At 60.8% G+C, this 55,758-nt stretch carries 45 protein-coding genes (1 of these 45 cut by a window edge); 16 read left to right on the top strand and 29 right to left on the bottom strand.

Translation table 11 applies throughout. The features are described from left to right. Window positions 1-670 precede the first annotated feature (670 nt). The 3 genes from MUM_RS0101700 to MUM_RS0101690 form a co-directional block, all read right to left on the bottom strand. On the bottom strand, window positions 671-2,296 hold the full coding sequence (locus MUM_RS0101700; RefSeq protein WP_010166285.1) for a methyl-accepting chemotaxis protein: 1,626 nt from the start codon (window positions 2,294-2,296) through the stop codon (window positions 671-673). A gap of 135 nt (window positions 2,297-2,431) precedes the next feature. Further along, window positions 2,432-2,896: a DUF3859 domain-containing protein gene (locus MUM_RS0101695; protein ID WP_010166283.1), complete on the bottom strand. Its 465-nt coding sequence runs from the start codon at window positions 2,894-2,896 to the stop codon at window positions 2,432-2,434. A gap of 67 nt (window positions 2,897-2,963) precedes the next feature. Further along, window positions 2,964-3,968, bottom strand: coding sequence for an amidohydrolase family protein (locus MUM_RS0101690; protein WP_010166281.1), 1,005 nt, complete (start codon window positions 3,966-3,968; stop codon window positions 2,964-2,966). Between the two features lie 140 nt (window positions 3,969-4,108). Here MUM_RS0101690 and MUM_RS0101685 point away from each other — a divergent pair, with 140 nt between their 5' ends. Further along, window positions 4,109-4,525 (top strand): OsmC family protein, encoded by a 417-nt coding sequence (locus tag MUM_RS0101685; RefSeq protein WP_010166279.1) that lies wholly within the window; start codon window positions 4,109-4,111, stop codon window positions 4,523-4,525. Between the two features lie 64 nt (window positions 4,526-4,589). After that, window positions 4,590-5,462: a pirin family protein gene (locus MUM_RS0101680; RefSeq protein ID WP_010166277.1), complete on the top strand. Its 873-nt coding sequence runs from the start codon at window positions 4,590-4,592 to the stop codon at window positions 5,460-5,462. Between the two features lie 134 nt (window positions 5,463-5,596). On the opposite strand, the gene MUM_RS0101675 is transcribed toward MUM_RS0101680, so the two are convergent. From MUM_RS0101675 to MUM_RS0101660, 4 genes are all read right to left on the bottom strand, one after another. Next, window positions 5,597-6,325, bottom strand: coding sequence for a dienelactone hydrolase family protein (locus MUM_RS0101675; RefSeq protein WP_008434010.1), 729 nt, complete (start codon window positions 6,323-6,325; stop codon window positions 5,597-5,599). Window positions 6,326-6,391: 66 nt separating this feature from the next. Next, a complete protein-coding gene (htpG, locus tag MUM_RS0101670) occupies window positions 6,392-8,296 on the bottom strand; it encodes a molecular chaperone HtpG (protein ID WP_010166275.1) in 1,905 nt (634 codons plus the stop codon). Between the two features lie 89 nt (window positions 8,297-8,385). Then, entirely contained in the window at window positions 8,386-8,838 is a 453-nt protein-coding gene (locus MUM_RS0101665; protein WP_010166273.1) for a PaaI family thioesterase, read from the bottom strand. Then, a complete protein-coding gene (locus MUM_RS0101660) occupies window positions 8,835-9,314 on the bottom strand; it encodes a PaaI family thioesterase (RefSeq protein WP_010166271.1) in 480 nt (159 codons plus the stop codon). Before MUM_RS0101660 ends, MUM_RS0101665 begins: the two co-directional genes overlap by 4 nt. A 157-nt stretch (window positions 9,315-9,471) precedes the next feature. On the opposite strand from MUM_RS0101660, the gene MUM_RS0101655 reads away from it, so the two are divergent. Further along, window positions 9,472-9,714, top strand: a complete 243-nt coding sequence (locus MUM_RS0101655) for a hypothetical protein (protein ID WP_010166269.1) — start codon at window positions 9,472-9,474, stop codon at window positions 9,712-9,714. Between the two features lie 211 nt (window positions 9,715-9,925). Here the strand turns inward: MUM_RS0101655 and brnQ are convergent, their stop codons facing one another. The 10 genes from brnQ to sdhC form a co-directional block, all read right to left on the bottom strand. Then, window positions 9,926-11,239, bottom strand: coding sequence for a branched-chain amino acid transport system II carrier protein (brnQ, locus tag MUM_RS0101650; protein ID WP_010166267.1), 1,314 nt, complete (start codon window positions 11,237-11,239; stop codon window positions 9,926-9,928). A gap of 352 nt (window positions 11,240-11,591) precedes the next feature. After that, window positions 11,592-12,473: a succinate--CoA ligase subunit alpha gene (gene sucD / locus MUM_RS0101645; protein ID WP_010166265.1), complete on the bottom strand. Its 882-nt coding sequence runs from the start codon at window positions 12,471-12,473 to the stop codon at window positions 11,592-11,594. Further along, complete coding sequence (gene sucC, locus MUM_RS0101640) at window positions 12,473-13,639, bottom strand: ADP-forming succinate--CoA ligase subunit beta (protein ID WP_003210567.1); 1,167 nt, start codon at window positions 13,637-13,639, stop codon at window positions 12,473-12,475. The genes sucD and sucC overlap by 1 nt, the downstream gene beginning before the upstream one ends. A gap of 214 nt (window positions 13,640-13,853) precedes the next feature. After that, the gene (gene lpdA / locus MUM_RS0101635; RefSeq protein ID WP_010166256.1) at window positions 13,854-15,290 is read right to left on the bottom strand and encodes a dihydrolipoyl dehydrogenase; all 1,437 of its coding nucleotides are present in this window, start codon (window positions 15,288-15,290) and stop codon (window positions 13,854-13,856) included. Window positions 15,291-15,385: 95 nt separating this feature from the next. Then, window positions 15,386-16,615 (bottom strand): 2-oxoglutarate dehydrogenase complex dihydrolipoyllysine-residue succinyltransferase, encoded by a 1,230-nt coding sequence (gene odhB / locus MUM_RS0101630; RefSeq protein ID WP_010166254.1) that lies wholly within the window; start codon window positions 16,613-16,615, stop codon window positions 15,386-15,388. 44 nt (window positions 16,616-16,659) lie between these two features. Then, the gene (locus MUM_RS0101625) at window positions 16,660-19,491 is read right to left on the bottom strand and encodes a 2-oxoglutarate dehydrogenase E1 component (protein ID WP_010166252.1); all 2,832 of its coding nucleotides are present in this window, start codon (window positions 19,489-19,491) and stop codon (window positions 16,660-16,662) included. Window positions 19,492-19,753: 262 nt separating this feature from the next. Beyond that, window positions 19,754-20,458 (bottom strand): succinate dehydrogenase iron-sulfur subunit, encoded by a 705-nt coding sequence (locus MUM_RS0101620; RefSeq protein WP_010166250.1) that lies wholly within the window; start codon window positions 20,456-20,458, stop codon window positions 19,754-19,756. Between the two features lie 11 nt (window positions 20,459-20,469). Further along, complete coding sequence (gene sdhA / locus MUM_RS0101615; RefSeq protein WP_010166248.1) at window positions 20,470-22,245, bottom strand: succinate dehydrogenase flavoprotein subunit; 1,776 nt, start codon at window positions 22,243-22,245, stop codon at window positions 20,470-20,472. A gap of 3 nt (window positions 22,246-22,248) precedes the next feature. After that, window positions 22,249-22,617 (bottom strand): succinate dehydrogenase, hydrophobic membrane anchor protein, encoded by a 369-nt coding sequence (gene sdhD, locus MUM_RS0101610; RefSeq protein ID WP_003210573.1) that lies wholly within the window; start codon window positions 22,615-22,617, stop codon window positions 22,249-22,251. Further along, a complete protein-coding gene (gene sdhC / locus MUM_RS0101605; protein ID WP_008433998.1) occupies window positions 22,611-22,985 on the bottom strand; it encodes a succinate dehydrogenase, cytochrome b556 subunit in 375 nt (124 codons plus the stop codon). The genes sdhD and sdhC overlap by 7 nt, the downstream gene beginning before the upstream one ends. A gap of 363 nt (window positions 22,986-23,348) precedes the next feature. On the opposite strand from sdhC, the gene gltA reads away from it, so the two are divergent. Continuing rightward, window positions 23,349-24,638, top strand: coding sequence for a citrate synthase (gltA, locus tag MUM_RS0101600; RefSeq protein WP_003210575.1), 1,290 nt, complete (start codon window positions 23,349-23,351; stop codon window positions 24,636-24,638). Window positions 24,639-24,798: 160 nt separating this feature from the next. On the opposite strand, the gene MUM_RS0101595 is transcribed toward gltA, so the two are convergent. From MUM_RS0101595 to MUM_RS0101585, 3 genes are all read right to left on the bottom strand, one after another. Beyond that, complete coding sequence (locus tag MUM_RS0101595; protein WP_003210576.1) at window positions 24,799-26,457, bottom strand: cation acetate symporter; 1,659 nt, start codon at window positions 26,455-26,457, stop codon at window positions 24,799-24,801. Next, window positions 26,454-26,765, bottom strand: coding sequence for a DUF485 domain-containing protein (locus MUM_RS0101590; protein WP_010166239.1), 312 nt, complete (start codon window positions 26,763-26,765; stop codon window positions 26,454-26,456). Before MUM_RS0101590 ends, MUM_RS0101595 begins: the two co-directional genes overlap by 4 nt. A gap of 216 nt (window positions 26,766-26,981) precedes the next feature. Further along, window positions 26,982-27,833, bottom strand: a complete 852-nt coding sequence (locus MUM_RS0101585; RefSeq protein WP_010166237.1) for a glycine betaine ABC transporter substrate-binding protein — start codon at window positions 27,831-27,833, stop codon at window positions 26,982-26,984. 330 nt (window positions 27,834-28,163) lie between these two features. On the opposite strand from MUM_RS0101585, the gene MUM_RS0101580 reads away from it, so the two are divergent. Beyond that, on the top strand, window positions 28,164-29,717 hold the full coding sequence (locus MUM_RS0101580) for a glycoside hydrolase family 17 protein (protein WP_029615733.1): 1,554 nt from the start codon (window positions 28,164-28,166) through the stop codon (window positions 29,715-29,717). Between the two features lie 87 nt (window positions 29,718-29,804). Here MUM_RS0101580 and MUM_RS0101575 read toward each other — a convergent pair whose 3' ends face one another. Continuing rightward, entirely contained in the window at window positions 29,805-30,173 is a 369-nt protein-coding gene (locus MUM_RS0101575; protein WP_010166233.1) for a hypothetical protein, read from the bottom strand. A 237-nt stretch (window positions 30,174-30,410) separates the two neighbouring features. On the opposite strand from MUM_RS0101575, the gene MUM_RS0101570 reads away from it, so the two are divergent. Continuing rightward, the gene (locus MUM_RS0101570) at window positions 30,411-31,709 is read left to right on the top strand and encodes a serine protein kinase PrkA (protein ID WP_010166231.1); all 1,299 of its coding nucleotides are present in this window, start codon (window positions 30,411-30,413) and stop codon (window positions 31,707-31,709) included. After that, window positions 31,702-32,490 (top strand): MlaA family lipoprotein, encoded by a 789-nt coding sequence (locus MUM_RS0101565; RefSeq protein ID WP_003210582.1) that lies wholly within the window; start codon window positions 31,702-31,704, stop codon window positions 32,488-32,490. Before MUM_RS0101570 ends, MUM_RS0101565 begins: the two co-directional genes overlap by 8 nt. 30 nt (window positions 32,491-32,520) lie before the next feature. Here MUM_RS0101565 and MUM_RS0101560 read toward each other — a convergent pair whose 3' ends face one another. The 7 genes from MUM_RS0101560 to MUM_RS0101530 form a co-directional block, all read right to left on the bottom strand. Then, window positions 32,521-34,518: an FUSC family protein gene (locus MUM_RS0101560; RefSeq protein WP_010166229.1), complete on the bottom strand. Its 1,998-nt coding sequence runs from the start codon at window positions 34,516-34,518 to the stop codon at window positions 32,521-32,523. Between the two features lie 72 nt (window positions 34,519-34,590). Further along, a complete protein-coding gene (locus MUM_RS0101555; RefSeq protein ID WP_010166228.1) occupies window positions 34,591-35,574 on the bottom strand; it encodes a GlxA family transcriptional regulator in 984 nt (327 codons plus the stop codon). A 34-nt stretch (window positions 35,575-35,608) separates the two neighbouring features. Next, complete coding sequence (locus tag MUM_RS0101550) at window positions 35,609-36,514, bottom strand: DUF808 domain-containing protein (protein WP_010166227.1); 906 nt, start codon at window positions 36,512-36,514, stop codon at window positions 35,609-35,611. A gap of 67 nt (window positions 36,515-36,581) precedes the next feature. Further along, window positions 36,582-37,997 (bottom strand): efflux transporter outer membrane subunit, encoded by a 1,416-nt coding sequence (locus MUM_RS0101545; protein ID WP_010166226.1) that lies wholly within the window; start codon window positions 37,995-37,997, stop codon window positions 36,582-36,584. Next, window positions 37,994-41,119, bottom strand: a complete 3,126-nt coding sequence (locus MUM_RS0101540; RefSeq protein WP_029615732.1) for an efflux RND transporter permease subunit — start codon at window positions 41,117-41,119, stop codon at window positions 37,994-37,996. The genes MUM_RS0101545 and MUM_RS0101540 overlap by 4 nt, the downstream gene beginning before the upstream one ends. A gap of 5 nt (window positions 41,120-41,124) precedes the next feature. Further along, complete coding sequence (locus MUM_RS0101535; protein ID WP_010166224.1) at window positions 41,125-44,187, bottom strand: efflux RND transporter permease subunit; 3,063 nt, start codon at window positions 44,185-44,187, stop codon at window positions 41,125-41,127. 13 nt (window positions 44,188-44,200) lie between these two features. Beyond that, entirely contained in the window at window positions 44,201-45,328 is a 1,128-nt protein-coding gene (locus MUM_RS0101530) for an efflux RND transporter periplasmic adaptor subunit (RefSeq protein WP_029615731.1), read from the bottom strand. Window positions 45,329-45,569: 241 nt separating this feature from the next. Between MUM_RS0101530 and MUM_RS0101525 the strand changes: the two genes are divergently transcribed. Together MUM_RS0101525 and MUM_RS0101520 are read left to right on the top strand one after the other, a co-directional pair. Further along, window positions 45,570-46,175 carry a TetR/AcrR family transcriptional regulator gene (locus tag MUM_RS0101525; RefSeq protein WP_010166220.1) on the top strand — a complete coding sequence of 202 codons (606 nt, stop codon included), beginning with the start codon at window positions 45,570-45,572 and terminating at the stop codon, window positions 46,173-46,175. A 193-nt stretch (window positions 46,176-46,368) separates the two neighbouring features. Then, the gene (locus tag MUM_RS0101520; protein ID WP_010166218.1) at window positions 46,369-46,827 is read left to right on the top strand and encodes an REP-associated tyrosine transposase; all 459 of its coding nucleotides are present in this window, start codon (window positions 46,369-46,371) and stop codon (window positions 46,825-46,827) included. Between the two features lie 128 nt (window positions 46,828-46,955). Here the strand turns inward: MUM_RS0101520 and MUM_RS0101515 are convergent, their stop codons facing one another. Next, a complete protein-coding gene (locus MUM_RS0101515) occupies window positions 46,956-47,396 on the bottom strand; it encodes a GlcG/HbpS family heme-binding protein (RefSeq protein ID WP_010166216.1) in 441 nt (146 codons plus the stop codon). 267 nt (window positions 47,397-47,663) lie between these two features. On the opposite strand from MUM_RS0101515, the gene gcl reads away from it, so the two are divergent. The 7 genes from gcl to MUM_RS0101480 form a co-directional block, all read left to right on the top strand. After that, the gene (gcl, locus tag MUM_RS0101510; RefSeq protein WP_010166214.1) at window positions 47,664-49,439 is read left to right on the top strand and encodes a glyoxylate carboligase; all 1,776 of its coding nucleotides are present in this window, start codon (window positions 47,664-47,666) and stop codon (window positions 49,437-49,439) included. A gap of 10 nt (window positions 49,440-49,449) precedes the next feature. After that, complete coding sequence (gene hyi / locus MUM_RS0101505) at window positions 49,450-50,232, top strand: hydroxypyruvate isomerase (protein WP_010166213.1); 783 nt, start codon at window positions 49,450-49,452, stop codon at window positions 50,230-50,232. Between the two features lie 29 nt (window positions 50,233-50,261). Next, window positions 50,262-51,152 (top strand): 2-hydroxy-3-oxopropionate reductase, encoded by an 891-nt coding sequence (locus MUM_RS0101500; RefSeq protein ID WP_010166211.1) that lies wholly within the window; start codon window positions 50,262-50,264, stop codon window positions 51,150-51,152. A 143-nt stretch (window positions 51,153-51,295) separates the two neighbouring features. Continuing rightward, a complete protein-coding gene (locus tag MUM_RS0101495; RefSeq protein WP_010166209.1) occupies window positions 51,296-52,591 on the top strand; it encodes a glycerate kinase type-2 family protein in 1,296 nt (431 codons plus the stop codon). After that, window positions 52,581-53,996, top strand: a complete 1,416-nt coding sequence (pyk, locus tag MUM_RS0101490; RefSeq protein ID WP_010166207.1) for a pyruvate kinase — start codon at window positions 52,581-52,583, stop codon at window positions 53,994-53,996. The genes MUM_RS0101495 and pyk overlap by 11 nt, the downstream gene beginning before the upstream one ends. Before the next feature lie 121 nt (window positions 53,997-54,117). Then, window positions 54,118-54,993, top strand: a complete 876-nt coding sequence (locus tag MUM_RS0101485; protein ID WP_010166205.1) for an urea transporter — start codon at window positions 54,118-54,120, stop codon at window positions 54,991-54,993. Window positions 54,994-55,024: 31 nt separating this feature from the next. After that, window positions 55,025-55,758, top strand: partial view of an ion transporter gene (locus tag MUM_RS0101480; protein WP_010166204.1) — the 5' portion only. The gene runs 91 nt beyond the window's last position; only the first 734 of its 825 coding nucleotides appear in the window; it begins with the start codon at window positions 55,025-55,027; the stop codon falls past the right edge of the window.

The following is a 55,758-nucleotide window of genomic DNA, read 5'->3' as shown; positions in this document are numbered from 1 at the left end:
TAAACCGGCGTCCTGCCGGTTTACCCGCTCCGTACTACCTGCGTTCGGCCAGCGTGGTTTAACGGGGCGCCTAAGATCAAGATCAAAAGCAGATCAACAGCACAGCGGCCTACAGGCCGGCTTGAGTGGTGTGAAGCAAAGGCAAAATCAAAAGCCAGAGCGGGCACGGTCAAATGTAGGAGCTGGCTTGCCTGCGATGGCCTCGCCTCGGTGCATCTGAAAAACCGAGTTGTCTGCATCGCAGGCAAGCCAGCTCCCACAGAAAAGCAGAGCCGCATCCGTTTCAGTATTTGGTTTCGCTTTGGCTTTCGCTTTTGATCTGGCTTCTACCACTCAAGCCGGCCTGTAGGCCGCTGTGCTTTGGCTTTTGATCTTGATCTGGCTCTGACTGCCCCAATAAGCCCGAGGCCGAACGTAGGGATTGAGGAGCGGGTAAACCGGCAGGACGCCGGTTTAGCCGCGACGGGGCAGGGACGCCCCGTCGCGGCGGCCCGCGGAGCAATGCCGGAGTGAGGGAACACCGAGCCTTAGCGAGGTGCCGACAGGCGGGGCAGAGCCCTTTGCTTACTTTGGGCTGGGCCGGCATTCCGGCTTTTCCAAAGTGAGTCGCTGTAAGAGCGAAACCCTAAGCCGCCGTTACCTAAATAACGGATATGCCCCCTCCAAAAGCCTAAACCGAAAACCTAGCCACCATGGTGTTGAGATCCACCGCCAACCGCGACAACTCCTGACTCGCCGCACTGGTCTGATTCGCCCCCGCCGACGTCTGTTGCGCCAGATCACGGATATTCATCAAATTGCGATCCACCTCCCGCGCCACTGCCGCCTGCTCTTCCGAGGCACTGGCAATCACCAGGTTGCGCTCATTGATCAAGGTAAACGCCGAAGCAATCTCCTCCAGCGCCGTACCCGCCGACTTGGCGATATCCAGCGTCGAACGCGCCCGCGTGTTGCTCTGCTGCATAGAGCTGACAGCCTGATCAGTCCCCTGCTGAATCCCGCTGATCATCTGCTCGATCTCCTGGGTCGACTGCTGCGTACGATGCGCCAACGCCCGCACCTCATCCGCCACCACCGCAAACCCACGCCCCGCATCCCCGGCCCGCGCCGCTTCAATGGCAGCATTCAGCGCCAGCAAATTGGTCTGCTCGGCAATCGAGCGAATCACATCAAGCACCTTGCTGATGCCATACACCTTCTGCGCCAGGTCCTCCACCTGCGTCGCGTTGGCCGTCACATCATCGGCCAGGGACTCAATCGACAACACCGTCTGATGCACCTGCTCACGACCATGCTGGGCGATCCGGTCAGACTCACGCGACGCCTGGGACGTGGCCACCGCATTGCTCGCCACCTCCTCCACCGCCGCCGTCATCTGATTCACCGCAGTGGCCGCCTGTTCGATTTCCTGACTCTGCTGATGCAGCCCACGGGTCGCGTCTTCCGTCACGCAACTGAGTTCTTCGGAAGCCGACGCCAATTGGCTGGACGAATCGGAAATACGCCGGATGGTTTCCCGCAGGCTCTCCTGCATGCTTTTCAGCGCCTGCTGCAAACGCGCCGGCTCGTCCTTGCCGCTGACCGTAATCACGCCAGTCAGGTCGCCGCTGGCCACGCCCTGTGCGACTTTCAGCGACTGGGATAACGGCAGCACGATGCTGCGGGTCAGCAGCAACGCCAGGCCAATGGTGATCAGCGCCGTCACGGCAATCATGCCGACTACCCAGCTGCGCGATTGGGCGAACACGCTTTGGGCCTGGCTCGCCGCCTGATTGGCACTGACCTTGTTCAGCGTCACCAGCTCCCGCAAGGTGCCAGCCAACTCGTCGGCCAACTGGTTCATCTCACCGTTAACCACCTTGATCGCGTCTTCCAGCTGATTGGCCCGGGAAAACCCCATGACCTGCTCCTGGCGTTGCAGGTAGCGCGCTTCCTCGGCTTTGAAGCGATCGAACAACACCCGCTCTTCAGGCAGCACGATCAACCCCTCGTAGAGGGACTGAGCCTTGTGCAAGCCGCTTTTCAGCTCGGTGATTTTCTGTTCATTCTGCGTGATCGCCTGCGGGTCGCGGTTGAGCAACAAGCGTAACGTCAGGGCCCGCACCCGCAGCAGGTCCTGATTCATTTCACCGACCGCCATCACGCTGGGCAGCCAGTTGTTTTCCACCTGGTCCGACTGCTGGCGCATATTGCCCATCTGCAACAGGGCAAAACCGCCCAGGGCAAACACCATCAGCGCCAGCAAACCAAACCCCAGGCCGGCGCGAGGGGCAATATTCAGACTTCTGATATTCATGTTCGGAATCCTTCCAAAAGCGCTGCATCCACCTGCAGCGGGCTCTTGAAAGGTATCGGCGAGAAACGGGGTTTGCGTAAGACGAAAACGCGATATCAAAACGCCTTATGATCGCCCCGCCCCGGCTGTAGCGATTCAGCGTACGGTAAAGCTCTTTTGCGTCAGCAGGCGGTCGCCCTGGAACACCATGAAACGCCACTCCCCGGGCACGACTTCGTGGTGCTCGGTGAACTCGAACGCCATCACCTCCTGCGGCGCACCGGGAACCAGCTTCTGGGTCACTTCGAGTTTGTCATGACGCACACCGTCCGGCGTGCGAATGCCCGGGGTGAAGTAGAGCAAGGTCAGTGGCGTGTCTTCGGCAGCTTTGCCAAGCAATTGATAGCGCAGCCCGAACTTGGTGCCCAGCGTCGCCGGCACCACGGTGGTGGCCTGGATCTGTTCGTTGCTGCGGCGCAGCACGCGCTCCCCGGCTTGCAGATCGGCTTTAGGGCCATCAAACACGCCGAACTCCACTGGGCCTTCGATACGCACTTCGGCACTGGCCAGGCTGCTGATCATCATCAGCGCCGCCAGGGCGCCTGAACGGGTGAATTGCATGCTGCACTCCTTGTTTGAGAAGGCCGCAGCTTATGACGCAGGGATGACGACAGGATGACAAACCCCATCACTTGGGCTTGGGCAAAATCGCCAGGAAATTGTCCCGCGCGACCTTTCTGGCCACGTCTTCAGGCAGCGCATCGAGGAACGGGTCGAAGCTGCGCATTTCCTTACCGAGCTTGTTGAAGCGCCCTACCACGTCTGAACCGAGCATGAAGCGGTCCGGGAAGCGCTCCACCAGCTTTACCCACTCAGGACGTGGCGTTCCAGCCTCATCCAGCAAGTAAGGCGTGAGCACGCTCCAGGACAGGTCGACGTACAGGTTCGGGTAAGCCTCCAGCAGGCGCGCCAGGGTGGGCAGCAAGAAATCCATCTGCGTCTGGTGCCGGTGGATTTCCATGCTGCTGCCCGCATGGGCCCAGATGAACCGGGTGTGCGGGTGGTTGCGCAGCGGCTCTTCCATTTCCGCCAGATACAACGGATTTTTCTCACGCTTGGAGGTGATGTTGGAGTGCACCATCACCGGCAAATCGTTCTCCGCTGCCAGGTGATAGATGCGGGTCATCGCCTCGTTATTGGCCCTTGGCGTGTCGCCGGAGGTCAGTGCGGTCAGGTCATCGTGACGGGTGAAGACTTCGCCGATGCCTTGCCACAGCCCCGGATTGAGGTCGAGCATGCGCTGGATGTGGGACGCCGCGTTTTTGTCGTTGGGGTTGAAACCGCTGAGGAACGGATGAAAGCGCTGACGTTGCTCCGGGCTAAGTTTATTGACCGCGTCGGCGACGAACACGTCGGTGGCGCTGTACCAATAGGCGTCGGCGTCATCCCCGGCGTAATAGCGCGGGCGCTTGGGTTCGTCTTCGTGCCACTTCTTGGCCACGGGAATCCCGGAAATCATCACATGCTCGATGCGATTATCGGCCATGGCCTTGAGCAACTTGTCCATGCCCGCCGACTCCTGGAAGAAGTCGACGTAATGCAGGTGCGCATCGCTGTAGGCATAGTCGCGGGCCTGTACCGCAAAGCTCGCGGCGGCCAACAACAGGGCAATACTCAGGCGGGTCCGGCGCACAGGGGCATCTCAAACAAGGGCTAAAAAAGGTAGACCTCAAGCCGCGCCTGCGGGTTCAGCGGTAAACAACAGGGAACACCAAGGTGCCAGCATGCTCTATAACTGCATGACCTTCTTCCTGCCACCCTGTGAGGTTTGCCATGCCTGTTACCGTGAATACGCTGAACGCCGAAAACTTCCGCCACAGCGTCAATATCAATAACCACGAGCTGTTTACCGACCTGCCCAAGAGCCTGGGCGGCGACGACTCGGCGCCCTCTCCCCACGATTACTTCGATGCCGCGCTGGCTTCGTGCAAGGCCCTGACCGTCAAGCTCTATGCCCAGAAAAAAGATATTCCGCTCACCGGCGTCACCGTGGAAGTCACCCATGACAGCACCGAAGAGCAAAAGGGCAAATACACGCTCAACGTCAAACTCACCCTCAAGGGTGTACTCACCGACGAGCAGCGCGATGAGCTGCACCGTGTGGCGGATCGCTGCCCGGTGCACAAGCTGATGACCACGGCCGAAGTCACCATCGAGACCCGGCTCTCGGAAGGCGCCTTCAGCCAGTAGCGGCAACCTCCCGTCGAGCGGGTTATGCTCAGAGGCATCTAACCCGCTCAGATTGGGACGCACCATGACCACAGTGACCGTGATCCGCCCCCGCGCCGAAGACGTTGAAGGGCAACCGATCCTGCGCCCGTTGCCCTCCCGGCAATGCCGCAGCGTCGGGCCGTTCGTGTTTTTCGACCATATGCTGCACACCCGCTATGCCCCGGGCACCGGCATGAATATTCGCCAGCACCCGCATATCGGCCTCTCCACCCTGACCTACTTGTTTGAAGGCGAACTCCTGCACAAGGACAGCCTGGGTTCCGACCAGGTTGTAAAGGCCGGGGACGTCAGCTGGATGACCGCCGGCAGCGCCATCGCCCACGTTGAACGCAGCCCCGAAGCACTCAAGGCCAGTGGTTTTGGCCTGCACGGGCTGCAAGTGTGGCTGGCCTCGCCCAAGGAACATGAGCAAGGGCCTGGGCATTACAGCCATCACCCCGCCGCCAGCTTGCCGGTGAGTGAGAACCTTGGCGTGCAGATTCGCCTGATTGCCGGCAGCGGCTTTTGCCTGGAATCGCCGGTGCCGGTGCTGTCGCCCACCCTGTATGCCGAGGTTCGAATGCAGACGGCCACCACGCTGCTGATCCCGGATGAACATGCGGAACGGGCGGTGTATGTGCTGGAGGGTGAGGCGCAGTTGGAGGGCGAGGTGCTGGAGGTGCACAGCCTGGTGGTGTTACCGGAGGGCGAAAGCCTAGCGCTGTTTGCCGAGACGGATTGCCATCTGGTGGTGTTCGGCGGCGCGGCGCTGGACGGGCCACGGCGGATCAACTGGAATTTTGTCGCGAGTGACCCGGTGTTGATCGAGCAGGCTCGCCAGCGTTGGGCGGCCGGGGATTGGCCGACGGTGCCGGGGGAAAGTGAGCGGATCGAGTTGCCTGGAGGCAAGGCTTAAGCGCTTTTATTTCCCGTTAAATAGCCATCGCGAGCAAGCCCGCTCCCACATTCGACCGCGTTCCTTCAGTGGGAATGCGGTCGAATGTGGGAGCGGGCTTGCTCGCGAAGGGGCCAGTTCAGGGAACCGCGCTATCAGCCCTTGAACACTTCATCCAGCAAGTTATGCATCGACTGGAAGGCCCGTGCGGCGGTCTTCGCGTCATACATCATCTTGCCCGGCACGTTCGCGTGCGGGTCGGTAAACGAGTGCACTGCACCGCCGTAGCTCAGCAATTGCCAATCCACACCGGCAGCGTTCATTTCGTCTTCAAACGCCGGCAGTTGCTCTTTCGGCACCAGCGGGTCGGAAGCGCCGTGCAACACCAGCACTGAACCCTTGATGTTTTTCGCATCGGCCGGGTTCGGTGTGTCGAGGCTGCCGTGGAACGAAACGGCGGCTTTCAACGGCGCACCGGTACGCGCCAGCTCCAGGGAGCAGCAGCCGCCGAAGCAGAAACCGAAGGTTGCCAGCTTCGAGGTATCCACCGCCGCTTCGGTCTGGGTCTTCAGGTGATCAAGCGCGACTTGCATGCGCTTGTTCAGCAGCGGCCGGTCATTCTTCAACGGCATCATCGCCGCACCTGCTTCATCGCCATTCGAAGGGCGAACAGTTTGCCCGTACAGGTCGGCAAGCAAGACCACGTAGCCCTTGCTGGCCACGCTCTTGGCGATCTCTTCAGCGCCGGCACTGACACCCATCCAGTTCGGCGCCATCAACAACCCTGGCAGCGGGCCCTTATGACTGGCATCAAATGCCAGGCGGCTTTCATAAGACTGGCCATCAATCTGATAGACCACGGAACGCACGGTGATTTGGCTCATCATTTACTCCAGGTGAAAGGCTCTAGAACGAAAAAACCCGCCGAAGCGGGTTTTTCTACAACGGTGTTAAACCGACAGTTCAACCAACAGCTTGTTCAGTCGGCGCACATAAGCGGCCGGGTCTTTCAGGCTGTCGCCGGCAGCCAGGGCTGCCTGGTCGAAGAGGATGTGCGACAGGTCGCCAAAGCGCTCTTCGCTCTGCTCGCCGTCGAGTTTCTCGATCAGCGGGTGAGCCGGGTTGAATTCGAAGATCGGCTTGGAATCCGGAACCTTCTGACCGCTGGCTTCCAGGATCTGACGCATCTGCATGCCCAGGTCCTGCTCGCCGATGGCCAGAATCGCCGGGGAGTCGGTCAGACGGTGGGAAACCCGCACTTCGCTGACGGCATCGCCCAAGGCGGTCTTGATGCGCTCAACCAGGCCTTCTTTGGACTTGGCCACTTCTTCAGCGGCTTTCTTGTCTTCTTCGGAATCCAGGTTGCCCAGGTCCAGGTCGCCACGGGCGACGTCAACAAAGCTCTTGCCGTCGAAGTCGCTGAGGTAGCTCATCAGCCACTCGTCGATGCGGTCGGTCAGCAGCAGCACTTCGATGCCTTTCTTGCGGAAGACTTCCAGGTGCGGGCTGTTCTTGACCTGAGCGTAGGTTTCGCCGGTCAGGTAGTAGATCTTGTCCTGACCTTCCTTGGCGCGCGCCAGGTATTCGGCCAGGGAAACGTTCTGCTCGCCGTCGTCACCGTGGGTCGAGGCGAAACGCAGCAGACCGGCAATTTTTTCCTTGTTGGCGAAATCTTCTGCCGGGCCTTCTTTCATCACCTGGCCGAAGTTTTTCCAGAAGCCCTTGTATTGCTCAGGCTCGTTCTTCGCCAGTTTTTCCAGCATGTCGAGGACACGCTTGGTCAGCGCCGATTTCATCGAGTCGATGATCGGGTCTTTCTGCAGGATTTCCCGCGACACGTTCAGCGACAGGTCGTTGGAGTCGACCACGCCCTTGATGAAGCGCAGGTACAACGGCAGGAACGATTCCGCCTGGTCCATTACGAACACACGCTGCACGTACAGCTTCAGGCCTTTCGGCGCTTCACGCTGGTACAGGTCGAACGGAGCACGGGCCGGTACGTAGAGCAGCGAGCTGTATTCCAGCTTGCCTTCGACCTTGTTGTGGCTCCAGCTCAGCGGGTTTTCGTAGTCGTGAGCGATGTGCTTGTAGAACTCCTGGTATTCCTCGTCCTTGACTTCGGTACGAGGACGGGTCCACAGGGCGCTGGCGCGGTTGACGGTTTCCCATTCCAGCGCAGGCTTTTCTTCGCCTTCAGCAGCGGCTTGTTCTTTCGGCAACTCGATCGGCAACGCGATGTGGTCGGAGTACTTCTTGATGATATTGCGCAGGCGCCAGCCATCGGCGAACTCGTCTTCACCGGACTTCAGGTGCAGGACAATGCGCGTACCGCGGTCAGCCTTGTCGATAGTGGCGATTTCAAACTCGCCCTCGCCCTTGGAAGACCAGTGCACGCCTTCGCTGGCGGCAAGGCCGGCGCGGCGGCTGAAGACTTCAACCTTGTCGGCAACGATAAAGGCCGAGTAGAAGCCCACGCCGAATTGGCCGATCAGGTGCGAATCTTTCTTCTGGTCGCCCGACAGGTTCTTCATGAAATCAGCAGTGCCGGATTTGGCGATGGTCCCCAGGTGGGTGATCGCATCGTCACGGCTCATGCCGATACCGTTGTCTTCGAGAGTGACGGTTTTCGCGTCTTTGTCGAAGCTCACACGGATTTTCAGTTCCGCGCCGCCTTCCAGCAACTCAGGCTTGGACAGGGCTTCGAAACGTAATTTGTCGACAGCGTCAGAGGCGTTCGAGATCAATTCGCGAAGGAAAATTTCCTTGTTGGAATACAGCGAATGGATCATGAGGTGCAGCAGTTGCTTCACCTCGGTCTGGAAGCCCAGGGTTTCCTTTTGAGTTTCCACACTCATGGTCATCAAACTCCAATTGGATGGCAGTGGCCGCGCCCTTGAGGGTTGGCGGCGGGTTGTCATCAAAGTTGGGGGCTAAGACCAGGATTTCAAGGGCGAGCCGGTTCCTCAATCTTGAAATGCGCACGGGCGGTGGCAATCGGTTCAGCCTGGGTGCTTTGCCACGCAGTAATCGCCACATTGGCCACCCGCCGCCCCTGGCGCCACACCTGGCATTTGGCGTAGGTGTCGCGAAACTGGCCGGCGCGCAGGTAATCCAGGGAAAAATCGATGATCTTCGGCACACCCGGTGCACCGGTGAACACCAGCAGATGCAAGGCGGCGGACAGCTCCATGAAGCCTGCAATCACCCCGCCGTGGATCGCCGGCAATATCGGGTTACCAATGTTGTCCTTGTTGGCCGGCATGCGGAACAGCAATTCATCCCCCAGGCGCGTGCATTCGATGCCGATCAGCTTGGCGTAGGGAATCAGGTTGAGCAGCACATCGTAGTTGACGCGCTCGTGGGCCTGCTGCAGTCGGGTCTTGAACTGATGCTTCATGGCTGCTGCTCTCCCTTGATCGTATTACCCAGGCCCTGGCTGCCCTTGAGGCGCTTGCCCATGCGCATGAACGTGCCCACCACATGGGCAATCGGCTGCTGCGGGTCATCCTGGTAGGCGAAGCCACGGGTGAAGATTACGTCGGTGGTGACCCGGTAGCACTGGGCGAAACCGAACACCGGCCTGTGGGGTTCGGCCGGGTGCATGTAGTCGACACGCAGGTCCAGGGTCGGGCAGACCTCGAACTCCGGCAATACACACAGGGTGGCCATGCCGCAGGCGGTGTCCATCAAGGACGTCAGCGCGCCGCCGTGGATCACTCCGGTCTGCGGATCACCGACAATATGCGGACCATAGGGCAATACCAGGGTCATGCCGTCTTCACTGGCGGCATGCACCTGGATACCCAGTACCTGGCAGTGACGCAAGGCCGAAACAAAACGCGTGGCACGGGATAAAAGAGGATTTTCGGTCATTCGTTAAAGACTCTTATTAGTGTGAATCCGGCGGTGTAGACAACCTTGGTGAAAGTTCCCTGGGAAAACGTCTTATATATCTGTGAGATTTAAGGAACTAAGCGTTGGGCATAGGCTCGAAAGGCCAGTAGATATCTTCAATAAGGAGAAACACCCCATGCGCAAGACTTTAGCTATTTCCTTGATGTTGGCCGCTGCCCTCGGCCTCGCTGCCTGCGATAAAAAATCCGAGGACAAAGCTCAGGACGCCAACCAACATGCTGAACAAGCTCAAGAAAAAATGAGTGAAGCTCAGGATAAAGTGAACGACGCTGCAAAAGAAAACGCTGAAGCTGCCAAAGCCCAGCAGGAATCGAACAACGCAGCCGCAAAAGAAGCAGCACCTGCAACCGGTTCTTGAGTCTGACGACTTGAACACCGTGGCTTGAAAAGTCATGTTGCAAAAGAAAGCCCGCCAAGTGCGGGCTTTACTTTGTCCGCTGCTTTTATCTGGGCAGCAAAGTGCGAAAAGTCGGACTAAGCCCCGCTCCTGACGCTGAATAACAGCCATAAAAAATGCCCCGAATCGTTTGATACGGGGCATTTTCGATTACAACGTTTGACCAGAAGCTTTAAGCAATCGCTTCGCTGCGCTTGCCCAGCAGCCGATCAATAACCACGGCGACCACCAGGGTCATCACCGAAGGCACCAACCACGCCAGGCCCTGCTCGCTCAACGGCAGGTGAGCCAGTTGCGATGGCATCCAGTCCGCCAGGCCTGCGCCCTTCAGCGCATCAATGCAGCCAAAGATGAACGACACCAGCATCACCGGGCCCACGATACGGCCCTGCTCCTGCCAGAAGTCCTTACAGAAGCTCAGGGCCACCAGCACGATGCACGGCGGGTAGATCGCGGTGAGTACCGGGATCGAGAACGCAATCAGCTTGGTCAGGCCCAGGTTGGACACAAACAGCGAGAACACCGCCAGGATCACCACCAGGGTCTTGTAGGACAGCGGCAATACACGGCTGAAATACTCGGCGCAGGCGCAGGTCAGGCCCACCGCCGTCACCAGGCACGCCAGGGAAATCAGCACGGCGAGGAAGCCGCTGCCCAGGGAGCCGAAGGTGTGCTGGACGTAAGCGTGCAGCACGGCAGCGCCGTTGGCGGCACCGGCGGCCACTTCATGGCTGCCCGAGCCGAGGCGGAACAGGCTGATGTACACCAGCGCCAAGCCCACGCCAGCAATCAGCCCGGCAATGATCGCGTACCGGGTGATCAGCTTCGGCGACTCGACGCCACGGGAGCGAATCGCATTGACGATCACGATACCGAACACCAGGGCACCGAGGGTATCCATGGTCAGGTAACCATTGATAAAACCCTGGGAGAACGGAGCAGCCACGTACTCAGGGGTGGCGACACCCACATCACCGGCTGGCAGGGCGAAGGCAGCGATGCCCAGCACGGCCAGGGCGATGATCTTCAACGGCGCCAGGAAGCGACCGACGGTATCCAGCAGACGGCCCGGGTACAGGGAGATGAAGAACACCAACAGGAAATACACCGAGCTGTAGAGGAACAGCGCCAGCGGGCTTTCACCGGTCAGCGGCGCCAGGCCCACTTCAAAGGAAACGGTGGCGGTTCGCGGGGTGGCGAACAACGGGCCGACTGCGAGGTAAGCAGCCGCTGCCAGCAAGCCACCGGCGATCTTGCCGATCGGGCTGCTCAACGCGTCCATGCCACCACCGACCTTGGCCAGGGCGACGACAGTGATCACCGGCAAACCGACCGCGGTGATCAGGAAGCCCAGCGCCGCCATCCAGACATGAGGCCCGGACTGCAAACCGACGATAGGCGGGAAGATGATGTTGCCGGCGCCCACGAACAGGGCAAAAGTCATAAAGCCCAACGCCAGGATGTCCTGGCTTTTCAACACTTTCATTTGAGGAAATACCACACTACTGAATCGGAATTTAGAGAGGGCTTCCCTATGGATGAGGGAAATACTGCCGGTCCTGATGGGGACTGACGGGTCTAGCGCGGGGCTTCCTTTTGGGATGCGCACGCATAAAGAGGCGGCTAGCCTAACGAATTTGCGGGTCAAACGCACTGTTGCGGGGCGAACTGTCCGATAAGCGACATTTTTATGTCGCGTTTTCATATCTAAATTTTGAAATACGATCAAATGTGGGAGCAAGTCCGCCCCCACATTTTGATCTCCACCAACCTTCAGAATGCACAAAGGCCACCCGAAGGTGGCCTTTGTGGGGTGAAGCGTCAGTTAAGCGCGAGGCTTACTTGACAGCCCAACCGGTCAGCTCGGACAAAGCCTTGCCGATGTCTGCCAGCGAACGCACGGTTTTAACGCCTGCGTCTTCCAGGGCAGCAAACTTCTCGTCTGCAGTACCCTTGCCGCCAGAGATGATTGCGCCAGCATGGCCCATGCGCTTGCCAGCAGGGGCAGTCACACCAGCGATGTAGGAAACAACCGGCTTGGTCACGTGTGCCTTGATGTAGGCAGCCGCTTCTTCTTCAGCCGAACCGCCGATCTCACCGATCATCACGATCGCTTCGGTCTTCGGGTCTTCCTGGAACAGCTTCAGGATGTCGATGAAGTTCGAGCCTGGGATCGGGTCACCGCCGATGCCGACGCAAGTCGACTGACCGAAACCGGCGTCAGTAGTCTGCTTGACAGCTTCGTAGGTCAGGGTGCCGGAACGGGAAACGATACCGACTTTGCCTGGCAAGTGAATGTGACCTGGCATGATGCCGATCTTGCATTCGCCTGGAGTGATCACGCCTGGGCAGTTAGGGCCGATCAGGGTAACACCCAGCTCGTCGCACTTAACTTTAGCGTCCAGCATGTCCAGGGTAGGAATGCCTTCGGTGATGCAAACGATCAGCTTGATGCCGCCGAATGCTGCTTCCAGGATGGAGTCCTTGCAGAAAGGAGCTGGAACGTAGATCACGCTGGCGGTGGCGCCAGTGGCAGCTACAGCATCTTTCACGGTGTTGAACACTGGGAGGCCCAGGTGCTCGGTGCCGCCTTTGCCCGGAGTCACGCCACCGACCATCTTGGTGCCGTATTCGATGGCTTGCTGGGTGTGGAAACTACCTTGCGAACCGGTAATACCCTGGCAAATAACCTTGGTGTCTTTATTGATCAGGACGCTCATTATTTGCCCTCCGCAGCTTTGACAACTTGTTGAGCAGCGTCGGTCAGGCTGGTAGCAGCGATGATGTTCAAACCGCTTTCTGCCAGTACTTTAGCGCCCAGTTCAGCGTTGTTACCTTCAAGGCGAACAACCACCGGGATTTTAACGCCGACTTCTTTCACTGCACCGATGATGCCTTCGGCAATCATGTCGCAACGAACGATGCCGCCGAAGATGTTGACCAGTACTGCTGCGACGTTGGAGTCGGACAGGATGATCTTGAACGCTTCGGTAACGCGTTCTTTGGTGGCACCGCCGCCTACGTCGAGGAAGTTGGCTGGTTTGCCGCCATGCAGGTTGACGATGTCCATGGTACCCATGGCCAGGCCAGCACCGTTGACCATGCAACCGATGTTACCTTCCAGGGCTACGTAGTTCAGTTCGAACTTGGCAGCGTGCGCTTCGCGCGGATCGTCTTGCGACGGATCGTGGAAAGTCTTCAGCTTAGGCTGACGGTACATGGCGTTGGCGTCGATGTTGATCTTGGCGTCGAGGCAATGCAGATCGCCGTCAGCCTTGATCACCAGCGGGTTCACTTCCAGCAGGGCCAGATCGTGATCCTGGAACAGTTTGGCCAGACCTACGAAGATCTTGGCGAACTGGGCAACTTGCTTGCCTTCCAGACCCAGCTGGAAAGCCAGCTCGCGACCCTGGAATGGCTGAGCGCCAACCAGTGGATCGATAGTGGCTTTCAGAATTTTTTCTGGGGTTTCTTCGGCGATCTTCTCAATGTCCACGCCACCTTCGGTGGAGGCCATGAACACGATGCGACGGCTCGAACGGTCAACGACAGCGCCCAGGTACAGCTCTTTAGCGATATCAGTGCACGATTCAACCAGGATCTTGGTGACTGGCTGGCCATTGGCATCAGTCTGGTAAGTCACCAGACGCTTGCCCAGCCACTGCTGAGCGAAGGCTTTGGCGTCTTCTTTGCTGCGAACCAGCTTGACGCCGCCCGCTTTACCGCGACCACCAGCGTGAACCTGGGCTTTGACAACCCACTCGGTGCCGCCGATTTTGTCGCAAGCTTCTGCTGCTGCTTCCGGGGTGTCTACTGCGTAACCCTTGGATACTGGCAGGCCGTATTCAGCGAACAGCTGCTTACCCTGATACTCGTGAAGATTCATGCTTATTACCGTCTTCGTTAGGTACTGCGCATTCGGCGCTGCGCTCTTTATTGAGTGCCGCGCCACCTGTGACTGCTGCTTGCACAGTCAAACCACCAAAAGCCTGAACCCTGGGTGGTGAAACTGCGCAAGACTGCGTCCAGCGGATATTCCGCGGTGAGTCTTGCGCACAAGGCTCACGACGGGCAACCGCCGTGGTTTCTTATTATCTCGCTTAGCGCTTCTTCTTGTTGGCGATGTGGATGGCATGGCCATTCACTGCCAACGCGGCTTCGTGCAGCGCTTCGGACAGGGTCGGATGGGAGAAAACCATCATGCCGATGTCTTCGGCGCTGGTGCCGAATTCCATACCGATTGCGCCTTGCTGAACCAGTTCTGCTGCGCCTGGGCCAATCACGTGGACGCCCAATACGCGGTCAGTCTTGGCATCAGCGATGACTTTGACAAAACCACCGGTGTCGTTGGCTGCCATGGCACGGCCAGAAGCGGCAAACGGGAAGGTGCCGACGTTAACTTCAACGCCTTCAGCTTTCAACTGCTGTTCGTTCTTGCCGACCCATGCAATTTCCGGGTGGGTGTAGATAACCGACGGGATCAGGTCGTAGTTCATCTGGGTTTTGTGACCCTTGATGCGCTCGACAACCATGATGCCTTCTTCGGAAGCCTTGTGCGCCAGCATCATGCCGCGAACCACGTCGCCAATGGCGTAGACGCCCGGCACGGTGGTAGCGCAGTGATCGTCAACGTGGATGAAACCACGCTCGTCGATGTTCACGCCGCTGTCGGAAGCCAGCAGATCAGTGGTCACTGGACGGCGACCAACGGCTACGATCAGCTTGTCGAAAGTGATGGTCTGTTCGCCATCCTTGTCGGTGTAGGTCACGACTACTTCGTCGCCGTTAACCTTGGAACCAGTAACGCGAGCGCCCAGCTTGATGTCCAGACCTTGTTTGGTCAGGGTTTTCAACGCTTCTTTGGACACTGCGGTGTCGGCAGCCAGCAGGAACGTGTCCAGGGCTTCCAGCACGGTGACTTCGGAACCCAGACGGGACCAGACCGAACCCAGTTCCAGGCCGATCACGCCAGCGCCGATCACGCCCAGACGTTTTGGAACCGATTGGAATTCCAGGGCGCCGGTCGAATCAACGATTACGTTCTGGTCAACTGGAGCCGGTGGAATGTCGATTGGACGCGAACCTGGAGCCAGGATCACGTTTTCGGCTTCGATGACTTCTACCGAACCGTCAGGCTTGGTGATTTCAACTTTCTTGCCGGCCAGCAGTTTGCCGTGGCCTTGCAGGGAAGTAACGCCGTTGGCCTTGAACAGGGTAGCAACGCCGGAAGTCAGGCCTTTAACGATGTTGGCCTTGCGGCCGACCATTGCTGGCACGTCCATGGTCACGCCAGCGTGGTTGATGCCGTGGATGGCAAAACCGTCTTGCGCTTCGTGGAATTTCCAGGAGCTGTCCAGCAGCGCCTTGGAAGGAATGCAGCCAACGTTCAGGCAAGTACCGCCCAACGCCAGTTTGCCTTCCTTGTCGGTGTATTTTTCGATGCAAGCAGTCGAGAGGCCCAGTTGTGCGGCCTTGATGGCGGCAACGTAGCCGCCAGGGCCCGCACCAATCACTACAACGTCAAATTTCTGCGACATGAAAAAAAATCCTCTTTAGCTAAAAGCTTCAAGCCGTGAGCCGCACTCCGGCCTGCCTTGCGACAGGGTGGGTGGTGCGGCTCACCGCCGCTTTATCAGATATCCAGCAGCAGACGAGCCGGGTCTTCCAGCAGGTTCTTGATGGTCACCAGGAAAGTCACGGCTTCTTTACCATCGATCAGGCGGTGATCGTAGGACAGCGCCAGGTACATCATCGGGCGGATAACCACTTGGCCGTTGATCGCCATAGGACGCTGCAGAATGTTGTGCATGCCCAGGATCGCAGCTTGTGGCGGGTTGACGATCGGAGTCGACATCATAGAACCGAAAGTACCACCGTTGGTGATGGTGAAGGTACCACCGGTCATCTCGTCGATGGTCAGTTTGCCGTCACGGGCTTTCTTGCCGAAGTTGGCGATGCCGCCTTCGATTTCAGCCAGGCTCATCAGTTCGGCGTTACGCAGAACCGGTACTACCAGGCCACGGTCGCTGGATACGGCAACGCCGACGTCAGCGTAGCCGTGGTAAACGATGTCGCCGCCGTCGATGGAAGCGTTGACTGCCGGGAAGCGTTTCAGCGCTTCGGTGGCGGCTTTCACGAAGAACGACATGAAGCCCAAACGTACGCCGTTGTGGCTCTTCTCGAAGAGATCCTTGTACTTCGAACGCAGGGCCATGACTTCGGTCATGTCGACTTCGTTGAAAGTGGTCAGCATCGCCATGTTCGACTGTGCTTCAACCAGGCGCTTGGCCACGGTGGCACGTACGCGGGTCATCGGTACGCGCTTCTCGGTGCGGTCGCCAGCGGCGAACACAGGCGCAGCGGCAGCCGGGGCAGCAGCCTTGGCAGGTGCGGCAGCCGGAGCGTTTTTCTTGGCTTCAACTGCGGCAACCACGTCTTCCTTGGTCACACGGCCGTCTTTGCCGGTGCCTTTGATGGAAGCCAGGTTGATGCCGTTCTCGTCAGCCAGCTGACGCGCAGCCGGTGCAGCGATTGGATCTTCAGCGCCTGCAGCCGGTGCAGCAGCTGGAGCTGCGGCAGCGGCCGGTGCAGCAGCGGCAGGAGCGGGAGCAGCGGCAGCAGCACCGCCCTCTTCGATCGAGCCCAGTACCTGGTTCGACAGAACGGTAGCGCCTTCTTCGGCAACGATTGCGCCCAGCACGCCGTCAGCTTCAGCCAACACTTCCAGAACGACTTTGTCGGTCTCGATGTCGACGATCAGATCGTCACGCTTGACGGCCTCGCCTGGTTTCTTGTGCCAGGTGGCAACGGTGCCATCGGCAACCGATTCCGGGAATGACGGGGCTTTGATTTCGATAGCCATTATCTGTGGGTCCTTAAAATTCGGTTTCAGTCAGCGCGAAGGCGTTAAACAGTGAAAGCATCTTGCAGCAGTTTTTCCTGCTGCTCGGCGTGCATCGATGCATAACCACAAGCAGGTGCAGCAGAAGCATCACGACCGGCATACTCCAGGCCCAGTGCCTGTTTGTGGTTGCCGATGCTGCGACGCAGGTGATGCTGGCTGCTGTACCAAGCGCCCTGGTTCATCGGTTCTTCCTGACACCACACCACGTTGGTGAGGTTGGTGTAAGGCGCGATGGCCTCCATCAGGTCGTCTTCCGGGAACGGGTAAAGCTGCTCGATCCGCACGATGGCGATGTCTTCGCGGCCTTCGGCACGGCGTTTTTCCAGCAAGTCGTAATAGACCTTGCCGCTGCACAGGATCAGGCGAGTGACCTTGGCGGCGTCGAGGGTGTCGATTTCTGGAATAACGGTCTGGAACGAACCATCAGCCAGATCTTCCAGGGTCGAGATGGCCAATTTATGACGCAACAGCGATTTCGGCGTCAGCACCACCAGCGGCTTGCGCAGCGGGCGGATCACCTGGCGACGCAGCAAGTGGTAGATCTGGGCCGGGGTAGTCGGCACGCACACCTGGATGTTGTGCTCGGCGCACAATTGCAGGTAACGCTCCAGACGGGCCGAGGAGTGCTCCGGACCCTGACCTTCATAACCGTGTGGCAGCAGCATGGTCAGACCGCACAGACGGCCCCACTTGTGCTCGCCGCTGGTGATGAACTGGTCGATAACCACCTGGGCACCGTTGGCAAAGTCGCCGAACTGGGCTTCCCAGATCACCAATGCCTGAGGCGTGGTGGTCGAGTAACCGTATTCGAACGCCAGTACGGCCTCTTCGGACAGGAACGAATCGTACAGGTCGAAACGTGGCTGGCCTTCGTACAGGTTCTGCAACGGGATGTAGGTGCCCGCGTCTTTCTGGTTGTGCAGCACAGCGTGACGGTGCGAGAACGTACCACGGCCGATGTCCTGGCCGGTCATGCGGATCGGGTGACCTTCGAACGCCAGGGTCGCGTACGCCATGGTTTCGGCGTAACCCCAGTTGATCGGCAGGCCGCCGGCTTGCATCTTCTGACGGTCTTCGTAGATCTTCGCAACCTGGCGCTGTACGACGAAACCGTCTGGAATTTCCAGCAGCTTGGCAGACAGCTCCTGCAGGGTTTTCAGATCGAACGAGGTGTCATGACGCGCCGTCCAGGCGTGGCCCAGGTACGGACGCCAGTCAACGAACAGCTCTTTGTTCGGCTCTTTGACCAGGCTTTTTACAACGTGCAGACCGTTGTCCAGCGCGTTGCGGTATTCATCGATCTTCGCCTGAACACGTGCATCGTCCACTACGCCGGCCTTGATCAGGCTGTCGGCGTACAGCTCACGGGTGGTGCGCTGCTTGGTGATTTGCTGGTACATCAACGGTTGGGTGCCGCTAGGCTCATCCGCTTCGTTGTGACCGCGACGGCGGTAGCAGACCAGGTCGATGACCACGTCACGCTTGAACTGCATGCGGTAATCAATGGCCAGTTGGGTCACGAACAACACGGCTTCCGGATCATCACCATTCACATGGAGGATCGGCGCCTGGATCATCTTGGCCACGTCGGTCGCGTACTCGGTAGAGCGTGCGTCCAGCGGGTTGCTGATGGTGAAGCCCACCTGGTTGTTGATGACGATGTGAACGGTACCGCCCGTCTTGAAGCCGCGGGTCTGCGACATCTGGAACGTTTCCAGGACCACGCCTTGACCGGCGAATGCCGCGTCACCGTGGATGGAAATCGGCAGGACCTTCTCACCGGTGGAGTCGTTACGACGATCCTGGCGAGCACGTACAGACCCCTCGACCACTGGAGAAACGATTTCCAGGTGGGATGGGTTGAACGCCATGGCCAGGTGAACTTCACCGCCGGTGGTCATTACGTTGGACGAGAAGCCCTGGTGGTATTTAACGTCACCGGAACCCAGCTCAACCTTTTTCTTGCCTTCGAACTCGTCGAACAGCTCGCGCGGGTTCTTGCCGAAGGTGTTCACCAGCACGTTCAAACGGCCACGGTGGGCCATGCCGATCACGATTTCCTTGGTACCGTAGGAGCCGGAACGCTGGATCAGCTCGTCGAGCATCGGAATCAGGCTTTCGCCGCCTTCCAGGCCGAAACGCTTGGTGCCCGGGTATTTGGTACCCAGGTATTTTTCCAGGCCTTCCGCTGCGGTGACGCGCTCGAGCAAGTGGCTCTTGACGTCCGCAGACAGCACTGGACGGCCACGCACGCCTTCAAGACGGTGCTGGAACCAGTGGCGCTGCTCGGAATCAGTGATGTGCGTAAATTCGGCACCGATGGTGCGGCAATATGTCTGCTGCAACGCTTCGTGAATTTCGCGTAGGCTCGCTTCCTCTTTGCCGATGAACAGGTCGCCGGCACGGAAGGTCGTATCAAGATCGGCATTGGTCAAGCCGTAATGATTGATCGACAGGTCTGCAGGTGCAGGACGCTGCCACAGCCCCAGCGGGTCAAGCTGGGCTGCCTGGTGGCCACGCATACGGTAGGCCTGGATCAGTCGCAGTACTTCAACTTGCTTCTTCTCGTGCTCACTGCTCACGCTTCCGGCGGAAACCGGCTGGGCGCGGCGCTGGTTCTTTGCCAGCAGCACGAACTGATCGCGAATTGTTGCGTGCGATACATCGGTGGCAGCGTTGCCGTCTGAAGACAACGTCTGAAATTTGGTGCGCCATTCTTCTGGCACAGCGTTAGGGTCGTGCAGGTAGAGCTCATAAAGCTCTTCCACATAGGCAGCGTTACCACCTGAAAGATAGCCGCTGTTCCACATGCGCTGCATCACGCTTTCTTGCATGCTTGGTCACCCTCGATTTGGGGACACCACCGGCGAAAACACCGAGTTTGCTTGCAAAAGGCCAAGTGCAGCGACCAAAACAAGCCACTTAGGATCACGCTGATAGTTCGGGTACCAACCCGAATGCCCCTGCTTGTCTCATTTCTTCAAAATAAGAGCCGCGGCTTTGTAAGTCGCTGCTCAAGTTAAAACTACGGCGCCGGTTGAAGCCTGCGCCGTAGCATCTACGGGCACAACGGTCCTGCTTTTACTACAACGTCGGTTACACGCCGCTTTGCAGCAGCATGCTACGTACGTGACCAATGGCCTTAGTCGGGTTCAGGCCTTTGGGACATACGTTGACGCAGTTCATGATCCCGCGGCAGCGGAATACGCTGAACGGGTCATCCAGCGAAGCCAGACGCTCGGCAGTCTTGGTATCACGGCTGTCTGCCAGGAAGCGGTACGCTTGCAGCAGGGCAGCCGGGCCCAGGAACTTGTCCGGGTTCCACCAGAAGGACGGGCAGGAAGTCGAGCAGCAAGCGCACAGGATGCACTCGTACAGACCGTCCAGCTTCTCGCGCTCTTCCGGGGTCTGCAGACGTTCGATGGCCGGAGCCGGCGTGTCGTTCTGCAGGAATGGCTTAACCTTTTCGTATTGCTTGTAGAAGATGCTCATATCGACGACCAGGTCACGGATAACCGGCAAACCTGGCAGTGGACGAACGATCAGCTTGTTGCCTTTAACCACGGCAGACAGCGGCGTGATGCACGCCAGGCCGTTTTTACCGTTGATGTTCATGCCGTCGGAACCGCAGACACCTTCACGGCAAGAGCGACGATAGGAGAAACCTTCGTCCTGCTCTTTAACCAGGGCCAGTACGTCCAGCACCATCAGGTCTTTACCACCGGTATCGACCTGGAATTCCTGCATGAACGGCGCGGCGTCCTGATCAGGGTTGTAGCGATAAACACTGACTTTCAACATGGCAGCCACCCTTAGTAAGTCCGAATCTTCGGTTCAAACGTCGGAACCGTCTTCGGCGAGAAGTTCACGGCACGCTTGGTTACGCGCTTGTCACCCGGGAAGTACAGGGTGTGGCACAACCAGTTTTCGTCGTCGCGGTCTTCATAGTCTTCACGAGCGTGAGCACCACGGGATTCTTTACGAACCTCGGCAGCAATCGCGGTCGCTTCAGCCACTTCCAGCAGGTTTTGCAGCTCAAGGGCTTCGATACGAGCGGTGTTGAACGCCTGGCTCTTATCGTTGATCTTGACGTTGGCGATGCGCTTGCGCAGGTCGGCCAGCTGGGCAATACCCTTCTGCATGTATTCGCCGGTACGGAACACACCGAAGTAGTTCTGCATGCAGCTTTGCAGCTCTTTACGCAGGGAAGCGACGTCTTCGCCTTCGGTACGCGAGTTCAGGCCATCCAGACGTGCCAGGGCAGCGTCGATGTCGGACTGGCGTGGACGAGCGTAATCAACGCCTTCCTTCAGGGTCTGCTCCAGGAACAGGCCGGCAGCGCGACCGAATACCACCAGGTCGAGCAGCGAGTTACCGCCCAGGCGGTTGGCACCGTGAACCGATACGCAGGCCACTTCACCGACCGCGAACAGACCAGGGATGATCTGGTCAACGCCGTCGGCGTCCTGGGTGATCGCTTGGCCATGAATGTTGGTGGCAACGCCGCCCATCATATAGTGGCAAGTTGGAACAACCGGGATCGGCGCAACAGCCGGGTCAACGTGAGCAAAGGTCTTGGACAGCTCCATGATGCCTGGCAGACGGCTGTGCAGAACTTCTTCACCGAGGTGATCGAGCTTCAGCATTACGTGGTCGCCATCAGGACCACAGCCGTTACCGGCGATGATTTCTTTAACCATGGAACGGGCTACAACGTCACGACCGGCAAGGTCTTTGGCGTTCGGAGCATAACGCTCCATGAAACGCTCGCCGTTCTTGTTGATCAGGTAACCACCTTCACCACGGCAACCTTCTGTAACCAGTACACCGGCGCCGGCGATGCCGGTCGGGTGGAACTGCCACATTTCGATGTCCTGTACCGGGACGCCTGCACGCAGGGCCATGCCGATACCGTCACCGGTGTTGATCAGGGCGTTGGTAGTAGAAGAGTAGATACGGCCTGCACCGCCGGTCGCCAATACGGTGGCGTTAGCCCGTACGTAAGAGGTTTCGCCGGTTTCGATGCAGATAACGATCATGCCTACAAAGGCACCGTCTTCGTTCTTCACCAGGTCGACGCCGTAGTATTCGTTGAGGAATACGGTGCCGGCCTTCAGGTTGGCCTGGTACAGGGTGTGCAACAGCGCGTGACCGGTACGGTCGGCTGCGGCGCAGGTACGGGCGGCCTGACCACCTTTACCGAAGTCTTTCGACTGACCGCCGAACGGACGCTGGTAGATGCGGCCCTGTTCGGTACGGGAGAACGGCAGACCCATGTGTTCGAGCTCGAAGACCGCTTCAGGGCCTACGGAGCACATGTATTCGATAGCGTCCTGGTCACCGATATAGTCGGAACCCTTGACGGTATCGTACATGTGCCAGCGCCAGTCATCGTTTGGATCGGCAGAGGCGATGGCGCACGTGATGCCACCCTGGGCCGAAACGGTGTGGGAACGGGTCGGGAACACCTTGGTGATTACGGCAGTCTTGTGACCGCCCTGGGCCAGCTGCAGCGCAGCGCGCATGCCGGCACCGCCGCCGCCAATGATGATGGCGTCGAATGAAAGCGTATTAACTGTGTTAGCCATGAATCAGATACCCCAAAGAATCTGCACACCCCAGACGAAGTAAGCGAACATCGCGACGCCGCATACTGCCTGGAAGAGAAACCGTACTGCTGTCGCGGACTTGCCCAGCGCCATTGGCGTCAGGTAGTCGGTCGCGATGGTCCACATGCCAACCCAGGCGTGAGCGCCCAGGGCTACAAGGGCCAGCAGACTGAAGATGCGCATCCCGTTGTGAGCGAACAGGCCGTGCCATTGGGCGTAGCCAATGCCAGGGTTCGCCGCGAGGTACCCGATCAGGAAAATGAAATAAGCCGCGAGAACAACCGCAGACACACGTTGCGCCATCCAGTCATAGAGGCCCGAACGCGACAGGTTCGTAACGCTGGTTACCATATCCAAACTCCCGCCAGAACGATCAGCACCACGGAAATGGCGATGACGATTTTCGAGCCCAGCTTGCCGCCTTCCAGCGTCTCACCGATACCCATGTCCATGATCAAGTGGCGAATACCGGCCACGAGGTGATAAAGCAGAGCGGACAGGAGGCCCCAGGCGACGAATTTGGCCAGCGGACTGGTCAAGCATGCCTTCACCTCGGCGTACCCTTCTTCCGAACCCAGGGATTTGCTCAATGCATAAAGCATGATGCCCAGGCCAAGAAACAGGATGATGCCGGATACACGGTGCAGGAACGACGTTACGCCGGTGATGGGGAGTTTGATGGTCCTTAGGTCTAGGTTTACAGGTCGTTGGCTATTCACGGCTTTTTTTCACACTGAAGAGCCCCTAACAATCAGGGCAAAGTTGTTGGGGAGTGCACTGGTCAGGTAACCACCACCCAGGGAGTGCGACCCCCATCAAAACGGGCCCAAAAGCCCCTGGCGGTCGGAGGCCGAGTATAGACAGTTAGGCAACTAATGACAACGCGCACTCCTCACCCTAATAGCGCATTGCGCTGGCGGCATAAAAGGCGTAAATGGCAGGTAATTTCGAGGAAAAAGTACGGTTAAAGCCTTCTGGCGCAAGACTTTAGGCAAATTGACATCTGGATTTATATCAATATAGTGGTGCGGGCCCTGCGTGGGGGGTCTGTCTGATGATTTGAAGCATAAATAGGAGGCCACATGGCTGACAAAAAAGCGCAGTTGATCATCGAGGGCGCAGCCCCCGTCGAGCTGCCCATTTTAACCGGCACCGTTGGTCCCGATGTTATCGACGTACGGGGCCTGACGGCCACGGGCCGTTTTACATTCGACCCAGGCTTCATGTCGACCGCCTCATGCGAGTCGAAGATCACCTATATCGACGGTGATAACGGTATCTTGCTGCACCGCGGCTACCCGATCGAACAGCTTGCTGAACAGTCGGACTACCTGGAAACCTGCTACCTGCTGCTTAATGGCGAACTGCCAACAGCTGAGCAAAAGGCCCAGTTCGTCAGCACCGTGAAGAACCACACCATGGTTCACGAGCAGTTGAAGACCTTCTTCAACGGCTTCCGTCGCGACGCCCACCCGATGGCCGTCATGTGCGGTGTAGTCGGCGCCCTGTCGGCCTTCTATCACGACTCCCTGGACATCAATAACCCGCAGCATCGCGAAATTTCCGCGATCCGCCTGGTTGCCAAGATGCCGACCCTGGCCGCAATGGTTTACAAGTACTCCATGGGCCAACCCATGATGTACCCGCGCAACGACCTGACGTACGCGGAAAACTTCCTGCACATGATGTTCAACACCCCGTGCGAGATCAAACCGATCAGCCCGGTGCTGGCCGCCGCGATGGACAAGATCTTCATCCTCCACGCCGACCACGAACAGAACGCCTCGACGTCCACCGTACGCCTGGCAGGCTCCTCGGGTGCCAACCCGTTCGCCTGTATCGCCGCCGGTATCGCCGCACTGTGGGGCCCTGCCCACGGCGGTGCGAACGAAGCCGTATTGACCATGCTTGATGAAATCGGCGATGTCTCGAACATCGATAAGTTCATCGCCAAGGCCAAGGACAAGAACGATCCGTTCAAGTTGATGGGCTTCGGTCACCGGGTCTACAAGAACCGCGACCCGCGTGCCACCGTGATGAAGAAGACCTGCGACGAAGTACTGAAGGAACTGGGGATCAAGAACGATCCGCAACTCGAACTGGCCATGCGCCTGGAAGAGATCGCCCTGACCGACCCGTACTTCATCGAACGCTCGCTGTACCCGAACGTCGACTTCTACTCGGGGATCATCCTCAAGGCGATCGGCATTCCAACCAGCATGTTCACCGTGATCTTCGCCCTGGCGCGCACCGTAGGCTGGATCTCCCACTGGAAAGAAATGCTTTCCAGCCCGTACAAGATTGGCCGCCCGCGCCAGCTGTACACCGGCTACGAGTCGCGTGACATCACCAAGCTGGAAGACCGCAAGTAAGCTAACCGCTACTTGGCAACACCGAAAACGGCCTCCTTTGATAGGGAGGCCGTTTTTATTTGTGCCGGATTTGAGAAACAGTTTTGTCGTATCCGTTACCAATAAAGGCAAAAAAAGCCCCGATCTCACGACCGGGGCTTTTTTTTGTAACGCTTACAGCTTAATGGCTAACCGCCCCACTCGCCCCCAGGCCCGTCTGCGAACGGACAAACTGCGGGAAGTACAGCGCACGTTCCTTCTCTGCCGCCGCCGACTTGTCGGTGATGGAGAAGAACCAGATACCGATGAACGCAATGATCATCGAGAACAGCGCCGGGTACTCGTAAGGGAAGATCGCCTTCTCATGGTGCAGGATCGAGACCCAGATGGTTGGGCCGAGGATCATCAGGCCAACGGCACTGATCAAGCCCAGCCAGCCACCAATCATTGCACCGCGGGTGGTGAGGTTTTTCCAGTACATGGAAAGCAGCAGCACCGGGAAGTTACAGCTGGCGGCAATGGAGAACGCCAGGCCCACCATGAACGCGATGTTCTGGCTTTCAAACAGGATACCCAGACCAATGGCCAGCACTGCCAGGGCGATGGTGGTGATCTTCGATACACGAATCTCATCCTTCTCGTTGGCTTTGCCTTTCTTGATCACGCTGGCGTACAGGTCATGGGACACCGCCGAAGCACCCGCCAGGGTCAAACCGGCAACCACTGCCAGGATGGTGGCAAATGCCACGGCCGAGATGAAGCCCAGGAAGATACTGCCGCCCACCGCGTTGGCCAGGTGCACCGCCGCCATGTTGTTACCGCCGAGCAAGGCACCTGCAGCATCCTTGAACGCCGGGTTGGTGCTGACCAGCAGGATCGCGCCGAAGCCGATGATGAAGGTCAGGATATAGAAGTAGCCGATGAAGCCAGTGGCATACAGCACGCTCTTGCGAGCTTCCTTCGCGTCACTAACGGTGAAGAAGCGCATCAGGATGTGCGGCAGGCCGGCGGTACCGAACATCAGTGCCAGGCCAAGGGAGAACGCCGAAATCGGGTCTTTCACCAGGCCGCCCGGGCTCATGATCGCTTCACCTTTAGGGTGAACCTTGATCGCCTCGGCAAACAGCATGTTGAAGTCGAAGTTGACGTGTTTCATCACCATCAGCGCCATGAACGAGGCACCGGACAGCAGCAGCACAGCCTTGATGATCTGCACCCAGGTGGTCGCCAGCATCCCGCCGAACAACACATAGAGGCACATCAGGATGCCCACCAGGATCACCGCTACATGGTAATCAAGGCCGAACAGCAGCTGGATCAGCTTGCCCGCGCCAACCATCTGCGCGATCAGGTAGAACGCCACCACCACCAGGGAGCCACAGGCCGACAGGCTGCGGATCTGGGTTTGCCCGAGGCGGTAGGACGCCACGTCGGCAAACGTGTATTTACCCAGGTTACGCAGGCGCTCGGCGATCAGGAACAGAATGATCGGCCAGCCCACCAGGAAGCCGATCGAGTAGATCAGGCCGTCGTAGCCGGAGGTGAACACCAGCGCGGAAATCCCCAGGAAGGACGCTGCCGACATATAGTCACCGGCAATCGCCAAACCGTTCTGGAACCCGGTGATCTTGCCGCCGGCCGCATAGTAGTCGGCCGCCGACTTGTTGCGCTTGGACGCCCAGTAGGTGATGCACAAGGTCGCGCCGACGAAGGCCACGAACATCAGGATCGCTGCGATATTCAGCGGTTGTTTATGCACTTCGCCGGTCAACGCATCAGCCGCCCAAACGGCAGGTGCAAAGGCCGAGGCGCCGAGTACAGCCAATAGACGACGGATCATTGCGCAGCCTCCTTGAGAATCGCATTGTTCAGGTCGTCGAATTCGCCGTTGGCGCGTCGTACATAGATGCCGGTGAGGATGAAGGCCGACACAATCAGCCCGACCCCGATCGGGATCCCCCACGTGATGGACGAACCGGGGCTGATCTTGGCCCCCAGTATTTGCGGCCCATAGGCAATCAGAAGAATGAAAGCGGAGTACAGCCCAAGCATGATTGCCGAGAGAATCCAGGCGAATCTTTCCCTTTTTCTTACCAGCTCCTTGAAGCGCGGGCTGTTTTGAATCGAGAGGTAAATGCTGTCGTTCATTGTTTTTATCCTCGCAGCACAGCTTTTTATTATTGGAACATATCCACTGTATGCGGCTGAGGAACAGGTTCCAGACGACCTTAGTAGTAGAAGGAGATGGGCGATCACGCCAGCTTTGCACTGATTAAAGTGACAGCCTTTGGCCCAGAAACGACAAAGCCCGCCTGACGAAAACGCCAGGCGGGCTTGCAAGGTACGATCTAGAGGCTTCGAGACTTACTTAGCGGTCCATTCGGCGACACGCTCAGGGTGCTTGGCCACCCAATCCTTGGCCGCGGCTTCAGGCTTGGCGCCCTCTTGAATGGCCAACATGACTTCGCCGATTTCATCCTTGGAGCCCCACTGGAATTTCTTCAGGAACGCCACGACTTCCGGGGCTTTCTTTTCCAGGCCTTTGCTGCCGATGCTGTTGACGGTTTCAGCAGCACCATAAATTCCTTTTGGGTCGTCCAGGAAACGCAGTTTCCACTTGGCGAACATCCAGTGTGGCACCCAACCGGTGACCGCAATGGATTCCTGTTTGTCTTCGGCACGGGTCAGCTCGGCGATCATCGCCGCGCCCGAACTGGCTTGCAGCTTGTAGTCCAGGCCATAGGCCTTGATCGCTTCGTCGGTCTTGAGCATTACGCCTGAACCGGCGTCGATGCCGACGATTTTGTTCTTGAAGGTGGTGTCGGTCTTGAGGTCTTCGATGGATTTGGCTTTCACGTACTCAGGCACGATCAGGCCAATCTTGGCGTCCTTGAAGTTGGGGCCGTAGTCGACCACCTTGTCCTTGTTCTTGGCCCAGTATTCACCGTGGGTCACGGGAAGCCAGGCGGAGAGCATGGCGTCGAGTTTGCCGGTGGCCACGCCTTGCCACATGATCCCGGTGGCGACCGCTTGCAGTTTCACGTCATAACCGAGCTTCTGCTTGATCACTTCTGCCGCCACGTGGGTGGTGGCGACACTGTCCGACCAGCCATCCACATAGCCGATGCTCAGGGTTTTGCTGTCGGCGCTGGCCAGTGTGGAGCTCATCGCAACTACCAGAGTGGCAGCTGCGCCCAAGAGTCGTCGCATCTTCATAGTGCTTCCCCGAAAGTGCTGCGCCCGGCGGATGCCGAGCGACGTCAACCTGTTGTTATGTGGTGCACCGCGCCCCCTTCACGCGCATCGAACACGTGGGTGCCTCATCAGTGGAGGGCTGACACTTCGATCATCAACCTGCTGCCGCAACCGACCTGCTCTGACTGCGACCTCAGGTAAGCAAGAAACGACATCACATCGCCAGCAGGACGATTTGTAGGACATTCACCGACGATCCCGCCCGAACTTTGCATGTCAAAATTATGCTGCCCCACTGGGACGGCACAAATCCGGGTAAGATGCGCGCCTTTGCCCCCAGACGGCCTGATCATGCCCGCGACTGCACGCTTCCCGCTCCTGCCCTATTTATTTGCCCTGATCCTCGGTGTGCTGGCCCTCGGCGGCTATTGGTATGGCCTTGGCCAACCGGTGGTGCTCCCGGACGTGGCGAGTGCCAGCCACAAGCTGCAATGTGCGTCCTACACGCCCTTCGACAAAGACCAATCCCCATTCGACCAGCCGTTCACACTGCGCCCCGAGCGCATGGACGCCGACCTGGCGTTGCTGGCCACCCGCTTTGAGTGCATCCGCACCTACTCCCAGACCGGCCTTGAAGCCTTGCCGGAACTGGCGCGCAAACACGGCCTGAAGCTGATGAGCGGCGCGTGGGTCAGCAGTGATCCGGTGGCCACCGCCAAGGAAGTCGAGGCACTGATCGCCTCGGCCAACGCCAACCCCGACGTCATCACGTCAGTGATCGTGGGTAACGAAACCCTGCTGCGCAAGGAAGTCACCGCCAAGCAGTTGGTGACGCTGATCCATCACGTCAAAAGCCATATCAAGCAGCCGGTCACCTATGCCGATGTGTGGGAGTTCTGGCTGCAACACCCGGAAATCGCCCCGGCGGTGGATTTCCTGACCATCCACCTGTTGCCTTACTGGGAAGATGACCCGTCGGGCATCGACCAGGCGCTCAAGCATGTGGGCGATGTGCGCCAGACCTTCGGCAACAAGTTCGCGCCCAAGGACGTGATGATCGGCGAGACCGGCTGGCCGAGCGAAGGCCGGCAGCGGGAAACCGCGGTGCCGAGCCGGGTCAACGAAGCGAAATTCATGCGCGGGTTCGTGGCCATGGCTGAAGCCAACGGCTGGCATTACAACCTGATCGAAGCCTTTGACCAGCCGTGGAAACGCGCCAGCGAAGGTGCCGTAGGCGGTTACTGGGGTTTGTTTGATGCCGACCGCCAGGACAAGGGCGTGCTGGCCGGTCCGGTGACCAACGTGCCGTACTGGCCGCTGTGGCTGGGGGTTGGCGGGATTATCCTGCTGGGCACGCTGCTGCTGGGCGGTCGCGTGCGCACCACCCGCGCTGCCTTATTGTTGCCATTGCTCGGTGCAGTGGCGGCCTGCTCGATTGGCACTTGGGCCGAATTGAACCGGGTAACGGCGCGCTTCACGGATGAGTGGGTGTGGGCGGGATTGCTGGTGGCCTTGAACCTCGCCGTTCTGGCCCACGCGGCCCTGGCCTTGAGTGCACGTGAAGGCTGGCGCGAGCGCGCGTTCAACTGGATCGAGCAGCGCGCCAGCTGGCTGGTGGCAATCGCCGGGTTTGCCGGGGCTGTCATGATGCTGGCCCTGGTGTTTGACCCGCGGTATCGCAGCTTCCCGAGCGCCGCGCTGGTGCTGCCGGCGCTGGTGTACCTGGTGCGCCCGGTAAGCGGGCTGCGTCGGGAGATCGCGTTGCTGGCGTTCATCATCGGTGCCGGCATTGCGCCGCAGCTGTACCGTGAAGGATTGATGAACCAGCAGGCGTGGGGTTGGGCGGTGGTGAGCCTGCTCATGGTTGCAGCCTTGTGGCGTTGCTTGCGGGTGCGCAAGGCTTAAGATCGCTTTCGCGAGCAAGCCCGCTCCCACATTTGGATCTGTGAAACGGTCAAATGTGGGAGCTGGCTTGCCTGCGATGAGGCCCTCTCAGGCTGCCCGAGGCGCCCTGACCAACCGCAACCCCGCAATCACCACCGCAAACACCGCAAACGTCGTGTTGTACAACGCCAACGCCGGAAACCCGAACACCAGCGCCAACACTGCCAACCCCCACCCTGCCCGGCCCGGCACAAAAAAACCCAGCACCGCAGTGACCAACGCCGCCCAGCCCATCACCTTGAAGTGAATCATCAACCCCAGGTTGGAACGCACCTGGCATTCCCAGCGGCTGGCTTCGTCAGCACAAATACCCACCCAACGGCCATCCTCCATGAATCCGTAACGCGCGCCATAACTGGCGGCCAGCCAAAGTGGCAGGGCAATAAGCAGCAGGATCAGCGGAAAACGGCGGGACATGGGGCACTCCGATAGGCGAAAACGGCGCCCAGCTTAATCCCCCGGCAGCCGTTGGCAAGGCTTGTAAACAGATAAGTGTTCGTCAATGCGTGCCAAAGTGTATCGTCTGGCTACTATTACCCCGATTCCCACGTTTTTTTCCGACTTTTCGTGCCGAAGGCTGGCACTTCGGAAGCAACGCGGTGGTCATAGCCTGCGAACTCCAACCCAGCACGTTTTCCTCTTAGGGATTTAGTCATGCTCCGTTCCTTGCGCTGTGCGGCCCTGTTGGGCAGCCTTTTTCTGAGTGCGTCAGCACTGGCGGTCGATATTGACCAGGCCAGCTATGGCTACCCTTTGACCAACCCGTTTGAAGCGACCATCGCGACCACCCCGCCCAACCTGCGGCCGGAGTTGCCGTCCGACGATGAAATCAATCAGTCCGACTACACCCTGACGATGCGCCCCGAGCGTGAGTTCAGCCTGCCCGACAACTTCTGGGCGGTGAAGAAACTCACCTACCGCATCGCCAAGCAAGACCGCGCCGCACCGCTGATCTTCCTGATCGCCGGCACCGGTGCACGCTTTGACAGCACCATCAACGAATACCTGAAAAAGCTGTACTACAAGGCCGGTTACCACGTCGTCCAACTGTCGTCCCCGACCAGCTTCGACTTCATCGCCGCCGCCTCGCGCTTCGCCACCCCCGGCATCAGCCAGGAAGACGCCGAAGACATGTACCGCGTGATGCAGGCCGTACGCGCGCAAAACCCGACGCTGCCGGTGACCGACTTCTACCTCACCGGCTACAGCCTGGGCGCCCTCGACGCAGCCTTCGTCAGCAAGCTGGATGAAACCCGTCGCAGCTTCAACTTCAAGAAAGTCCTGCTGCTGAACCCGCCGGTCAACCTCTACACCTCGATCACCAACCTCGACAAGCTGGTGCAAACCGAGGTCAAGGGCATCAACAACAGCACCACCTTCTATGAACTGGTGTTGAACAAACTGACCCGCTACTTCCAGCAAAAGGGCTACATCGACCTGAACGACGCCCTGCTCTACGACTTCCAGAACTCCAAGGAACACCTGACCAACGAACAGATGGCGATGCTGATCGGCACCTCGTTCCGCTTCTCGGCGGCCGACATTGCCTTCACCTCGGACCTGATCAACCGCCGCGGCCTGATTATCCCGCCCAAGTACCCGATCAGCGAAGGCACCAGCCTCACGCCATTCCTCAAGCGTGCGCTGCAGTGTGACTTCGACTGCTACCTCACCGAACAGGTGATCCCGATGTGGCGCGCCCGTTCCGACGGCGGCAGCCTGTTGCAACTGGTTGACCAGGTCAGCCTGTATGCGCTCAAGGACTACCTGCACGACAGCCCGAAAATCGCCGTCATGCACAACGCCGACGACGTGATCCTGGGCCCTGGCGACCTTGGCTTCCTGCGTAAAACCTTCGGCGATCGCTTGACCGTCTACCCCCTGGGCGGCCATTGCGGCAACCTCAACTACCGCGTCAACGCCGACGCCATGCTGGAGTTCTTCCGTGGCTAAATATCTTCTGCTGCTCGCCGCCCTGATGTGCGCGGGCGTGGCCAATGCCGACAACAGCAAGGCCCACACGCCGACCGTAGTGGACTCCGACGGCTTCAAGGAGCCCCTGAGCCATCTCAAGTTCAACCCTGGCCTGGACCAGCGTGAGTTCGAGCGTTCGTCGGTCAACGCCCTGAATGTCTACGACCCGCTGGAGTCGTGGAACCGCCGGGTCTACCACTTCAACTACCGCTTCGACCAGTGGGTGTTCCTGCCGGTGGTGGACGGTTACCGCTACGTCACCCCAAGCTTCCTGCGTACCGGCGTCAGCAACTTCTTCAACAACCTGGGGGATGTGCCCAACCTGTTGAACAGCCTGCTGCAGCTCAAGGGCCATCGTTCCCTGGAAACCACCGGGCGCCTGCTGCTCAACACCACCATCGGCATCGCCGGCCTGTGGGACCCGGCCACCGCCATGGGCCTGCCGCGCCAGAGCGAAGACTTCGGCCAGACCCTGGGCTTCTACGGTGTACCGGGCGGCGCCTACCTGGTGCTGCCGCTGTTTGGTCCGTCGAACCTGCGGGACACCACCGGCCTGCTGGTGGACTACGGCGCCGAGACCGAGATCAACTTCCTGAACGTGTCCAAGGTCAGCGAAAACCACCCGGAAATCTGGGCCCTGCGCGCCGTCGACAAGCGCTACCAGACCAGCTTCCGCTACGGTCAGATGAACTCGCCGTTCGAGTACGAAAAGGTGCGCTACGTGTACACCGAGGCGCGCAAGTTGCAGATCGCCGAGTAACGTCCCGTGTAGGCGCTGGCTTGCCAGCGCCTACAACGCGGCTCCCCGCCTGCACCACCTGCGCCACGTAAACTGCAATTGCAGCACCGCCGCCCTGGCCATTTCCCGATCCTGCTCCGCCAATCCCGAAGGCGGCTCCAGCACTTCCAGCAACGCCGCACCCGGTGCATCCAGCAGTGACTCATTCGTCACGCTCGGGCCGCCCTCTTCCAGCGCCGCCTCCAACGCCCGCAAATAGCGATCGCGCTCACTTGCCAACGCACCCCGGCTGCCCGCCAGGCACGCGCGCAGCTCCAGCAACTCGTCCCCCAGATCCAGCCCGAGCAAACCGTTGTCCCAGTGGGCGCGGCGATCAGCAGGCAAGGTTTCGCTGTAGCGCGACAGGCGAATCAGCCGGTCCGCCATGCGCCCGCCAAACCAGCTTTCGGCCTGCTCCAAAGGGCGGGAGGTCAGTTGCGCCAGGTCGAATAACGACGCCTTGAACATCCGCCGATAGTGATGCTCGCCGGGACTCAGCTGAATCAGCCGAAACACCACCACGGCAATGCCCACGCCCACCAGCGTCGCGATAGCCTTGTTGAGAAACGCGGCGAAGTCGTAGGTCATCACATTGCTGGGCCCGACGTTGTTGACGAAAAAGATGCAGAACGCCGACGCCGTGGCCGCCAGTGTGGGGCGACTCATGCACAGCGACGCCACGAACAGCGGCACACCCAGCGCCAGGCACAACAGCGGAAAACCCTCGAACCCCGGCAGCAACGCAAAGCGCACAACCCCGGCCACCGGAATCGACAGCGCAATGCCCTTGAGGAAATTCAGGCTGGAGGCGGACGGGTTTTCCCGCGCCGCAAATAGGCTCAACACCACGCCACAAATAGACACCGCGCCCAGCCCAGAAGGCCATGCCGTAAAAATCCAGAACGCCGCAACCGCCAGAAAAGCCAGTGCACTGCGCAACCCGCCGAGCACGCCTTGCTCGATGTCCCGGTGCCAGGACATCGCCCCCGGCGCGCCGGGCGGCACCCTGCCCTCTTCGACCGCGACCAGCGTCAATGCACTCAGGTCAATCAAGCGCAGCACCTGCGCCAGTTGCATCAGGCAAAAGTGCGCTTCCTGGCCAAGACGCGGATCCTGCAACGCCAGGCCAAGCCGCTGCGACAGTTCGGACAGGTCTTCGAGGCGCTCTTGCTGCAACGCGCCCGCCACCGCTTCAATCAATGGCACCACGGCGGCCGTCTCATCAAGCATCATGCGCTGGCGCGCCACGCCCCGCGCTGCCCGCAGCAGGCCAAGCAGGTCACGGCTGAGCACCCGCAAGGCCTGGGAGCGGCGCCGGCCCTTGGGCCCTTCAAACCAGGCATGGTCACGCTGGCTGTCCACGGCTACGAGGCGGCTCAACGCTTCGAGCAGGCCTTTACGCTGATCGTTACCCAACAGCTCCGACGCGGCGGCACGTATCACGGCCTGCCACGCGGCGCGTGCCTGGACCGCCAGCACCTGCTCGACCCGGCGCGGCCACAAAATCGTGCTGGCGATAGAGGCGCAGAGGATCCCCAGGCTGATCTCCTGGCAGCGCGCCACCGCCTCATCGAACACCCCCAAAGGTGCGGCCGTAGCGGGCAACGCAATAATCGCCGTGGTGTAACCCGCCAGCACAAAACCATAGGACGCGTGATTACGCAGCAAGGATGCGCCCGTGGTGCAAAACGCCAGCCACAGCGCCATGCACAGCAGGAACAACAGCGGTGCCTGGCCCAACACGCCGATCATCGCGATGGAGACCATGGCCCCGACAAACGTGCCCACCAGCCGATAGGCGCCTTTGGCCAGGACCATGCCACTGGTGGACTGGCCCACGATAAACACCGTGGTCAACGCCCATTGTGGTTGCTGCAGGTCGAAACAAAAGGCCAGGTACAACGCGACCCCGCCGGCGATCATGTTGCGCAGGGCAAACAGCAGATCGTTGCGGGACGGGGTCAGCGTCGCTTGCCAGAAATCAGGGAGCTGAAAGGTGGAGGATTTCATGAAACCCGCACATAGATAGCAAGCTAATGATTAGCATCGTATCTATATTTGCCGGGAATGCCAATCTCCCGGCTATTTGACCAGGCGCTTTTCCTTGGACGGCCTGTACCCGAAGTACGCGCTGTAGCACTTGCTGAAATGGCTTGGCGAGACAAACCCGCAGGCCACCAGCACGTCCACCTGGGACAGCTCGGTGTGTTGCAGCAGCCGGCGGGCCTCGGTGATGCGCAGTTCCAGGTAGTAACGCTGAGGCGTGGTGCCCAGTTGCTCCTTGAACAAGCGCTCCAACTGGCGCCGGGAACGGCCGGCATAGACGGCCAGTTGCTCCATCTCCAGCGGCTCCTCGAGGTTGGCGTCCATCAGCTTCACCACCTCACGCAGCGGTGCGCTCAAGCAGATGTTTTCCGTCGGTTTCACCCGCCGGTAACGCGACTCCTCAAACGCCAGGATGTCCTCGATGCCTTCGACCAAGGCTTTGCCGTACAGACCCTTGATCCAGTCCAGCGCCATATGAAACGCGCCGGACGGACTGGAAGCCGTCAGCCGGTCGCGATCAATCACATACGGCTCGCTGCTGACCTGCGTCGCCTTGCAGAACTCGGCCAGGGCCGGGCGATGTTCCGGGTGCACGGCGCACCGGTAGCCGCCAAGCAAACCCGCACGCCCCAGGAACCACGCACCGTTCCACAACCCGGCCAGGCTCACGCCATGCTCCGAGGCGCTTTTCAGCAGGTGGATGAATTCGTCCGTGGCCTTCAGTTCGGTACGGTAGCCACCGCAGATCACCAGCAGGTCCAGCGCTTTAAGCACTGAATGCTCAAGCCGCGCATCAGGCCGGATCACCAGCCCCAGGTCGCTGGTCACCTCGCCTTCCTGCAAGCCAAACGTTGACGTGGCAAACGACGCCGGCCGCAGCAGGTTCGCGGTGATCAGCGCATCCAGCGCCTGGGTAAACGCCGGCAGCGAGAAATGTTCGAGCAACACAAACCCCACGCGCACCGTCTGGCGGGCCTCGCCGGGGTTTTCATTCAGGTAGCGCAGGTTCTTGCCTTTCATGCCCCCGCTGAATTGCCGTCGCTCGATCAATTGCCTATGCCCTCGCACGCGTCCAGAGCTTGCCCACCACGCTGACAACCGCCAACACCACGGCCCCGGCAATGATCCCCGCCACCGCATTGAGCAACGTCGGCACCAGCCACGCCAGGCCACCGGTGCTTTGGCTCACGGTCTCGATCCAGTGGTGCACCACCGGTACGCCATGGGTCAGGATACCGCCGCCCACCATGAACATCGCTGCCGTGCCGATCACCGACAGGCTTTTCATCATATACGGCGCCGCCCGCAGGATCGCCCCGCCAATGCTGCGCGCCGCCTGTCCGGGCTTTTGGGTGAGCCACAGCCCCAGGTCATCGAGCTTGACGATGCCGGCCACCAGGCCGTAGACGCCGATGGTCATGACGATGGCGATGCCCGACAGCACGATCACCTGCTGCATCAGCGGCGCATCCGCCACGGTGCCGAGGGTGATGGCGATGATTTCGGCCGAAAGAATGAAGTCGGTACGGATCGCGCCCTTGATCTTGTCCTTCTCGAACGCCACCAGGTCAGTGGCCGGATCCGCCACGGCTTCCACCAGGTGTGCCTGTTCTTCGGTGCGCTTGTGCAAGAAGGTATGGGCGAGCTTTTCGAAGCCCTCGAAACACAGATACGCGCCGCCCAGCATCAGCAACGGCGTGACCGCCCACGGCGCAAACGCGCTGATCAGCAAGGCCGCAGGCACCAGGATCAGCTTGTTGACAAACGAGCCCTTGGCCACCGCCCACACCACCGGGATTTCCCGCTCGGCGCGCACCCCGGAGACTTGCTGGGCATTCAGCGCCAGATCGTCCCCCAGCACGCCCGCGGTTTTCTTCGCGGCCATCTTGGTCATCAAGGCCACATCGTCGAGCACCGCAGCGATGTCGTCGATCAATACCAGCAAACTGCTTCCTGCCATGGCTCGGGCTTCCCGTGATTCAAAGTGCGCCGAGAATAACGCGGCGCACACCGGGTTAGCGAGCCGTTCAGTGCGCAGGGGTTTGCCAGCCGCCGCCCAGGCTCTGGATCAACGCCACACTGCCCTGGCTGAGCTGGCCCTGGGTGTCACGCAGGTTCTGCTCAGCTTGCAGCAACACCAGTTGCTGGGTCAGCACATTTTCCTGGCTGACAGTGCCGGCACGCAGTTGCGCCTCCTGGCTGCCGAACAGTTGCCGGTTGCGCTGGTACACCTGCTGGAAGGCATCGGCCTGGGTTTGCAGGTGGTTGATCGCCGACAGGTTGTCTTCGACGTTCTGTAGGGCGCTGAGCACCGTGCCACGGTAGGTCGCGGCGATCTGGTCGTAGCTGGCCTCGGCCTGCCTGACCGCTGCCTCACGGGCGCCGCCGTCGAACAGGGTTTGCGCCAGCGCCGGGCCCAACGTCCAGATGCGATTGGGCAGCGAGAACAACCCGCCCAGCGCGCTGCCGCGATAACCGGCCTCGGCGGTGAGGTCCAGGGTCGGGAAGAACGCGGCCTCAGCCACGCCGATTTTCGCGTTGGCCGCCGCGGCCGAGCGCTCCGCCGCCACCACGTCGGGACGCCGTTGCAGCAAGGTTGACGGCAAGGTCAGCGGCGGGCGCGGCAACACGAAGGTGTAGTCATCCCGTGCCGCCACGGCAAACTCGCTCGGTGCCACGCCCACCAGCACCGCCAGTGCGTGCTCGTATTGCTCGCGGTCGCGCAGCGAGGTCTGCAAGTCGGCAATCGAGGTGGTGAGCTGGTCCTGGGCCACCAGCAACTGGTCGTTGGTGGCGACGCCCTGGGTGAACTGCACCTGGATCATGTCCAGCAGTTGCTGGTTGATCTTCTGTTGCTGTTGCAGCAGGCGTACGTCGATATCCATCTGCCGCAGGGCGAGGTAGTTGCTCGCCACGCTGGAGCTGATGGACAACCGCACCCCGGCCAGCAACGCATCGGATTGCTGGGCCGCGGCCTGGCTGGACTCTATCCCGCGCCGTACCAAGCCCCACAGGTCCGGCTCCCAGCTGGCGGTCAAGGTCGCGCTGACGCTGTTCTCGACACCGCCCGAGGTAGTGCTGGATGTACTGCTGCCGCTGCCGCCCACACCCCGCGAACCCGACAGGCCTACGCCGACAGTGGGCCACAACCCGGCCCGGCTGGACGCCACCTGCGCCTGGGCCAGACGGTAGGCCGCCTCCGCCGCGATGATCGACTGGTTGGCCTTGGCCGAGCGCGCCACCAGGTCGTTCAACACCGGGTCCTGATAGGCCAGCCACCACTGACTGTCCATCGCCCCTTGGGGGTTGGCCGCCGCGCGCTGCCACTGGGCGCCTTCCTTGAAAGTCTGCGGCAGCTCCATGGCGGGCTTCTGGTAATCAGGCCCGACCATGCAGCCGCCGAGCAGCAGGCTGATGCAAAGCACGCTGTATTTCACGTTCATAACCTTGCTTCCTTACGCCGACCCAGGCGCTGTGACGCCCGGTCGAGCCACAGGTAGATCACCGGGGTGGTGTACAGCGTCAGCACCTGGCTGAACAGCAGGCCACCAATAATCGAAATCCCCAACGGCCGGCGCAGTTCCGAACCGTAGCCGGTGCCCAGCACCAGCGGCAGCGCGCCAAGGATCGCCGCCAGGGTGGTCATCATGATCGGCCGGAAACGGATCAGGCACGCCCGGCGAATCGCTTCCTTGGCCGTGAGGCCGAACTCCCGCCGCTCAGTGATCGCGAAGTCGATCATCATGATCGCGTTCTTCTTCACGATGCCAATCAACAGAATCACCCCCACCAGCGCAATGATCGACAGCTCGGTGCCGGTCAGCAGCAAGGCGATCAACGCACCGACACCGGCCGAGGGCAAGGTCGAGAGGATGGTCAGCGGGTGCATCAGGTTTTCGTAGAGGATGCCCAGCACGATGTACACCGACAGCAACGCGGCGACGATCAGCAACGGCTCGCTGGCCACCGACGACTGGAACACCTGGGCCGTACCGGCAAACTGGCCCACCACACTGGCGGGCATGCGCAGTTGCTTCACCGCATCGTCCACCAGCGCAGTCGCCTGGCCGATGGACGTGCCGGGCGCCAGGTTGAACGAGACCGTCACCGCCGGGAACGTGCCCTGGTGGCTGATGGAGATCGCCGTGCGCGCCACGGTGTTATCCGCCAGCGCCGACAGCGGCACCAGGGTCTGTTCGGTAGTCAGGCTGGGCGCCGCCGTGGTGCCTTTGGTGGTCGTGGCCTGGGTGCCTGTCGGTACGTAAATGCCCTTGAGCGCCGAAGGGTCGGTCCAGTATTCCGGGGCGATTTCCATCACCACGTGGTACTGGTTGGCCGCGCGATACAGGGTGGCCACCTGGCGCTGGCCAAAGGCGTCGTACAGCGTCTGGTCGACCGCCGAGACACTCACCCCGAGGCGCGCCGCCGTGTCGCGGTTGATCTGCACATTGGCCAGCAGGCTGTTGTCTTGCTGGTCGGTATTGAGGTCGGTGAGTTGCGGCAACTTACGCAGCACCGCCACCACCTTGGGCACCCATTCATCCAGGGATTCCTGGTCATCGGCGGTCAGGGTGTACTGGTACTGCGCGCCACTTTGCCGGCCACCCACGGTGATGTCCTGGGCCGACTGCAAATACAGCTTGGTGCCGGGCATGGCGCCGAGGCTGCGGCGAATCTGCCCGATGATGTCGGTGGCATTGTCCTTGCGCTCGCCCAGGGGCTTGAGCAGCACAAACATCTGCGCGCTGTTGACCGCCCCGCCGCCGCCTCCGCCACCGCCGACAAACCCGGCGACGGTGTCGATATTCGGGTTTTTCATCACCTTGCGGTTGATCTCGGTGAAGTCCTTCTGCATCGCCCCGTAGGAAATGCTCTGGTTGGCCTGGATGCTGCCCTGCAAGCGCCCGGTGTCTTCCTGGGGAAAGAAGCCCTTGGGCACCAGCACGTACAACACACCGGCAAGCACGATCACCAGCACCGTGACGAAGCCCATCAGCACCGTATGGTCGATCACCCAACCCAGGGTGCGATCGTAGAAGCGGTGAAAGCGCGAATCCGGGTGTTCGTTGCCTGCGTGAATTTCTTTCGGCGCGCGCAACAGCACGCTGGCGAGCATCGGCGTAACGGTCAGGGAGATCAGCATCGAGATCACGATGGCCACCGACAGCGACACCGAGAACTCGCGGAACAGCCGCCCGACAATCCCGCCCATCAGCAGCAGCGGAATAAACACCGCCACCAGGGACACGCTGATGGTCAGTACCGTGAAACCCACCTCCTGGGCGCCGGCCAGCGCGGCTTCCACCCGGGTCTTGCCGCGCTCCAGGTGACGCATGATGTTTTCCACCACCACGATCGCATCGTCCACCACAAACCCGGTGGAAATGGTCAGCGCCATGAGGGACAAGTTGTTCAGGCTATAGCCGAGGAAGTACATGGCGCCAAAGGTGCCCAGCAGCGACAGCGGCACCACGATCGCCGGCACCAGGGTGCTGCGCCAGTCGCGGAAGAAGCCGAACGTCACCAGCGTCACCAACAGGATCGACACCAGCAACGTCACTTCCACGTCGTGCAACGAGGCGCGAATGGTGGTGGTGCGGTCCATCAGCAGGTCGAGCTTGATCGTCGCCGGAATCGAGCTTTGCAAAAACGGCAGCGAGGCTTTCACCGCGTCCACCGTTTCGATCACGTTGGCGCCGGGCTGCTTGAACACCACCAGCAACACCGCCGGCTTGCCGTTGGACAGGCCGAAGTTGCGCAGGTCCTGCACGTCTTCACGCACGTAGCCGAGGTCGGCGATATGGATCAGGTCGCCGTTGCGCGCCTTGACCACCAGCGGCCCGTAGTCCTTTTCATCGAGCAACTGGTCGTTGGCGGCAATCCCGTAGTTGCGGTCGCCGATGGCCACGTTGCCCTTGGGCAGGTTGACGTTGGACGCATTGATCACCTGGCGCACCTGCTCCAGGCTGACGCCGTACTGGTTGAGCCGGTCGGGGTTCAATTCCACCCGCACTGCCGGCAACGCGCCGCCACCCACGGTCACGTCACCGACGCCGGTGGTCTGCAACAGCCGCTGCTCCAGCAGGGTCGAAGCCACGTCATACATCTGCCCCGGCGTGGCGCTGTCGGAGGTCAGGCTGATGATCAAGATTGGCGAGTCGGCCGGGTTGACCTTGCGGTACGTCGGGTTGCCGGACAGGTCGCTGGGCAGGTTGCTGCGGGCGGCGTTGATCGCGGCCTGAACGTCCCGGGCAGCACCGTCGATGTCGCGGTTCAGGTCGAACTGCAGGATGATCCGCGCCGAGCCGAGGCTGCTGGACGAGGTCATTTGCGTGACCCCGGCAATCTGCCCGAACTGCCGTTCCAACGGCGTGGCCACCGAACTGGCGACGGTGGTCGGGTCGGCGCCGGGCAACGAGGCGCTGACGCTGATGGTCGGGAAATCCACCTCCGGCAGCGGCGCCACCGGCAGCAGCATAAAAGCCAGTGCGCCAAACAACGCGAGGCCGGCTGCCATCAAGGTGGTTGCAATGGGACGGCGAACAAACGGCGCGCTGAGGTTCATCGCCATCAGACCGCTTCAGCCGGGCGGCGGCTGAAACGCTGCCCCAGCCCGTGCATGGCGAGGAAGATCACCGGCGTGGAAAACAGCGTCAGCAACTGGCTGAGCAACAGCCCGCCGATAATCGCGATACCCAGCGGATGGCGCAGCTCCGAGCCGATCCCCGTGCCCAGCGCCAGCGGCACCGCGCCGAACAGCGAGGCCATGCTGGTCATCAGGATCGGCCGGAACCGCAACTCCGCCGCCTGGCGGATCGCCGCCACAGGGCTCAGGCCACCCTCACGCAAGAGTTCCAGGGCGAAGTCGACCATCATGATGCCGTTTTTCATCACGATGCCGATCAGCAACACAATGCCGATCAGGCCGATAATGTCGAACTGCGTACCGGTCACCAGCAGCGCCAGCAAGGCCCCGAGCGCCGCCGAGAGCAGCGTCGAAAGGATCGTCACCGGGTGCACGAAGCTCTCGTACAGAATCCCCAGCATCAGGTACACCACCACAATCGCCGCCGCCACCAGGAACACCTGGTTCGACAGCGACTGCTCGAACGTCGCCGCCGCGCCTTCAAGGTTGGCCTGCACCGACAGCGGCAGACCGACCTTGGCCTCGATGTCCTTTAGCCGCGTAACGGCCGCGCCAAGGGTCTGGCCGGGGGCGAGGTTGAAGGACACGTCGGCATACGGAAACTGGCCCAGCCGGTTGATGGTCACGGGGGCACGCACCACCTGCATGGTCGCCATGCTCGACAGCGGCGCGACACCGCCACCGGGAATATCCACGTACAACCCCGTCAGCAAGTCCGACAAGTTGCGCGGCGGATGGTCGGTGGCGATCACCACGTGGTACTGGTTGAGCTGGGTATAAATCGTCGAGACCTGGCGCTGGCCGAAGGCGTCGTACAGCACATCGTCGATGGCCTGTGGCGTGATGCCCAGGCGCGAGGCGGTGGCGCGGTCAAACGTCAGCTGGATCTGGTTGCCGAACTGCATCGCCTGGCTTTGCACGTCGGTGAACATCGGGTCTTGCTTGATCGCCGCCAGCAGCCTGGTGGTCCACTGCTCCAGCTCGTCCGGGTCGGTGGCTTGCAGCCCCAAACGGTAACTGGTGGTGGACACCGTGGCGTCCAGGGTCAGGTCCTGCACCGAGTGCAGGTACAGGCGGATGCCCGCGTCGTCGGCGTTGGCATCGGAGAGCCGGCGGATCACTTCGGTGGCGCTGTCACGCTCGCCCCGGGGCTTGAGGTTGATCAGCAGGTTGCCCTGGTTGATGGTCGGGTTGGTCTGGTCGATCCCGACAAACGACGACAGGCTTTGCACCGCCGGGTCCTTGAGGATCCGGGCGGCGAGGCGCTGTTGTTCGGTCTGCATCTGCTGGAACGAAACCGTCGGCGCCGCCTGGGAAATGCCCTGGATCAGGCCGGTGTCCTGGTCCGGGAAAAAGCCCTTGGGCATGATCACCAGCGTCACCAGGGTCAACGCAGCAGTGAGCACCACCGAGACCAGCGTGAGCGTGCGGTGGGCCAGCACCCAGTCCAGGCCGCGCACGTAGTGGGTGTTGATGCGGTCGAAAAAATCCGCACGGCGTTCTTCGTGCTTATTCTTGAGCATCCGCGCGCACATCATCGGCGTCAGGGTCAGGGAGATGAACGCCGAGATCACGATGGTCACGGCCACGGTCATCGCGAATTCGCGGAACAAGCGGCCGACCACATCGCCCATGAACAGCAGCGGGATCATCACTGCGATCAGCGCAATCGACAGCGAAATAATCGTGAACCCGATTTGCTCCGACCCCTTGAGTGCCGCCTCCAGTGGTGAGTCGCCGGCCTCGATATAGCGCGTGATGTTTTCGATCATCACGATGGCGTCATCCACCACAAACCCGATGGCAATCGTCAGCGCCATCAGCGTCAGGTTGTTCAGGGAGAAGCCCAATGCATAGGCCACCGCCAGGGTGCCCACCAGCGTCAGCGGAATGGTGACGGCAGGAATGATCGTGGCCGGCACGTTGCGCAGGAACGCGAAAATCACGATCACTACCAGCGCGATGGCCATGGCCAGTTCGTACTGCACATCGGTGACCGAGGCGCGGATGGTCTGGGTGCGGTCGGTCAGCACAGCGACCTTCAAGGTACCCGGCAAACTCGCCCGCAGCTTGGGCAGCAATTGCTGCACGCGGTCGACCACTTCAATCACGTTGGCGCCGGGCTGGCGCTGGATATTCAGCACAATCGACGGCGTGCTGTTGGTCCACGCGGCCTGACGCGGGTTTTCCGGGCCCTGGGTGGAACTGGCGATCTGCGACAGGCGAATCGGCGCGCCGTTTTTATAGGCGATTACCAGGTCGCGGTATTCCTCGGCCGATTGCAGCTGGTCGTTGGCACCAATGGAATAGGCCTGGAACTTGCCATCGATATTGCCCTTGGCCTGATTGACGTTGGCCGTGCCGAGGGAGCTGCGCAGGTCATCGATGGACAGCCCCAGGCTATTGAGCGCCGAAGTGTTCGCCTCGACCCGCACCGCCGGGCGCTGGCCGCCGCTGATGGTCACGAGGCCGACGCCGGTGATCTGCGAAATTTTCTGCGCCAGGCGTGTGTCCGCCAGGTCTTCGACCTTGGTCAGCGGCAACACGTCGGAGGTCAGGGACAGGGTCAGCACCGGCGCATCCGCCGGGTTGACCTTGCTGTACACCGGCGGGTACGGCAGGTTGGCCGGCAGAAAGGTCCCGGCAGCGTTGATCGCAGCCTGTACTTCCTGTTCGGCGACGTCCAGAGACAGCGACAGGTCGAATTGCAGGGTCACCACCGAAGCGCCGTCGGAGCTGGTGGAATTCATGGATTTAAGGCCCGGCATCTCGCCGAGCTGGCGCTCCAGCGGTGCGGTGATGGAAGAACTGACCACGTCCGGGCTGGCGCCGGGGTATTGGGTGAAGACCTGGATGGTCGGGTAGTCGACTTCGGGCAATGCCGACACCGACAGCAAGTGATACCCCAGCATCCCCAGCAACAGCACCGCGACCATCATCAAGGTGGTGGCGACGGGACGTTCGATAAAGGGCCGCGAAATGTTCATGCTCGGCAGCTCCTCACTGGGCGACGACCTTCACGGCCGAACCGTCATCCAGCTTGTCGGCGCCTTCGGTGATCACCTGTTCGCCGGGTTTGACCCCACTTTCGAGCACCGCCGAGATGTCGCCCATGGAAGGGCCGGTCTTGATGTTGCGCAGGCTGGCCTTGTCGCCGTTCACCACGAACACGAAATCACCCTTGCTGCCATGCTGGATCGCCCGGGTGGGCACCACGGCAACCTGGGTCAGGGTGTCGGCTTTCAGGCGCGCATTGACGAACTGGTTGGGGAACAGCGCATTGCCCGAATCATCGAACTGCGCCTTGACCTTGATGGTGCCGGTGGTGGTATCCACCTGGTTGTCCAGGGCCAACAGGCTGCCGGTGGCCAGCAAGGCTTTTTTGTTGCGGTCGTAGGCCAGCACCGTCACGGCGCCACGGCCCAGGGCTTGATTGATTGCGCCCAAGTCATCCTCGGGCACCGCAAACACCACCGTGGCCGGGTTCATTTGGGTGATCACCACAATGCCGGTGGTGCTGGTGGTAGTGACATAGTTGCCCGGGTCTACCAGGCGCAGGCCCACCACGCCGTCGACGGGCGAGGTGATGGTGCAGTAGCCGACCTGCACTTCAAGGTTCTGCACATTGCCCTGGTCGGCGGCCACGGTGCCCAGTTGTTGCTGGACCAGCGAGGCCTGGGTATCGACGGTTTGCTGGCTGGTGGAGCCGGCCTTGACCAGTTCGCGGTAGCGCACCAGATCGCGCTGGGCATTGCTCAATACCGCCTGGTCGTGGGCCAGGGTGCCCTTGGCCACGGCCAGTTGGGCCTTGAGGGCACGGTCATCGATTCGCGCAATCACTTGGCCCTTGGTGACGTGCTGGCCTTCCTTGAACGCCACGCTGCTGAGGATGCCATCGACCTGGGTGACCACCGTCACACTGCGGGTCGGGGTGACGGTGCCGAGGGCATCGATGTAGACCGGCACGTCCTGCAACACCACCGGCACCACGGCCACCGGTTCGCCGGTGGCGGGCGGCCTGCCTTTGTGCCCACCTGCAAAGAAGTGCAAACCCAGGGCAATCAACACCGCTACCAGTAACAACGTGCCAACTACCCAGGCGAACGTACGTCGTCTGCTTTTCTCCACGGGTTTCTCTCTCGAACGCCGAAATCAGGAAGGGGCGGCCCGGCTAAATGGCCGCTCGCTGCCTGAACTCTAGCAGCGCGCTCGGGCCGTGCCTGTACGACCGTGAATGCGTTCAGCATCAAGACAGACAAAGTCAGCTGGGCGCCCCACCGTGCAAGGCCTGCAGCACGATTCTTGAGCCCTGCGCAAAGCCGGTGCTACCATGCCCGACCGCCTGTCTTGGCAAGGAACGACCTGGTCTATGAGCACCATTCGCGAGCGCAACAAAGAACTGATCCTGCGGGCTGCCAGTGAGGAGTTTGCCGACAAGGGCTTCGCCGCGACCAAAACCAGCGACATCGCCGCCAAGGCCGGGCTGCCCAAGCCCAACGTCTACTACTACTTCAAGTCCAAGGACAACCTCTACCGCGAGGTGCTCGAAAGCATTATCGAGCCGATCCTGGCCGCCTCCACGCCGTTCAATCCCGAGGGCGACCCTGCGGCCGTGCTGAGCGGCTACATCCGCTCGAAAATCTGCATCTCCCGGGATCTGCCGTTTGCCTCGAAAGTGTTCGCCAGCGAAATCATGCACGGCGCCCCGCATTTGAGCCCGGAGCAGGTGGACCAGCTGAATGCCCAGGCCAAACACAACATCGACTGCATCCAGAGCTGGGTGGACCGGGGGCTGATTGCGCCGATTGACCCGCATCATCTGATGTTCAGCATCTGGGCGGCGACGCAGACCTACGCGGATTTTGACTGGCAGATTTCAGCGGTGACCGGGAAGGCCAAGCTGGATGAAGCGGATTATGAGGCGGCGGCGCAGACGATTATTCGGTTGGTGCTTAAAGGGTGTGAGCCGGACTGAAGAGCATCGCAGGCAAGCCAGCTCCCACACTGTCCCACGCCAGACACAAAATGTATGAGCGGCGCAGGCCCAATGTGGGAGCGGGCTTGCTCGCGAAAGCGCCCTCCCAGACACATCCTGCACAAAGCCAAACCATCATCTCCAGACTCCCCGATCTAGCCTCTCAGAACCCCACCTGAAGAGAGGCAAAGGAATGCCTGATCCAGCTGCTTCACACCGCCTGCGCATCGGGCGATTCAGCGAATCCAACCGTATTTACCTGATCACCACCAATACCCACGAACGTGTGCCAATCTTCAGTGACTTTTACCTGGGTCGGCTGGTGGTCTGGCAATTCCGGCTCGCCCAATACCAAGGGTTGGCGAACTCCTTGGCCTGGGTGGTCATGCCCGACCACTTTCACTGGTTGATTGAACTGCAAAAGGGCTCGTTGGGAGACCTGATGTGCCAGGTGAAGTCCAAAAGCACTCGAACCGTGAATGGCGCTACGGGCCGCAAAGGGCGGCTATGGCAAACCAGTTTTCATGATCGTGCGCTGCGCAAGGACGATGACTTGGTGAAGATGGCTCGGTATGTCGTGGCCAACCCATTAAGAGCAGGGTTGGTGGAGCGGATTGGCGACTATCCGCTGTGGGATGCGGTTTGGGTTTAGGTCCGGGACCGAGTCGCCCCTTTCGCGAGCAAGCCCGCTCCCACATTTTGACTGCATTCCAAGGCTGGAACTCGGTCAAAATGTGGGAGCGGGCTTGCTCGCGAAGAGGCCCGCCCAGTCACCTCAAATCAAGCAGTAACCCCCGCATCCGCCCACAACCCCTGCCCCTCGATCGCACTGATCGCACACTGTTCATCAATATCCGACGTATCCCCGCTGATCCCGATCGCCCCCAGCACCACACCCTCCTGATCCCGAATCAACACCCCGCCCGGCGCCGGCACCACGCTGCCTTGCCCCAGGCTGTTCAACGCCGCAATAAAAGCCGGCCGCTGCTGCGCATCCAGCGCCAGCAAGCGCGAGCCCTTGCCCAGGGCAATCGCGCCCCAGGCCTTGCCTATGGCGATCTGCGGGCGCAGCAGGCTCGCGCCATCTTCGCGCTGCAACGCAATCAAATGCCCGCCGCTGTCGAGTACCGCAACGGTCAGCGGCGCTGCGGAAATGGTGCGGCCTGCCGCGATGGCGTGGCTGGCCAGGTTGACTGCGACTTTCAAGGTTAAAGCGCTCATGGGTGCCGTCCTTATCTTGTTATGGGAAAGCCGTGGGGCTCTGTCTGATCAGAAGCTCGATCAAACAAATAGAACACAATAGATTTATTTTTTGTATACAATATTTCGAAACATACGCACCACACGTCGAAATATTCCTGTCCAGAAGGCTTCCGACGAACGTAAAGGCCACCCAAGAAAATGGATTGACCTGCCACGCTCGCCGTGAATACACTTCGGACCAACACCACTTGTATACAATTACAAAACGCAAGAGGCACCAAAAACATGAGCAAAATGAGAGCAATCGAAGCCGCTGTCCTGGTGATGCGCCGTGAAGGGGTCGACACCGCCTTCGGTATCCCGGGCGCCGCGATCAACCCGCTGTATTCGGCCTTGCAGAAGGTCGGTGGCATCGATCACGTCCTTGCTCGCCACGTTGAAGGCGCCTCGCACATGGCTGAGGGCTACACCCGCACCAAGGCCGGCAACATCGGCGTGTGCATCGGCACTTCGGGCCCGGCGGGCACCGACATGGTCACCGGCCTGTACAGCGCCTCGGCCGACTCGATCCCGATCCTGTGCATCACCGGCCAGGCGCCGCGGGCACGGATGCACAAGGAAGACTTCCAGGCCGTCGACATCACCAGCATCGTCAAGCCGGTGACCAAGTGGGCGACCACGGTCCTTGAACCCGGCCAGGTGCCGTATGCCTTCCAGAAAGCCTTCTATGAAATGCGCTCCGGCCGCCCGGGCCCGGTGCTGATCGACCTGCCGTTCGACGTACAAATGGCCGAGATCGAATTCGACATCGACGCCTACCAGCCGCTGCCCCTGGCCAAGCCACTGGCCACCCGCATCCAGGTGGAAAAAGCCCTGGCCCTGCTGGACCAGGCCGAACGCCCGTTGCTGGTGAGCGGTGGCGGCGTGATCAACGCCGACGCCAGCGAGCTGCTGGTGGAGTTCGCCGAGCTGACCGGCATCCCGGTGATCCCGACCCTGATGGGCTGGGGCACGATCCCCGACGATCACCCGCAGATGGTGGGCATGGTCGGCCTGCAAACGTCCCACCGTTATGGCAACGCGACGATGTTGAAATCGGACGTGGTGCTGGGCATCGGTAACCGCTGGGCCAACCGCCACACCGGTTCGGTGGAGGTGTACACCGAGGGCCGCAAATTCATTCACGTGGACATCGAGCCGACGCAAATCGGCCGCGTGTTCACCCCGGACCTGGGCATCGTGTCCGACGCCGGTTCCGCCCTGACCCTGTTCATAGAAGTAGCCCGCGAGTGGAAAGCCGCCGGCAAGCTCAAGGACCGCAGCGCCTGGCTCCACGATTGCCAGCAGCGCAAGGCCACCCTGCACCGCAAGACCCACTTCGACAACGTGCCGGTCAAGCCGCAGCGGGTGTACGAAGAGATGAACCAGGTGTTCGGCAAAGACACCTGCTACGTCAGCACCATCGGCCTGTCGCAGATTGCCGGCGCACAGTTCCTGCACGTCTATAAGCCACGCCACTGGATCAACTGCGGCCAGGCCGGCCCGCTCGGCTGGACCATTCCGGCCGCGCTGGGTGTGGTCAAGGCTGATCCGACCCGCAAGGTTGTCGCGCTGTCGGGCGACTATGACTTCCAGTTCATGATCGAAGAGCTGGCCGTGGGCGCGCAGTTCAAGCTGCCGTACATCCACGTGGTGGTGAACAACTCCTACCTGGGGCTGATCCGCCAGGCCCAGCGCGGGTTTGAGATGGACTACTGCGTGCAGCTGTCCTTCGACAACCTCAACGCGCCGGAACTCAACGGTTATGGCGTCGACCACGTGGCCGTCGCCGAAGGCCTGGGGTGCAAGGCCCTGCGCGTGTTCGAGCCGGGTCAGATCCAGCCTGCACTGCGCAAGGCTCAGGAGATGATCGAAGAGTTCAAGGTGCCGGTGATCGTTGAAATCATTCTGGAGCGGGTGACCAATATTTCCATGGGCACCGAGATCAACGCCGTCAACGAATTCGAAGATCTGGCACTGGTGGGCAACGACGCGCCGACCGCCATTTCACTGCTCGATTAAGGAGAACCCCATGCCGCGTTTCGCCGCCAACCTGTCCATGCTGTTTACCGAACAGGACTTTCTTGCCCGTTTCAAAGCCGCCGCCGACGCGGGGTTCAGTGGTGTGGAATACCTGTTTCCCTATGAATTCAGCTCGGCTGAAATCAAGGCGCAACTCGATGCCCACGGCCTGACCCAAGTGCTGTTCAACCTGCCGGCCGGTGACTGGGCCAAGGGCGAACGCGGCCTGGCGTGCCACCCGGACCGGGTCGAGGAGTTCCGCGCCGGGGTCAACCTGGCCATCGCCTACGCCCAGGTGCTGGGCAATACCCAGATCAACTGCCTGGCGGGGATTCGCCCGGCCGGCGTGGATGACGCGACGCTGGAAAAAACCTTCGTCGCCAACCTCAAGTACGCCGCCGACAAGCTGCAAGCGGTGGGCATCAAGCTGGTGATGGAAGCCATCAACACCCGCGACATCCCCGGCTTCTACCTGAACAACACGGCGCAGGCCCTGTCGATTCGCGAGCAGGTGGGCAGTGCCAACCTGTTCCTGCAGTACGACATCTATCACATGCAAATCATGGAGGGCGACCTCGCCCGCACCATGGCGAACCACCTGGATGAGATCAACCACATCCAGCTGGCGGACAACCCGGGGCGCAACGAGCCGGGCACCGGTGAGATCAACTACCGCTTCCTGTTCGAACATTTGGACCGCATTGGTTATCAGGGCTGGGTCGGCTGTGAGTACAAGCCGTTGACCACCACCGAAGCGGGTTTGGGTTGGCTCAAAAGCCACAACGCGATCTAACCCACAAAAACAATAAGAGGATTTTAATCATGGCTAAAATCGGATTTATCGGCACCGGCATCATGGGCCAACCCATGGCCGCCAACCTGCAAAAGGCCGGGCACCAACTGTTCCTGTCCGAGCATCACGGCAAGGCCCCGGCTGAACTGATCAACGCTGGCGCGGTGGCCCTGGCCAACCCGCAGCAAGTGGCCCAGGAAGCCGAATTCATCATCGTCATGGTGCCCGACACCCCGCAGGTCGACGACGTGCTGTTCCGTGCCGACGGTGTGGCCGCAGGCCTGGGGCCGAACAAAGTGGTGATCGACATGAGCTCGATCTCGCCCACCGCCACCAAGGCCTTCGCCGCGAAGATCAACGAGACCGGCGCACGCTACCTCGACGCCCCGGTGTCCGGTGGTGAAGTCGGCGCCAAGGCCGGCACCCTGAGCATCATGATCGGCGGCGACCCGCACACCTTCGAACGCGCCTTGCCGCTGTTCCAGGCCATGGGCAAGAACATCACCCTGGTGGGCGGCAATGGCGATGGCCAGACCGCCAAGGTGGCCAACCAGATCATCGTCGCCCTGAACATCCAGGCGGTGGCCGAAGCGCTGCTGTTCGCCTCGAAGAACGGTGCCGACCCGGCCAAGGTGCGGGAAGCCCTGATGGGAGGGTTTGCTTCGTCGAAAATCCTCGAAGTGCATGGCGAGCGCATGATCAAGGGCACCTTCGATCCGGGCTTCCGCATCAACCTGCACCAGAAGGATCTGAACCTGGCGTTGGCCGGTGCCAAGGAGTTGGGGATCAACCTGCCCAACACCGCCGGCACCCAACAGGTGTTCAGCACCTGCACGGCCATCGGTGGCGGCAACTGGGACCACTCGGCGCTGATCAAGGGCCTGGAACATATGGCGAATTTTTCGATTCGCGATAAGTAACGCCCGCCCTTCCCTGTAGGAGCCGGCTTGCCGGCGATGAGGCCACCCGCCTCACCGCCAGCCTTCAGGCCGCCATCGCCGGCAAGCCGGCTCCTACAGTTTTTGCATTGCCTCTAATAACAAGAATCCCCGGGAGCCCGCTTATGTCGGTCGATCCGCAACACCTGCTTCGCGAGCTGTTTGCCACAGCCATCGACGCCGCCCACCCCCGGCAAGTCCTCGAACCCTGTCTGCCCGCCGACCGCAGCGGCCGTGTCATCGTGATCGGTGCCGGCAAAGCCGCCGCCGCCATGGCGCTGGTGGTGGAAAACTGCTGGCAAGGCGAAGTCTCGGGCCTGGTGGTCACCCGCTATGGCCACGGTGCACCCTGCAAGAAAATCGAAGTGGTCGAAGCCGCACACCCGGTCCCGGATGCCGCCGGCCAAGCCGTGGCCAAGCGCGTGCTGGAGTTGATCAGCAACCTCAGCGAAGACGACCGCGTGATTTTCCTGCTCTCCGGCGGTGGCTCTGCGCTGCTCGCCCTGCCCGCCGCCGGCATCACCCTGGCGGACAAGCAAGCGATCAACAAAGCCCTGCTCAAATCCGGCGCCACCATTGGCGAGATGAACTGCGTGCGCAAGCACCTCTCGGCAATCAAGGGGGGCCGCCTTGCCCGGGCAAGCTGGCCGGCCACGGTCTACACCTACGCGATTTCCGATGTGCCGGGCGACCAGGCCACGGTCATCGCGTCGGGCCCTACCGTCGGCGACCCGAGCACCTCGCAACAGGCGCTGGCGATCCTCAAGCGCTACCAGATTGAAATCCCGGCGTCGGTGCGCACCTGGCTGCAAAGCCCGGAGTCGGAAACGGTCAAGCCCGGCGACCCGGTGCTCGCCCGCAGCCATTTCCAGTTGATCGCCCGCCCCCAACAATCCCTGGAAGCGGTGGCGGTGAAAGTCCGCCAGGCCGGTTTCAGCCCGCTGATCCTCGGCGACCTGGAAGGCGAGGCGCGGGACGTGGCCAAGGTGCACGCCGGCATCGCCCGGCAGATCATCCAGCACGGCCAGCCGCTGGCGGCGCCTTGCGTGATCCTTTCCGGCGGCGAAACCACCGTCACCGTGCGCGGCAATGGCCGTGGCGGGCGCAATGCCGAATTCCTGCTGAGCCTCACCGACAGCCTCAAGGGACTGCCCGGCGTCTACGCCCTGGCGGGTGACACCGACGGCATCGACGGCTCCGAAGACAACGCCGGCGCGATCATGACGCCCACCAGCTACGCCCGCGCCGAAGCCCTGGGCCTGAGCGCCAGCGATGAGCTGGACAACAACAATGGCTACGGCTATTTCGCGGCCCTCGACGGCTTGATCATCACCGAGCCGACCCGCACCAACGTCAACGATTTTCGCGCCATTCTGATTCTTGAAAGCCCTGAAAGAGAGTCCCCCGAACATGACGCCTGACAAGAAGGTCAAAATCCTCGCCACGCTGGGCCCGGCCACCGACAGCATTGACGACATCCGCGAGCTGGTGGAAGCCGGGGTGAACATCTTCCGCCTGAATTTCAGCCACGGTGATCACGCCGATCATGCCCAGCGCTACCAGTGGATTCGCCAGGTGGAGCGCCAGCTCAACTATCCCCTCGGCATCCTCATGGACCTGCAAGGGCCGAAGCTGCGGGTCGGGCGCTTTGCCGAGGGCAAGGTACAACTGATTCGCGGCCAGGCCCTGCGCCTGGACCTGGACCCGACACCCGGTGACCAGCGGCGGGTGAACCTGCCGCACCCGGAAATCATCGCGGCCCTGCAACCCGGCATGGACCTGCTGCTGGACGATGGCAAGCTGCGCCTGCGGGTGATCACCAAGCATTCCGAGGCCATCGACACCACCGTGCTCAATGGCGGCGAACTGTCGGACCGTAAAGGCGTGAACGTGCCCCAGGCATTGCTGGAGCTCAGCCCGCTGACCGCCAAGGACCGCCGCGACCTGAGTTTCGGCCTGGAACTGGGTGTGGACTGGGTGGCGCTGTCGTTTGTGCAACGCCCGGAAGACATCCGCGAAGCCCGTGAATTGATCGGCGACAAAGCCTTCCTGATGGCCAAGATCGAAAAGCCATCGGCGGTGCAGCGCCTGCAGGAAATCGCCGAGCTGAGTGACGCGATCATGGTCGCCAGAGGGGACCTGGGGGTGGAAGTGCCGGCGGAAAGCGTGCCGCAAATCCAGAAGGACATCATTGGTGTCTGCCGCCAGTTGGGTAAACCGGTGGTGGTGGCGACGCAGATGCTTGAGTCGATGCGCTTCTCCCCCGCGCCGACCCGCGCCGAAGTCACCGACGTGGCCAACGCAGTGGCTGAAGGGGCGGATGCGGTGATGCTGTCGGCGGAAACCGCTTCCGGTGAATACCCGCTGGAAGCCGTGCTGATGATGAGCAAGATCATTCGCCAGGTGGAAAACGGCCCGGATTACCAGGCCCAGCTGGACGTCAGCCGGCCCAAGGCCGAGGCCACGGTGTCGGACGCCATCAGCTGCGCGATTCGCCGTATCAGCAGCATCCTGCCGGTGGCGGTGCTGGTGAACTACAGCGAGTCCGGCACCTCCAGCCTGCGGGCGGCGCGGGAACGGCCAACGGTGCCGATCCTGAACCTGACGCCGAACCTGTCCACGGCGCGACGCTTGAGCGTGGCGTGGGGCGTGCACTCGGTGGTGAATGACCGGCTGCGGCAGGTGGACGAGGTGTGTTCCACGGCGCTGGAAATTGCCCAGGCACAAGGTATGGCGCAGCGCGGGGACACGTTGGTGATTACCGCGGGAGTGCCGTTTGGGCAGCCGGGGTCGACCAACTCGCTACGGATAGAGACGTTGATCTAGCGCCTGTAAGGGCCTCATCGCGGGCAAGCCCGGCTCCCACATTTTGATTTGTGAACCCGTTCAAATGTGGGAGCTGGCTTGCCTGCGATGGGGGCAACTCGGTCCCTCAGACTCACCCACCATGCCCAACCAACCCTGCCCCGACTGGGCCGAAGCCCTGCTCAACGGCTTCAGCCAGATTTTCCTGCAGCGCCACCCGCTGTGTGGCCTGCTCTGCCTGCTGGCGATCCTTGTCGGCGCCCCGGCCCTGCTCGGCGGCGCGCTGCTGGGTGGTGTCGCCGGGCTGCTGACCGCCCAACGCCGCGCCTATCCCAAGGCCGAGCGCCAGGCTGGCTTATATAGCTACAACGGCGTGCTGCTCGGCTTGCTGATCAGCCAGCACTTCACCTGGTCGGCACTGCTACCGCCGTTGATTCTCGCCTGCGGCGGCCTCAGCGCGATCCTTACTCGCCAATGGCTCAAACGCGCTGCCAACCCCGACGACCTGCCCGCCTACACCGTACCGTTTGTGGTACTCGGCTGGCTGCTGCTCGGCCCCGCTTCGCCCACCGCCTTCACCGCCAGCGAACCCGGCACCTGGGTACTGCTCTGCGCGCCATTTAAAGGGCTGGCCCAAGTGATCCTGCTGGACCAGCCCCTGGCCGGCCTGTTGATCGCCCTCGGCCTGCTGCTCGCCAGCCGCCGCGCCGCGTTGTGGGCGCTGGCCGGCGCCAGCCTCGGCGTACTGATTGCCCTGTTGATGGACGAACCCGCCAGCGCCCTGCTCGGGCTGCACAGCTATAACCCGGCGCTGGCCGCCCTGGCCCTCAGCCAGCATCGCCGCCAACCCTGGCTGCCGCTGATCGGCATTCTGCTGGCGATCATCCTCACACCCGGCTTCACCGGCCTGAACCTGCCCGCGCTGACCGCACCGTTTATCCTCGCCACCTGGCTGGTGCGCGCCAGTCATCGGGTGATGCAGAAAGCCCGCATGGACAGCCCGTTCGAATCACCCTAGGCTTCGCTGATCTTCAATTCAGGCGGGCTTTATGGACAGCAACAACGACTGGCGTCAGCGGCTCTACGTCATGGTATTCCAAAGCGACACCGTCGCCGGACGGCGCTTCGATGGCATCCTGCTGCTGATCATACTTGCCAGCCTGGTCATCGTGATGCTCGACAGCATCGACCAGATCCACCAGAACTACGCCGATGTGCTGGCCTACATCGAGTGGGGCTTCACCATCATTTTCGCCATCGAGTACGGGCTGCGGCTGTACTGTTCGCCCAAGCCGTTGCGCTATGCCTTCAGCTTTTATGGGCTGGTGGATTTGCTGGCCATCGTGCCCGGGATCCTGGCGTTGTATTACAGCGACGCGCAGTACCTGCTGATTATCCGGATCATCCGGATGCTGCGGATCTTCCGCGTGCTCAAGCTCGGGCCGTACCTTAAACAGGCCAACTACCTGATGTCGGCGCTGCGGGGCAGCAAGCAGAAGATCGTGGTGTTCCTGGTCAGCGTCTGCACCCTGGTGACGGTGTTCGGCACCTTGATGTACGTGATCGAAGGTCCGGAACACGGCTTTACCAGTATTCCCAAGGGCATCTATTGGGCGATCGTGACGCTGACCACCGTGGGCTTTGGCGACATCGTGCCGAAGACCCCGCTGGGCCAGGTGATTTCGTCGCTGGTGATGATTACCGGTTATTCGATCATCGCGGTGCCCACCGGGATCTTCACCGCCGAACTGGCCAACGCCATGCGCGGTGAGCAATTGCAAAC

The organism is Pseudomonas sp. PAMC 25886 (assembly GCF_000242655.1).
Classification (GTDB): domain Bacteria; phylum Pseudomonadota; class Gammaproteobacteria; order Pseudomonadales; family Pseudomonadaceae; genus Aquipseudomonas.
The sequence above is the reverse complement of the archived record's forward strand: the minus strand, read 5'-3'. Positions and strand labels throughout refer to the sequence as shown.

Bases quoted from the DNA above. Each gene is read 5' to 3' on its own strand.
- MUM_RS0101580 (WP_029615733.1), top strand. From the start codon at position 28,164: ATGCCCGCGACTGCACGCTTCCCGCTCCTGCCCTATTTATTTGCCCTG.
- MUM_RS0101500 (WP_010166211.1), top strand. From the start codon at position 50,262: ATGGCTAAAATCGGATTTATCGGCACCGGCATCATGGGCCAACCCATG.
- MUM_RS0101700 (WP_010166285.1), bottom strand. From the start codon at position 2,296: ATGAATATCAGAAGTCTGAATATTGCCCCTCGCGCCGGCCTGGGGTTT.
- MUM_RS0101680 (WP_010166277.1), top strand. From the start codon at position 4,590: ATGACCACAGTGACCGTGATCCGCCCCCGCGCCGAAGACGTTGAAGGG.
- MUM_RS0101675 (WP_008434010.1), bottom strand. From the start codon at position 6,325: ATGAGCCAAATCACCGTGCGTTCCGTGGTCTATCAGATTGATGGCCAG.
- MUM_RS0101560 (WP_010166229.1), bottom strand. From the start codon at position 34,518: ATGAAATCCTCCACCTTTCAGCTCCCTGATTTCTGGCAAGCGACGCTG.
- gcl (WP_010166214.1), top strand. From the start codon at position 47,664: ATGAGCAAAATGAGAGCAATCGAAGCCGCTGTCCTGGTGATGCGCCGT.
- MUM_RS0101570 (WP_010166231.1), top strand. From the start codon at position 30,411: ATGCTCCGTTCCTTGCGCTGTGCGGCCCTGTTGGGCAGCCTTTTTCTG.
- MUM_RS0101540 (WP_029615732.1), bottom strand. From the start codon at position 41,119: ATGAACCTCAGCGCGCCGTTTGTTCGCCGTCCCATTGCAACCACCTTG.
- MUM_RS0101515 (WP_010166216.1), bottom strand. From the start codon at position 47,396: ATGAGCGCTTTAACCTTGAAAGTCGCAGTCAACCTGGCCAGCCACGCC.
- hyi (WP_010166213.1), top strand. From the start codon at position 49,450: ATGCCGCGTTTCGCCGCCAACCTGTCCATGCTGTTTACCGAACAGGAC.
- MUM_RS0101660 (WP_010166271.1), bottom strand. From the start codon at position 9,314: ATGACCGAAAATCCTCTTTTATCCCGTGCCACGCGTTTTGTTTCGGCC.
- MUM_RS0101620 (WP_010166250.1), bottom strand. From the start codon at position 20,458: ATGTTGAAAGTCAGTGTTTATCGCTACAACCCTGATCAGGACGCCGCG.
- MUM_RS0101590 (WP_010166239.1), bottom strand. From the start codon at position 26,765: ATGAACGACAGCATTTACCTCTCGATTCAAAACAGCCCGCGCTTCAAG.
- sdhD (WP_003210573.1), bottom strand. From the start codon at position 22,617: ATGGTAACCAGCGTTACGAACCTGTCGCGTTCGGGCCTCTATGACTGG.
- MUM_RS0101685 (WP_010166279.1), top strand. From the start codon at position 4,109: ATGCCTGTTACCGTGAATACGCTGAACGCCGAAAACTTCCGCCACAGC.
- MUM_RS0101525 (WP_010166220.1), top strand. From the start codon at position 45,570: ATGAGCACCATTCGCGAGCGCAACAAAGAACTGATCCTGCGGGCTGCC.
- MUM_RS0101495 (WP_010166209.1), top strand. From the start codon at position 51,296: ATGTCGGTCGATCCGCAACACCTGCTTCGCGAGCTGTTTGCCACAGCC.
- MUM_RS0101535 (WP_010166224.1), bottom strand. From the start codon at position 44,187: ATGAACATTTCGCGGCCCTTTATCGAACGTCCCGTCGCCACCACCTTG.
- MUM_RS0101520 (WP_010166218.1), top strand. From the start codon at position 46,369: ATGCCTGATCCAGCTGCTTCACACCGCCTGCGCATCGGGCGATTCAGC.
- MUM_RS0101595 (WP_003210576.1), bottom strand. From the start codon at position 26,457: ATGATCCGTCGTCTATTGGCTGTACTCGGCGCCTCGGCCTTTGCACCT.
- MUM_RS0101550 (WP_010166227.1), bottom strand. From the start codon at position 36,514: ATGGCAGGAAGCAGTTTGCTGGTATTGATCGACGACATCGCTGCGGTG.
- brnQ (WP_010166267.1), bottom strand. From the start codon at position 11,239: ATGAAAGTGTTGAAAAGCCAGGACATCCTGGCGTTGGGCTTTATGACT.
- sucD (WP_010166265.1), bottom strand. From the start codon at position 12,473: ATGAGCGTCCTGATCAATAAAGACACCAAGGTTATTTGCCAGGGTATT.
- sdhA (WP_010166248.1), bottom strand. From the start codon at position 22,245: ATGGCTAACACAGTTAATACGCTTTCATTCGACGCCATCATCATTGGC.
- htpG (WP_010166275.1), bottom strand. From the start codon at position 8,296: ATGAGTGTGGAAACTCAAAAGGAAACCCTGGGCTTCCAGACCGAGGTG.
- odhB (WP_010166254.1), bottom strand. From the start codon at position 16,615: ATGGCTATCGAAATCAAAGCCCCGTCATTCCCGGAATCGGTTGCCGAT.
- lpdA (WP_010166256.1), bottom strand. From the start codon at position 15,290: ATGTCGCAGAAATTTGACGTTGTAGTGATTGGTGCGGGCCCTGGCGGC.
- MUM_RS0101655 (WP_010166269.1), top strand. From the start codon at position 9,472: ATGCGCAAGACTTTAGCTATTTCCTTGATGTTGGCCGCTGCCCTCGGC.
- gltA (WP_003210575.1), top strand. From the start codon at position 23,349: ATGGCTGACAAAAAAGCGCAGTTGATCATCGAGGGCGCAGCCCCCGTC.
- MUM_RS0101545 (WP_010166226.1), bottom strand. From the start codon at position 37,997: ATGAACGTGAAATACAGCGTGCTTTGCATCAGCCTGCTGCTCGGCGGC.
- sucC (WP_003210567.1), bottom strand. From the start codon at position 13,639: ATGAATCTTCACGAGTATCAGGGTAAGCAGCTGTTCGCTGAATACGGC.
- MUM_RS0101575 (WP_010166233.1), bottom strand. From the start codon at position 30,173: ATGTCCCGCCGTTTTCCGCTGATCCTGCTGCTTATTGCCCTGCCACTT.
- MUM_RS0101485 (WP_010166205.1), top strand. From the start codon at position 54,118: ATGCCCAACCAACCCTGCCCCGACTGGGCCGAAGCCCTGCTCAACGGC.
- MUM_RS0101555 (WP_010166228.1), bottom strand. From the start codon at position 35,574: ATGAAAGGCAAGAACCTGCGCTACCTGAATGAAAACCCCGGCGAGGCC.
- MUM_RS0101585 (WP_010166237.1), bottom strand. From the start codon at position 27,833: ATGAAGATGCGACGACTCTTGGGCGCAGCTGCCACTCTGGTAGTTGCG.
- MUM_RS0101625 (WP_010166252.1), bottom strand. From the start codon at position 19,491: ATGCAAGAAAGCGTGATGCAGCGCATGTGGAACAGCGGCTATCTTTCA.
- MUM_RS0101695 (WP_010166283.1), bottom strand. From the start codon at position 2,896: ATGCAATTCACCCGTTCAGGCGCCCTGGCGGCGCTGATGATGATCAGC.
- MUM_RS0101665 (WP_010166273.1), bottom strand. From the start codon at position 8,838: ATGAAGCATCAGTTCAAGACCCGACTGCAGCAGGCCCACGAGCGCGTC.
- pyk (WP_010166207.1), top strand. From the start codon at position 52,581: ATGACGCCTGACAAGAAGGTCAAAATCCTCGCCACGCTGGGCCCGGCC.